This window comes from Pseudoalteromonas sp. SR43-5 (assembly GCF_014163835.1).
Lineage (GTDB): Bacteria > Pseudomonadota > Gammaproteobacteria > Enterobacterales > Alteromonadaceae > Pseudoalteromonas > Pseudoalteromonas distincta.
In genome coordinates this window covers 287,684-328,265 of sequence record NZ_JACJEA010000001.1, presented here as the reverse complement: position 1 = coordinate 328,265, position 40,582 = coordinate 287,684, and the positions used below count along the sequence as shown (strand labels likewise).

The 40,582-nt window shown below is 37.3% G+C and carries 35 protein-coding genes (1 of these 35 only partly in view); 25 read left to right on the top strand and 10 right to left on the bottom strand.

The window, feature by feature from the left end:
* Positions 1-342 precede the first annotated feature (342 nt).
* The 3 genes from H5090_RS01480 to H5090_RS01470 form a co-directional block, all read right to left on the bottom strand.
* Entirely contained in the window at positions 343-1,098 is a 756-nt protein-coding gene (locus H5090_RS01480) for a hypothetical protein (RefSeq protein ID WP_182694832.1), read from the bottom strand.
* Between the two features lie 14 nt (positions 1,099-1,112).
* Positions 1,113-1,517: a hypothetical protein gene (locus tag H5090_RS01475; RefSeq protein WP_182694831.1), complete on the bottom strand. Its 405-nt coding sequence runs from the start codon at positions 1,515-1,517 to the stop codon at positions 1,113-1,115.
* A gap of 596 nt (positions 1,518-2,113) precedes the next feature.
* Positions 2,114-2,641: a hypothetical protein gene (locus H5090_RS01470; RefSeq protein WP_182694830.1), complete on the bottom strand. Its 528-nt coding sequence runs from the start codon at positions 2,639-2,641 to the stop codon at positions 2,114-2,116.
* Between the two features lie 107 nt (positions 2,642-2,748).
* On the opposite strand from H5090_RS01470, the gene H5090_RS21060 reads away from it, so the two are divergent.
* Positions 2,749-2,976: a helix-turn-helix domain-containing protein gene (locus tag H5090_RS21060; protein ID WP_128583447.1), complete on the top strand. Its 228-nt coding sequence runs from the start codon at positions 2,749-2,751 to the stop codon at positions 2,974-2,976.
* A 211-nt stretch (positions 2,977-3,187) separates the two neighbouring features.
* Here H5090_RS21060 and H5090_RS01460 read toward each other — a convergent pair whose 3' ends face one another.
* Genes H5090_RS01460 through H5090_RS01435 form a run of 6 tightly spaced genes read right to left on the bottom strand, consistent with a single transcriptional unit; the run spans position 3,188 to position 13,609 of the window.
* Positions 3,188-4,015: a M48 family metallopeptidase gene (locus tag H5090_RS01460; RefSeq protein WP_182694829.1), complete on the bottom strand. Its 828-nt coding sequence runs from the start codon at positions 4,013-4,015 to the stop codon at positions 3,188-3,190.
* A gap of 5 nt (positions 4,016-4,020) precedes the next feature.
* On the bottom strand, positions 4,021-7,314 hold the full coding sequence (locus H5090_RS01455; RefSeq protein WP_182694828.1) for a type I restriction endonuclease subunit R: 3,294 nt from the start codon (positions 7,312-7,314) through the stop codon (positions 4,021-4,023).
* Between the two features lie 13 nt (positions 7,315-7,327).
* Positions 7,328-10,252 carry an RNA-directed DNA polymerase gene (locus H5090_RS01450; RefSeq protein WP_182694827.1) on the bottom strand — a complete coding sequence of 975 codons (2,925 nt, stop codon included), beginning with the start codon at positions 10,250-10,252 and terminating at the stop codon, positions 7,328-7,330.
* A 15-nt stretch (positions 10,253-10,267) separates the two neighbouring features.
* Positions 10,268-11,479 carry a restriction endonuclease subunit S gene (locus H5090_RS01445; RefSeq protein ID WP_182694826.1) on the bottom strand — a complete coding sequence of 404 codons (1,212 nt, stop codon included), beginning with the start codon at positions 11,477-11,479 and terminating at the stop codon, positions 10,268-10,270.
* A complete protein-coding gene (locus H5090_RS01440; protein WP_182694825.1) occupies positions 11,469-12,992 on the bottom strand; it encodes a type I restriction-modification system subunit M in 1,524 nt (507 codons plus the stop codon). The genes H5090_RS01445 and H5090_RS01440 overlap by 11 nt, the downstream gene beginning before the upstream one ends.
* A 38-nt stretch (positions 12,993-13,030) precedes the next feature.
* Complete coding sequence (locus tag H5090_RS01435; protein ID WP_182694824.1) at positions 13,031-13,609, bottom strand: restriction endonuclease subunit S; 579 nt, start codon at positions 13,607-13,609, stop codon at positions 13,031-13,033.
* Positions 13,610-13,837: 228 nt separating this feature from the next.
* On the opposite strand from H5090_RS01435, the gene H5090_RS01430 reads away from it, so the two are divergent.
* From H5090_RS01430 to H5090_RS01395, 8 genes are all read left to right on the top strand, one after another.
* A complete protein-coding gene (locus tag H5090_RS01430) occupies positions 13,838-14,959 on the top strand; it encodes a site-specific integrase (RefSeq protein ID WP_182694823.1) in 1,122 nt (373 codons plus the stop codon).
* Position 14,960: 1 nt separating this feature from the next.
* Entirely contained in the window at positions 14,961-16,802 is a 1,842-nt protein-coding gene (locus H5090_RS01425; protein WP_182694822.1) for a hypothetical protein, read from the top strand.
* A gap of 2 nt (positions 16,803-16,804) precedes the next feature.
* A complete protein-coding gene (locus tag H5090_RS01420; RefSeq protein ID WP_182694821.1) occupies positions 16,805-18,580 on the top strand; it encodes a tyrosine-type recombinase/integrase in 1,776 nt (591 codons plus the stop codon).
* A 1-nt stretch (position 18,581) separates the two neighbouring features.
* A complete protein-coding gene (locus H5090_RS01415) occupies positions 18,582-19,172 on the top strand; it encodes a hypothetical protein (protein WP_182694820.1) in 591 nt (196 codons plus the stop codon).
* 80 nt (positions 19,173-19,252) lie between these two features.
* Positions 19,253-19,969, top strand: a complete 717-nt coding sequence (ssb, locus tag H5090_RS01410) for a single-stranded DNA-binding protein (protein ID WP_182694819.1) — start codon at positions 19,253-19,255, stop codon at positions 19,967-19,969.
* A 223-nt stretch (positions 19,970-20,192) separates the two neighbouring features.
* A complete protein-coding gene (locus H5090_RS01405) occupies positions 20,193-20,429 on the top strand; it encodes a hypothetical protein (protein WP_182694818.1) in 237 nt (78 codons plus the stop codon).
* Positions 20,430-20,556: 127 nt separating this feature from the next.
* Positions 20,557-23,286, top strand: a complete 2,730-nt coding sequence (locus H5090_RS01400) for a response regulator (protein ID WP_182694817.1) — start codon at positions 20,557-20,559, stop codon at positions 23,284-23,286.
* Positions 23,287-23,735: 449 nt separating this feature from the next.
* Positions 23,736-25,424, top strand: coding sequence for an EAL domain-containing protein (locus tag H5090_RS01395; RefSeq protein ID WP_182694816.1), 1,689 nt, complete (start codon positions 23,736-23,738; stop codon positions 25,422-25,424).
* A 3-nt stretch (positions 25,425-25,427) separates the two neighbouring features.
* Here H5090_RS01395 and H5090_RS01390 read toward each other — a convergent pair whose 3' ends face one another.
* A complete protein-coding gene (locus tag H5090_RS01390; protein WP_182694815.1) occupies positions 25,428-26,336 on the bottom strand; it encodes a 1-aminocyclopropane-1-carboxylate deaminase/D-cysteine desulfhydrase in 909 nt (302 codons plus the stop codon).
* Between the two features lie 76 nt (positions 26,337-26,412).
* Between H5090_RS01390 and H5090_RS01385 the strand changes: the two genes are divergently transcribed.
* The 16 genes in view from H5090_RS01385 to H5090_RS01310 are tightly spaced (at most 22 nt apart) and all read left to right on the top strand, a layout consistent with a single transcriptional unit that may run on beyond the window.
* Complete coding sequence (locus H5090_RS01385; RefSeq protein ID WP_024598058.1) at positions 26,413-27,336, top strand: hypothetical protein; 924 nt, start codon at positions 26,413-26,415, stop codon at positions 27,334-27,336.
* Positions 27,333-27,932 (top strand): PilN domain-containing protein, encoded by a 600-nt coding sequence (locus H5090_RS01380; protein WP_024594795.1) that lies wholly within the window; start codon positions 27,333-27,335, stop codon positions 27,930-27,932. Before H5090_RS01385 ends, H5090_RS01380 begins: the two co-directional genes overlap by 4 nt.
* Complete coding sequence (locus tag H5090_RS01375) at positions 27,929-28,606, top strand: hypothetical protein (RefSeq protein WP_024598056.1); 678 nt, start codon at positions 27,929-27,931, stop codon at positions 28,604-28,606. Before H5090_RS01380 ends, H5090_RS01375 begins: the two co-directional genes overlap by 4 nt.
* On the top strand, positions 28,584-28,910 hold the full coding sequence (locus tag H5090_RS01370; RefSeq protein WP_024594540.1) for an agglutinin biogenesis protein MshK: 327 nt from the start codon (positions 28,584-28,586) through the stop codon (positions 28,908-28,910). The genes H5090_RS01375 and H5090_RS01370 overlap by 23 nt, the downstream gene beginning before the upstream one ends.
* On the top strand, positions 28,894-30,552 hold the full coding sequence (gene mshL, locus H5090_RS01365) for a pilus (MSHA type) biogenesis protein MshL (protein WP_182694838.1): 1,659 nt from the start codon (positions 28,894-28,896) through the stop codon (positions 30,550-30,552). Before H5090_RS01370 ends, mshL begins: the two co-directional genes overlap by 17 nt.
* Before the next feature lie 2 nt (positions 30,553-30,554).
* Positions 30,555-31,457 (top strand): ExeA family protein, encoded by a 903-nt coding sequence (locus H5090_RS01360; RefSeq protein ID WP_024598054.1) that lies wholly within the window; start codon positions 30,555-30,557, stop codon positions 31,455-31,457.
* Complete coding sequence (locus H5090_RS01355; protein ID WP_182694814.1) at positions 31,454-32,596, top strand: tetratricopeptide repeat protein; 1,143 nt, start codon at positions 31,454-31,456, stop codon at positions 32,594-32,596. The genes H5090_RS01360 and H5090_RS01355 overlap by 4 nt, the downstream gene beginning before the upstream one ends.
* On the top strand, positions 32,593-34,320 hold the full coding sequence (locus tag H5090_RS01350) for a GspE/PulE family protein (protein ID WP_076925387.1): 1,728 nt from the start codon (positions 32,593-32,595) through the stop codon (positions 34,318-34,320). The genes H5090_RS01355 and H5090_RS01350 overlap by 4 nt, the downstream gene beginning before the upstream one ends.
* Positions 34,307-35,527, top strand: a complete 1,221-nt coding sequence (locus H5090_RS01345; RefSeq protein ID WP_182694813.1) for a type II secretion system F family protein — start codon at positions 34,307-34,309, stop codon at positions 35,525-35,527. The genes H5090_RS01350 and H5090_RS01345 overlap by 14 nt, the downstream gene beginning before the upstream one ends.
* Before the next feature lie 4 nt (positions 35,528-35,531).
* Positions 35,532-36,116 (top strand): prepilin-type N-terminal cleavage/methylation domain-containing protein, encoded by a 585-nt coding sequence (locus H5090_RS01340; RefSeq protein ID WP_182694812.1) that lies wholly within the window; start codon positions 35,532-35,534, stop codon positions 36,114-36,116.
* A gap of 22 nt (positions 36,117-36,138) precedes the next feature.
* On the top strand, positions 36,139-36,669 hold the full coding sequence (locus tag H5090_RS20985) for a prepilin-type N-terminal cleavage/methylation domain-containing protein (RefSeq protein WP_165739287.1): 531 nt from the start codon (positions 36,139-36,141) through the stop codon (positions 36,667-36,669).
* 8 nt (positions 36,670-36,677) lie between these two features.
* Positions 36,678-37,169 (top strand): type II secretion system protein, encoded by a 492-nt coding sequence (locus H5090_RS01330; RefSeq protein ID WP_182694811.1) that lies wholly within the window; start codon positions 36,678-36,680, stop codon positions 37,167-37,169.
* A complete protein-coding gene (locus tag H5090_RS01325) occupies positions 37,156-37,695 on the top strand; it encodes a prepilin-type N-terminal cleavage/methylation domain-containing protein (protein ID WP_121953562.1) in 540 nt (179 codons plus the stop codon). Before H5090_RS01330 ends, H5090_RS01325 begins: the two co-directional genes overlap by 14 nt.
* Positions 37,695-38,534, top strand: coding sequence for a type II secretion system protein J (locus H5090_RS01320; RefSeq protein WP_121953561.1), 840 nt, complete (start codon positions 37,695-37,697; stop codon positions 38,532-38,534). Before H5090_RS01325 ends, H5090_RS01320 begins: the two co-directional genes overlap by 1 nt.
* Positions 38,524-39,015 carry a hypothetical protein gene (locus tag H5090_RS01315; RefSeq protein ID WP_024594530.1) on the top strand — a complete coding sequence of 164 codons (492 nt, stop codon included), beginning with the start codon at positions 38,524-38,526 and terminating at the stop codon, positions 39,013-39,015. The genes H5090_RS01320 and H5090_RS01315 overlap by 11 nt, the downstream gene beginning before the upstream one ends.
* Positions 39,012-40,582, top strand: the beginning of a protein-coding gene (locus H5090_RS01310; RefSeq protein WP_182694810.1) for an H-type lectin domain-containing protein. It continues 2,170 nt past the right edge of the window; 1,571 of the gene's 3,741 nt are visible here — the first part of the coding sequence; its start codon is at positions 39,012-39,014; the stop codon falls past the right edge of the window. Before H5090_RS01315 ends, H5090_RS01310 begins: the two co-directional genes overlap by 4 nt.

Here is a 40,582-nt window from a genome sequence, read left to right as displayed (position 1 = left end):
TTTAGCTCGGACAATGGTCGAGTTATACAAGGTTACAAATTACTATACATTTGTAGTGCTCACTTCATCCACGCTACACTGTTTTATTTACCGTTCGCTCAACAACCACATTGAGCGCTGTATCTTTAGTAATAAAGGTTACCTCTGTCACTACAGATTTAAGGTCGCTGGGTTAGTCAATGATTAAGAGTGAACTAACCTAGCGGTTTACTAGATAAAGTAAGTGTAGTGGCATAGTTAATTTGGCCACCCACATAAGGGGCGGTAACACGTGGGCTAAAATCCGAGTGAAGCGACAGAGCCAACGTGTTACTGTCCCAGCGAAGCGACTTAATGTGTTTGTTAACCCTTAAACCATGAGTAGTACTGTGTAGCAATTATTAAAATAACTAAAAGCCCATTCAATGTTTGTTTGCCCCAATATTTTTCCAAGGTAGAACAAGCTTTTAAAAAGAAAAAGCAAGTAGTAAATACTGGGATAAAGAAAATACCTAAAAATACACTTGCAAAGAGCCACATCACGCTAAACGAAATAAACATAAACAATGACATAACAATACCCATTACAAAAATACTGGGCTCTAATGGAAGATTGAATCCGTCTATTACTAGTAAGCTCTGTATGTCCCTGTATAGTATTGATGTGTATTCTATGCCTAAAAAAAGATCAATTAATGGCATAAGCATGGCTAAAGATGCCATCTGAGCCATATCTTTTAAGAAGCTTAACGAATATTTGTGAGGCTTGGTGTACCATTTTGTTGCGATAAACCCGAAGGTTGAAAATAGAAGAGCTTTCGCAACTAATGCATTCTGCGCAAGCTTTATACCAAATACCAGATTAGAAATTATCGAAGCGAAAATTAGTATTCCAAAGGCAACCCCCAGAACATTGCCAAGGTAATCTACACCTTCTATAGTCTTTAGCTTAGTTAGCCTAGAAAACTGTACTCTAAATTTTTCGTCAAATATTTCTACTTTGCTTTGATATTCATGCTTTAGATTTAAGGAAGAACGAGCTAATGCTATGGGCAGAAAAACGTACAGCGTTGCTAAAATAAAATCCATATTACTAAAACTTCCTTTACCTTTAATCAAGATTTAACGCTTTGTTAAGTGACTTTTCCCACAAAGTAAACAGCTAGCATGAAAAACGCGAGAACAAAGCTAGCTGCCTGAAGTCGATAAAACCACTGTTCCAACTTACTTGGTTTTCTTCTTAATTTTATTGGTTCAGACGAGCCAGTTTTCTCAGCTTCTTCTAATTGCTTCCAAGCCAATTCAAGATGATAAATTGGATTCATCATTATTCGATGTTGAACCAAAATGCCGAATAATAAAGAAATAAATAATAGAACAAACGCAACAATAAATAATATGTTTGGCGAAACTGCCTTTGTGGAAGCTAGGATAGTGATACATGCGACGGTAATTGTTAATAAAAGCCGAGTGAATGAGTTGTATTCACTTCCATGTTCATTAAAGAGTTTTTGTTCTAGTTCAAAAAAAGATTGCATATATCACTTGTCACTTAACAATTTTATAGCGCGCCCGTTGCACACCTTTCTGCCAATGTCACGCGCATGTATTAATAAATCTATTATTAACAAATAACGTAATGCATTGCCAACTTTAATATTTTTATTGACACTAAAGGTATTCAGAAAAAGAAAATACGCTCATCGCTCATTTTCTTGAATATGGGAGCGAAACAACAGTACTGTTTATTTGCACAGTTTCCTACATTGGTGATGACATGAGAGTTAGTGGAGTATCAGATTTATCGAATAGTGCCAATAGCATTAGATGAATAATACTATATCTGTTCACTTAAAGCCGCCCTTAGAGCATTTACGCTAGCTCATAATGGGGCAGAAACGAGTTACGCTTGAATGTCCGCTTCACGCACAAAGCTGCCCTTAGCCTCTAACACGTTTTTGTCCAAAAACGAGTTTAACCGACCGTCTGCTTCACGCTCAAAGCCGCTTATCAGATGAAGAACCGTTCTTTTAAACTGTAAGATCGGATATGAGCTACTAAAGATTAGGCTAGTAATCCCTTATATATGCATCTAAAGAATCGATAAATTTAATACGTATTCAATTATTATTGTTTAGATTAAGGCCTCTTCTGTATTTAATTCTATTTGGTATATCTCTATAAGTTGGTCCATTACGTTTAGCTTGTGCAGTAAGCTGTTATAACGCTCTTCTAAATTTTTTGAAGCGGGTGCCATAATCTCCTTTAAATTATGGTGATATTCATATAGCTCATAATACTTTTCACGTTGAGATTCATATTCTAATACTTCAAAGCTGCACTTGTAGCGTTGCGCTTGTAAATCTAGTAAATAGTTAGCTTTTAATTGGGCCACTGTATTCGAGCACTTATGTACTTCATAAAATAAGTCTGTTTTTTTATAGGTAGAATATTGACTCCCTTCAGCTCTCATCTCTTTCAATAAACCAGTTTTAGTAAATTTTCTCGTTAGCTCAATTACTTTATTTTCTATATTGGCAAGTTCATAGCACTCATTTTTAGTCGAACAACAAATACCTACGGCTATCTCTTTCGATGTAAAGCAGTCTATATTTTTCATAGCAATAACTGTCTCAAAGAATGAGTCTAGTTCTAATTGCATAGCCATACCTTTTATGTATTATAGTGTATATTTTATGTAATATATTACATATGTGGATTGCTATCAATATGGGATCATTCTATTTTTAGAATCCCGGTATTGTTGAAATGCGATCGGTTATAGAAATAATTGGTAAAAATATAAAATTAGCTCGTGTAAAAAAAGAGTGGAGCCAAGCAGAGTTGGCCCATAATTTAAACGTAGAGCAAAGTTACATTAGTAGAGTTGAAACTGGATCTATAGCTATATCTTGTGAAAAGGTATATGAAATAATGGTGCTATTAAACTGTGAGGCAAACGACCTATTCCCTTCTGTATCCCAAATAAAAAAATAGCATTGTCGCAAAATTATAATACTAGAACTGTTCGGCTCATCGTATTTTTGATTATCTGTAACTAATATTACTTCCTATAGCTGAGCCTTAAACGCGATATGTGAGTTGGGATAATCGACTTCGAAAATAGTAAGAAATACTTTTAAGAAGCTCTATCTTATTTTGTATAGTTTATAGGAGCTTTCGAACTTATTACTATGCTGAATTTATTCTATTCATTCAAATACATCTCTGCCATATCATCTAATTTGGCTTTTACTTCTTTCCAATTGGGCATTACTTGTGTGAGTAAGCGCCAGAAACGCTCGCTGTGGTTGTGTTCTGCGATGTGGCAAAGCTCGTGCAGTACCACGTAATCAATGCATTCTTTCGGCGCTTTAACAAGATGAGGGTTGAGCATCAAGTTGCCTTTGGCAGAGCAGCTTCCCCATTGTTTTTTCATTGCCATCACACGAAAAGAAGGAATGCCTGTTACCCAAGTGGCTTTTGGAAGTAACTCGGCTAGTCGCTCATGAAAAATTGCTTTAGCTTTGTGTTGATACCATTTGTCGATTAGCGGTTTAATTTTCACCAACCGATCATCATTATTTTTGTTAATGTCATGCTTGATAGTGACATTCAATTTGCCACGGCTCAGCTTTACATTGGGCACTTGCTCAGCACCAATGATGATTTTTAATACATAGCGCTTACCTAAGTAAAACTGTGTTTCACCACTCACGTAACGTTTGGGTAAAACCTTATCTTTTTGCTTAGCAAATTCATCAATGCTTTGCCAAATCCATCTGGCACGCTTATGCATGGCATCTTGAATAGCATCATCACTTGCATCATGTGGCACTGTAGCTACAACACGTTGATCAGGGTGAACCTTAATAATTACTTTGCGTGCTGTTTGTTTAGAGTTATCAGCAGGCTTGGTTTTACGAATAACGTCGTAGCGAATGGTGTTGTTACCATAAGTAAAAACACCTTGTTCGTTGGTTGTTGCGCTGCTTTTTTCAGAATGAATAGCAGCGGCTACCGTTTTTTGTGTCACTTACATTAGCCTCTAGCTATGCCTAATCGGGTTATCTTTAACACTTCTTCAATCAGCTTTTGTGCGTTATCAAGGCCAAGCTCAGCAAACAGTATGGGTAATAACTTCATGTGAATGGCGTTTTCAATTTCCGCAGGGTTAATGGAGTACTCAGCAACAGCATCATTCACGACGGCATCAATATCAAAAGCAAGCGCTACCAATTTCTCATTATCCAGTGCCTTTTCAGTTAAAAGCTCACTATCGAATAGATGTTTGAACAAACCAAAGTAGGCTTGGGCATGTTTGTTTAACTTGCCTACGTCATCCATAAAGTCATTAGGAACATCAGCGATTTTGCGGTCTTTTACTTCTTGCTCAAAATCAGCGAATAATATGTACTGCTTAACAGGGGCATCAAACATGGCTCTAGCATCGTCAATGGCCTTTTTAAGCATCTTAGAAAAATATTCTTGTGCATAAGGATCATCAGCTAAATCTTGCTCAATCATCTTGGTGATTCGGCCTGTAATTTTGTCCGTTTGGTTACGAGCTTCGTCATCGCTCATATCCTGCGGCTTAACGTCTTTGCCCAAGTTACCCACTAAATATGCGCCATCTGGCTCTTTTACTTCAATACCCGCTATGTGTTTATCGAGCAAGCTACGGATATCTTCAGCGTATTCATCATAGTTAATGGTTTCGTCGGCATCTTCACGTACTTGTTTACGTAAATCTACAAAGGCTTTTAAGTCTCGTTTGTATAGGTCGCGCTTGTTATCAAACGACTTATCTTCAAAGTAGGTGGCAGATTGCAGCGCTACTTTCATACAGTTTGAAAATGCCGTGAGTATTGAGTAAAAATCATCACGCTTTTTAAGGTTGGTGTCGGTAAGCTTACCATCAACCTCATGCACTTTCGGTGCTAGTGCTTGGCGTAAAGCGGGGCCATCTTGTTTGTTTTTTACACCTTCAAATATCGCCCACAAATCGCTGTGCAACCCCGGAAGATTTTTATACTCGGTGTCCATGCGGTTATATAAACCTTTTAGGTCATCTATATCAAAACCGCCTTGAGTACGCTCCGCAAGGTCTTGGTACTTTTCTATAGTGGTATCAAGTTCTTTTAATATGCCCCGATAATCAATTAAGTAGCCAAACTGCTTTTTACTATGCAGTCGGTTAACACGGGCAATCGCTTGTATTAGGTTGTGCTCTTTAAGGGGCTTATCGATATAAAGCACAGTGTTCTTTGGCTCGTCAAAGCCTGTCAGGAGCTTATCTACTACGATCATGATGTCAGGGCCGTCATCTCTGCCAAAGTCTTCAATAATGGCTTTGGTGTAGGCTTTTTCATCCATTTTATCAACATTGGCTTTCCACCAATTTTGTACAATGTCTTTGCTTTCTTGATCAACTACATCATGCCCCTCACGTGTGTCAGGAGCCGACATTGCCACAACTGATGTCACGGTGCCAATTTTATCTAAAGCCTCTTTATAACGTATTGCAGAGGCTTTAGAGTCACAAGCTAACTGACCTTTTAAACCTTGATGCTTAAAGTTTTGAAAATGGTCGGCAATATCATAGGCAATCAACATAATGCGATCGGCAGTTTGATATATTTGACCTTTTTGTGAAAACTTTCTTTTTAAATCGGTTTTTTGTTTGTCGCTCAGCTTACTGGTACTACGATCAAACCATGCATCAATCGCCTTATCGTTAACGTTTAGCTCAGGAATACGTTCTTCATAAAGCAATGGGGTCACTGTTTTATCTTCAACCGCTTGCTGCATAGTGTAAGAGTGAATGATTTTACCGAACTTGTTTTCGGTCTTATCGTCTTTTAATAGCGGCGTACCTGTAAAGGCGATAAAGGCAGCTTTAGGCAGGGTTTGCTGCATACGGATATTATTTTCACCGTTTTGGCTGCGGTGGCCTTCATCCACTAACACAATAATATTAGGGCTATCGTTGTAACAGTCTTTGTGTTTTATGGCAGAGCCGAACTTATTAATGATCGAGAAAATAACGCGTTCGTTACCTTGACCAATTTGCTCAGCCAAACGCTTACCTGTGGTCGCCATAGCATCTTTTTTATCGCGGTCGGTGAGTACGCCACCCGAAGCAAAAGTACGGCTTAGCTGGTCTTCTAAATCCACTCGGTCAGTCACAATGATTACGCGGCACTGCGCAAGTTCTTCAAGCCAAATAAGTGCTTTTGATAAAAACACCATAGTAAACGACTTACCACTACCTGTGGTATGCCAAATAACACCGCCTTCACGTGCGCCAGTGTCATCAAACGTATTAATACGCTCTATCAGCGCCTTAATACCAAATACTTGCTGATAACGCGCAACAATCTTGCCTGCTTTTTTATCAAACAAAGTAAACAGGCGGGTCATATCCAGTAGGCGTTCAGGGCGTAATAAACTTACAATCAGCCTGTCTTGGTCGGTTACCGTCAGTTCACCTGCGGCAATAAGTGACTGGTAATCTGTTTTATCTTTTGCAGGGCGATGATTAAACAATGCATTTAATTGCTCATCAGCAAGAGTGTGGTTTTTAAGCCTAACAAATTCAGCTTCCGGTATTTGCTCTTCTTTCCACTTAGCCCAAAACTTCTCAGGGGTGCCGCACGTTGCATACAAGCCCTCATGTCCATTTATGGCTAACAGTAACTGGCTATAGGCATATAAATGCGGTATTTCATCCTGCTTTTGGTTACGAATATGTTGGGAGATTGCTGCAAAGTTGGTCGATTTACCCTCTTTGTTTGAATCGGGGCGTTTTGCCTCAATCACCACTAATGGCAAACCATTTACAAAACACACAATATCAGGTCTGCGGTTGCCCGTACCCTCGGCATTTTGTACTACTAATTCTTCGGTACAATGAAACGCATTGTTATCAATATTATGCCAATCAATCAGCTTAATAGTGAGCGAGGCTTTTTTACCATCAATGAATTCAGTCACACTCACGCCATACATTAACGCATCATAAATCTTCTCGTTAGCAGCTTTTAGCCCAAGGTTCATGGCAGGGTTCAGCTCATGCATTACCTTATCAATGGCCGCTTCTGAGAGCGTATGCTGCTTACCTGAAAACGAAAATGTCTGTTTGGCTAAAAAGGCACGCATCACAGGTAATAACACCACCTGATGGGTGCTTTTTTTGTTACCTGCTAACGTGTTCCCGCGAAGGGCTTCACACTCACTTGGTGGAATAAACGTGTAGCCTAAGTTAGTTAGCAGCGTAAGCGCGGGAATTTTTGCGCTAAATTCTTCTTTAAAACTCATTGTAGTTTGTACCATCTAGCTATTCCTGCTATCGATTCTTTAGTTCGTCATGATCAAAGCCCGGAGGTAGAGGCTTAAATCCACCCTTATCAGCTTCAGTCGAACTCAACTGGTAATGGAACTGTCTCAGTTTCTTAATATTAAGCTTCGTAGATAAAATTGAACTATTTTCACCACCTTTTACATACAGCAGAGTTTTATTTTCAGTTCGGCTTGGTTGAAGTACACAAGAACCACCATATTGAGATGTATTTGATTGAACTGTATAGCAGTGTAAATCTCGTACAGTTGACTCTAATATATGTTGATAGTAATTAGTATCTCGGTTCCAAACACACGCTACGAGTAAATCTAACTGTGATTTAAACAGCACTCTATGGCTGATATTTGAAAGCTCAAAACAATTGTATGTAGCTAGGCTCGTTCCATTCCAACTAACTCTATGATAGGAGGGTTCCTGTACTTGGGGCTGATGAAGTCGCAATGATTGCAGCAGTTTTTGCTCAGCAGGGGCATAGTGATTTTTTAATCTAGGTAGAATCACACAAGAATTATATTTACCATTAGATTTAAACGGTAAGACTTCAACAATAAGATTGTGAGCAACTTCACCTACAACCCAATGTTCTAAACCAAAAATCAAACCTATTCGGTTTATCCTCGCAAAATGAACCAGATTCGGTAACCACTCAACGGGAATAGACACTTCAGGAAAAACTAAAACATCTACATCATCTCTTACTGCTGAGTTGAGCATTGAGTTTAATGAGCACTGACGCTCATTACTTAAGTTTTTAGGCATATCAGCTCTTAACGCTGAAGCAATATCAATATCTGGCACAACAAAATTAGCTAACCCTAATTTAAGCTCTGCTCTTTTAAAGTCTTGACCAATAACTATATGATGAGTTGTAATTTTATCATGTTGTTTAGGGCTTTCTTCCACATTAAAGTTACTAATGGAGTTACCCGTTTCTTGAGAGTAATTTGTTTTTGATTCTTTTATCCAAGTTGGTAGGTTTGAATTTTCATTCAAAGATCTGAACAAGTCAAAAGTCTGCCATTCATCAAAATGTATGTATCGAGGAGTATAACTAATTTTAGTTTGATTTAGTCTCAGATCTCCCTCGCTCAATAGGGTTCTTTGACAAGTTAAATCTCCCTCAACATCAGTATAGTTAGCTAGCGGCCAAGCCGATAAGTAGTGTTTGAATAAGTTAGCAGAACGAATTTTTTGAATGGACAGTCTCAGTCTGTTCTCGTTGATTATTTTATCTAAAGATGCTTTTTCCCTGATAAAGTTGGAGCTTACCCTAACAGTCATTGAAAAACCGCCAACTCCCTTTGGAGGCAATTTAATGTCTAAAGCAGCTATTACCATACTAAATGAAATATTATTGTATTGATTAATGTGATCTCTCAGGGTTTCGACAAAAATTTGTTGCTTTTTAGCGTATCGAATATTTGCACTATTAATCAGGCTAATTTCGACTTGAAGATTCTGAAAGAACTTTGCTGCAATATTGTATTCCCTAAGGACAATAGCAAACTGGTAAACCTTTTCCCAAAGCCTAAAAAAACGCAATATATTTTGTCCTTTAAAAAGCTGAGTTATATCAATTAATAAATCTCTATGATGGCTTTGGTGTGATCCTTGAGCTAAGGCTATTTGTTTGGACAAAAACTGAGATAAACCACCTTCACTTTCGGAAGCTTTTAAAACATTTTTTAAGTTCCTTTCATGCCCATCGTAAAGAAATTCGTTGGCGTAGCTACTTAAGTCTGTTTTACTCGATCCATCAGGTAGCAATCTATATTCACTACTTTGCTTTTGTAGTGCTTCAATAATAACATCTAGTCCTGCTGTGCTATGGTTAGAGTGATATTGATGAAGCTGAATCTTTTCTTTCTGGACTTCCAAGTTACCGAACTCTGACGTTACTCCAAATTTTTTATCTTCAATACTAATTACAGATGATAAATAATCTTCAATGAAACTTTTGACGACGTTGCTTTTTTGAAGTCTAGTCCGTTTAAAAACAAAAAGAATATCGTCAACATAACGACCGTAGTATGCTGGTCTAACAATATCAGATACCTTTCTATCAAAGTCACTTAAACACCAATTCGCCAATATCGCTGAAGATGTTAATCCTATGGGTAGACCTAAATTATTCTCACATTCTTTATGGGTATACTTTAATTGCGGCTTTATTTTATCACTGTATTTTTTGTAAATTTTTTCTAAAAGGTTAGTAAGAAATAATGCCAATTCTAGCGCTTCATCATCGACTATTAACGATTCAATTTCGGCTGTGATTTTCTGAAATTTCAAATCGATATTATAGAAATATTGTTTAATATCTATAGCTAATATAGCAACATCATCACCTTTTTCAGTTACTTGCTTAGCTGTTGAAATCGCTCCATTTCTCCAATGATTGTATTGATTAATATAACTGGTAAATACATCCTTAGAGTCACTACTACTTGAAGGATCAATTAAACTAAAGCACTTAGCTTTAAGTCTATTTCCATAACAATCTTTTGAGAGAGTATTATCAAATAGAGGGCCAACATGAAGCGTCCATAATATATCTATCAACCAAAGCTCAGCGGGTCCATCAAAAAAATAATTAACTTTACTAACTTTATATGACTCTGCACTTTTGTAATTTGTCACATAGTTAGATTCATTACTTGAACTATCATTTTCAAACCCTTTAGCAATCAACTTAAAGTCGACTTTATTTATTAACTCAGTGAGGGGGGCATTATTTGTTAATTCACCGCTAAAAATTGTTTCAGACAGTTGTTGAAACAAATTGTTGTCCATTACTGCCCTAGATTCGAAGTCGGCAACTCTTGCCTTTAAAAATAAATTAATATTTTCAAAGTAAGCATAGCTTTTTAAATACTTATAACCTGACTCAACTTTTATAGGAGTTAACATTCGATATTCCTTATCTTAAATTTTGATTCTGCGCTTGCCAGTTAACAACTGCTGCATCAGTGCTTTTTTCTCTTGTTTTAAGTCAATAAGTTGTTGCTGTAATAGCTCGATTTCTTTGTCAGCGTTTATGAGTACGGAAGCAATTTTTTGTTGTTCAGTAATGGATGGAATATGAACTTTGAAGTTACTTAATACTTCTTTTGTAATTGTCTTAATTGTTCCACCCGGAGCCTTTGTTTTTTCAATCTCAAATAGCTCCTGCATTATGAAAGCGAAAAAGACTTTATCCATAGGAACAATAAATTCTTGGAATAGCAAAACTGTTCTGTCTACGTAAGCGTCATATTGCGTTATAGCTACTCTACCAATAGACCCTTGTAACGACACAATAACCGTTTCTTTTGGAATGAATACACTCTTGCCAATTGCAGCATCGCTGATCTTGATCTTGGTATCTGATTTTAGCTTCATGTTCTTATCGATATCGTAAACTTGAATAAATGGATATCCATTAACTTCATCGACCCACTCAGGATTACCATAGGGCTGAGGAAAGCTGCCTCTTCTATATTTAGCGAGCTTTTCTAAAGTTATCTCTTCCCACTCTCCCTCAAACGGCTTGCCTGAATCATCAAGCAAACGTTTTTTACCTGTGAGCAGTTGTTGCATGAGGGCTTTTTTCTGTTGCTTGCTGTTGTCGATTAGGCGCTCGGTGGTACTAATCGCTTTATCCCAAGTGGATAGGATTTGGGCGATTTTTCTTTGTTCAAGGAGAGGGGGATAAATGGCTTTTAACTTGCGAATATCACCTAAATTTATTCTTGAAAATGTAGACCCGCCAGCCAATTTAAAAATTGTTTTTTGTGTTTCCACTGATTGCAAGTTGTAAAACAGAAATCTACTATCAGCTTCGGTTGGTTTTACTAAAACAGTATCTTGTCCAAGTACAAAAGGTTCATCACTTTCAACAAACGCTGCCACACCGACAGATTGATTTCGGCTTAATACTAAATCGCCAACGTTTACTGTGCAATGATCCATTAGAGAGCTGTATTCCTCGGTAGACACTCTTTTTGTAGGAGTAATGAGATCTAATGCGCCCCACTTTATTGTTCCGGGGGATACCAAAGGAACTCCTTCATTAACATATTTAGGTGTTCTATGCTTGCAGTCAATTACCTTAGTAACACTATCTAGGCTTTTTGTCTCCCATCCACTAGGCACCATAACCTAACTCCTTTAAGTAGCCTTCCATTTCTGCCTCAAGGGTTTGCAGTTCGTTTTTCAATTGAACGCGCTCAGTGCGCACTGCCACTAAATCAATTTCAGCTTCTTCTTCAAAGGTATCAACATAACGAGGAATATTGAGGTTAAAGTCGTTTTCTTTAATCTCATCAACACTTGCTAGGTATGAATACTTATCGGTGGTTTCACGCGTTTTGTAGGTGTCGATAACTTTTTGAATGTTCTCAGGCGTTAACTGGTTTTGGTTTTTGCCTGATTTGAACTCACGGCTGGCATCTATAAATAACACGTTGTTGTCGGCTTTTTGCTTTTTAAAGATTAATATGGCTGCGGGAATACCTGTACCAAAAAAGAGCTTTTCTGGCAGGCCAATAACGGTATCGAGCAGGTTTTCTTCAATCAGTTGTTTACGGATTTTGCCCTCACTCGATGCGCGAAATAGCACACCATGTGGCACAACTACCGCCATACGGCCTGTGTCTGGCTTTAGGGTTTCTATCATGTGGCTGATAAACGCGTAATCACCTTTGGTTTTAGGCGGCACACCACGGCGAAAACGCCCGTAAGGGTCGCTACTAGCATCGTCATGCCCCCATTTGTCCAAGCTAAACGGCGGGTTGGCGGTTACCACATCAAAGTGCAATAAGCCGTTGCCGTCTTTATCAAGCAGTAATGGGTTGCGAATGGTGTCGCCCCATTCAATACGGTGGTTGTCTTCACCGTGTAGGAACATGTTCATTTTGGCGAGTGCCCATGTAGAGCCAATGGCTTCTTGCCCAAATAAGGCGTACTTTTTAGAGCCAGAGTTTTTACGTACCATAGCGCCACATTTTAATAGCAGTGAGCCACTGCCTGTACATGGGTCACATATTTGATCGCCTTCGACTGGCTCTAAAACGGTGGCTAAAAGGGTTGAGACCTCTGGCGGGGTATAATATTCACCAGCGGTGGCACCACTGCCAGCGGCAAAGTGTTTAATAAGGTATTCATATGCATTACCGATGATGTCTAAGCTGCCTACACGCTCTGTGCTTAGGTTTAAAATATCTTTACCAAAGTCTTCTAACAAGTGGCGCAATAAATCGTTCTTTTGTTTTTCTTGACCTAAGCGGTCGGTGTTAAAGCTTATGTCTTGGAATACGTTTTTAAGCTTGCTGCCGTTGGCTTCTTCTAGTGCGTGTAGGGCTTTATCGATACGCTCACCGTTACCTGCTTCATAACGTTTTTCGTATAAATCCCAAAAGCTGGCGCCTTCAGGCAATACAAAGCGCTGCTTAGACATCATGGCGTGAATTAAATCTGGGTTATCACCATACTGAGTAATAAGCTTGTTGTATTCGTCTTTGTATACATCAGAGATGTATTTTAAAAACAGCATAGTGAGGATGAAGTCTTTATAGGTATCGGCACTGATCACACCACGAAAGGTGTCGCAAGCATTCCACACCGCTTTGTTAATATCGTCCTGATTGATTTGATTTATAGTTGTTGCCATAGTTATCTAATACCTTAATTTAGTTAATCATAAACGTCTTAATTCAGTAAATTTAATGCAATTGCATCTTGTTCTTTTTTATCGCATTCAATAAGTTGTTGTAGTTTTGTTTGTTTTTCAATAGCGCAGTTATGCATATTAGATATCAATTTTTGTTCATTAATATCTAATAATTTGATGGGCACGTTTTCTAAAACTTGCCTACGTATAATTAAATGCAGTGAACCTTCAGCTGTAATACTGAAATAGCGTTGGGCAGGAATTTGATTTAACTGCCAACAAATAAACTCCGGTTTAACTTTATCCTGATACTCAGGCTTTATCCGAATCATAAAAAAGTGTGGGGTACAGACAGTTTTGCTAGGCAAATTATCAACCAAAGCAGAAAAGTGTTTTACGCCTTTTGCAATAAACAGTACATCACCAGAGCGTAGCCAGTTTGGGTTTTTTTTACCCGGAAGTGTCGTTTTAACCATTCCATTAATAGAAATCTGCCCTGTAGATTTTGCATCCCTAACTTGAACAACATGAACATCTCCTTGTTCTTCAGCAGTAATAGCCCCTCTAAAAGGGTAGCCTGAAAGCACGTCAGCAACCTCGTAAAGCGTTGTAAACATTGGGTTGTAACCTTTTGAATAATATAAACCACTTATGTGATGCAAAAGTATGCATCAATTAGTTAAGTAAAAGCGATTTAACCATATTAATACAGAAAAAGATATTTGAAGTTTTAATTGCATTATGCCTATACTGCAATTGCGGTATGTCGATACTGCAATAAAATTTTAATGGGTTGTGTGGTTGTACTATTTTTACCCAAATCTCTTGTTTCAATAGGAAAAAAATTGGCTTACTTAAAAAAAACTAATAGTGCTGATGTAGGAGGTCTTTCAGAGGTCAGTGGGTTCCCATTAATTATTAACTCTGACTTCAGTGTCCATTGGATGTCGTTACACTATTTTTTAGAGCTGTTAAAACTAAATACTGTTTCATCAATTTCGACATATGCACTGCACATTTTAGATTTTATTAGCCAGTTAGAAGTTGAGAGAAAGCAAGTTCATGAAGTTACCGATGATTGGTTGGTGGCATATAAAAATGAAGTAATACAAAGGGGATACGAATCAAATAATACTGAAAACTATGCTTGTCAGTTATTAAGAAGTGTCGTGTCTTATTGTCATTGGTTAACAGATAATAATTTTGAGCCATATCTCTGCGGGACATCTAAATTGCATAAAGTACAAGTGACACTTACCAATAAAGGAAAGTTACAACATTCTACTTTCAAAAATAGAGCCAAAGATAAAAGGCCTATTATTGTGCCACGCAAAGACTGGATTGAAGTCATAAAAGCTTATGGACCAGTAAGGGTTGATTTGGCACAAAGGTTTGAGTTAATGATCGATTGGGCTTGTAATACAGGTTTAAGAGTACACGAAATATGTAATTTAACGATAGGACAACTACCTCTAAGAGAAACTGCAGAAAAAGCATTAGCTATAGGAAGAAATATACCCTTTGATCTAATTATAAATAAAAGCGGTAAGCCACAAAGGATTTTTTTGTCTCCAACATTAATTATCAAAACTTGGGATTACATTGAATTATATAGAGTTGTTATCATTGCCCAGCATAAAAAGAAGATAAAAAAAAAGTATAGTACTTTCCAGAGTCCTCAGGAAATATTTTTATCGAGTCAGACGGGCTCAAGTATAAATAGAAGATCTTTTTCTAACAGCATAAGGTCTGCTTTTTTGAAATCTGTAAATGCTGGTGAACTTACAGTTGATGAAAAAGTTTGGGCTCATGGGCTTAGGCATCATTTCGTAACGGTGCTACTTCAGGCCTTAGATGAGCATGGGCAAAAAAACCCTGAACAACTCGCAATTCAAAGTACTCGGCATAGCACAGTTGATTCGATGAAACCTTATTTAAGCGAACGATATAATAAAGGTTTTCAGTAATATGGCTAAAAAACTACTGAGGAGGAAGGTCGTAGTTCTTCCTGAAGCTTCAATACAGCATTTCGCAAGACCTATAGAATGGTGTCTTCACTTGGACTCAGGTGAACCTATTGATGCCAGTTACTTATCACACATTTATAAAGGCGAAATGGTTTTAGAGCAATTAGTAATTTATTTGCGGCCAAAAAGAGCCAAGAGAACTACAGCGAATAATATTTTACGATATTTAAAGTTTTTAGCATATTGCAATGGTGCTGTTGGCGCTAAATCACTTAGTGATTTTAAGATAGAGCTCAATACATCAAATACTTCGTCAGTTAATACTAAATCTCAAGTCTTTAGCTCGTGTAAAAACTTTGTAAGTTACATGATGTCTTCAGAAGCAATTCCAACAGAAGCACTGCCTAAAAACTTTATAAGCTCAGAAGCATCTGCGAAGCCTACTATTATGGCTCTTGCAGGTGAGGAAGTTAATAAGTATGCCTTGAGCCATCCAGATGAAATAGAATCTGTAATGCGGAAGTATTCTCTAGAGCGTTTAGAGGCTTCAGCACTTGCATATGGAAACTTTATCATTGGCCGTTATCACGAATTCTCATTAAGGAAAATTGAAAGTTGGTCCTCTGATTGTGGGATGGTTGATAAAATATTAGATTCAATATCAGTAAGAAAATTAAAGCAGCTTAAAACAATTGATAGTTTTAAAGAAGGCTCCAACGAATGGAGAGAAATTGGTGAAAATAAAAGAACGATTGAACTTGCATTTCAGATTTTATATTCAAAATTTGGGAGATTAATTCCCGGATCACCTTCATGGCCTTCTGGGATTTCGGATTTTTGCAAATCCCGAGGTTGGGGCTCACAACGTATCCAGTCAGCATTTTTTACTAGCGCTTATAATTTACAATACTTTTTAGTAGCAGCTTTATCACATAAAACTCTTGCCCCTAATGTTGATAGCGTTGCATTTTACAGTTATTTAGACACTGTAAAACCAGCTACTGATAGAGGAAAAGTTAATATCCACTTTGGGAAAAAGAGAGGCGCTTCGATCAATAAAGTTTTATCTAGAAAAGATCATCTATGCAGAGTTCTTTTTGCGTATCAGGAACGATTAAAGAGGTTATTACAAGAAGTACCTAATGGTGATTTGTGGTTGAATAAAGAGCAATGTGAGTTGTTTATTCACTATACAAAGGCACCCAAAGCAGGTGCTCATACTATTAGAACTTTCGATAGGTCAAGTACTTCAGATATGGTCAGAAGAGTTACTAAAGAACTAGCAAAAGAATCTCCAGAGTTTTTAATCTTTGTCAAAAAACTAACTGGTGAATGCTTTAGGCCAACGATTGCTGCAATTGAAATGTTATCAGGGAGTTCTTTAGGGGAGTTAAGTAAAACATTAAATCATAAGAACCTTTCCACTACGGATAGCTATGGCATTAGAGTAGAAACTCAGGCTTTGTTAAGTGAGAAATTGAAAAATTTCCAAACCTTCTTATTGAAAAGTAGAAGTCCAGAGCTTCCTGATACAGGAAATGGTTATCAATGTGGAAAAGTACAAAAACCAAAAGTTAAATGTGAAGGGCTTGATTTATGCTTTCAGTGTGACGCCAAAAAAGTTGTACTTAAAGACCTAAAGTTGATTGCCGAATGGATAGCATATTCAGATTTTATAAAAGCGAATGAACTCCGATTAAAATTTAATAACCCGCAGCGTTGGGAAAGCTATTGGGTGTATAGGTTAGTTGAATATGAGGACTTACTCTCGAAGTGTACAAAAGCGGAGTTACGATTAGCGAAAGAAAGAGCTAAAACTATAATTTTACCTTTTATGGATTGAGTATGAAGCTATTAAAAAAGAATACAAGTGAACAATCGAATCAAGGATTTAATACTGGGGTAGAGTTAACTGGAAAGCTCAATTTTTGGTGGATAGAGAGTAATAACGAACATGTTTGGTATTTGAGAAAAGATAATCATACTGCACCATCTTCATTTACTCTCAATTGGGAGCCTCAAACGTTTTTTGCAGCAGGGCAGGATATTTCTAGTTGGTTCTATTGGAAATTATACGCTCAGAAATTAGTTATAACCATTATGGAATCAGATAAAACAAATGATCTTAAGCCCATCACACTATGTACCTATGGACGGCAGGTACGTGAGATATGCGAGTATTTTTGTTTTGTAAATAGGTTACATAACATTCAAGATGTAAAGAAAGTCCATGTTGAGAGCTATGAGCAGTACATTTTAGGTTTAAAAATTAACTCTTCATCAATTGAAACTAAGCTTTATATTTTAAACTTAATGTGGATTCTGAATGAAGATGTTGGCACTGGATTAAATTTTCTTCCCTATCATGCTGGCACAATAAAAAAAATTAGTAAAAAGCTAGGAAAGAGGGGGAAACATACCGAGACAATTCCACCCAAGGAATTTTTTCGAATATTGGATTGTTCAATATCAGAAGTTGAAAACTCTAAACCTTGGTTATTAAAGCTAGATTCGTATATTCAAATGAAGGCTAAATATCCAAATAAAGTGTCTAGAGCTTATATGAAGAGATATAGCGAATCATCTAATATTCTTTTAAAAAAAATAGAAGTTATTTATGCATCTGCAATTGTAGTCCTTTTCTCATTGACTGCTATGCGCAAGCATGAAGCCACAGTATTAAGGTATGACGATGTATTGTATATGCTGGAAAATGATTCTGATCTAGTTGGCAGAGTCCATAAAACATCTAAAACAGAAACTGGCAAAGAAACGAAAAGACCCCTTCCGGAAGAAGGAAGAAATGCTCTCCATGTTATTTGTGAGCTTTCAAAATATACAAGAGCTAAAGATCAGGATGATGAAAGGCTTCTTCTAAGACTTCCCTATAAACATAGTGTCTCTCCACTAAATAATTCACATAATTATCTAACTACCAATGTTCTGTATAAATTGTACGACAATTTAGTAAATCATCTTGGTCTTGATTATAAACTTAGGCCCCACATGCTTCGAAAAGCATTCGCTATGATTTGGTGTTGGAGATATGAGATTGGGGATCTCGAATATCTATCTAAATTTCTTTTTCATAATAGCTATGAATTTACAAAAGCATACATTGAGGATGCTGACACGTATAAATTCTTACCTGAGCAGACTCAGCAATACACTCATGAAATTTTTGAACAAGCTTTATCTGGTAAAACTATAATTAAAGGCGCAGCTGGAAAATTGATAAGTAAATATCAACAGTTATTAGCTCATAAAGTTCAAGTGTTAGATGCAAACACCCTCGACATATTTATAAAAAAACTCCTGAGTAAATTCAATTACCAAGTTACACCTAATGCTGATGGATATTGTTTTATGAGTGACAGCCGTAGTTCGAGAGCTAAGTGTTCGACAAATGGTAGAGATGCAGATTATACAAATCGTAGCGAAAAGCATTGCTTCACATGCCAAAATTTTGGAGTGTCGGAAGCTAATGTTAGTTATTGGGAAAGAAGAAAAGAGGCCCACCTAAACGTGAGTAAAAATACTAAAGATCAATTATTATTCAAAGCTGCTTCTGAAGGCGTTAAAAGGGCTGAAAGTGTAATTAAAATGTTTGAGGTTCAATAATATGAAAAGAGCTAGCTCAGAGGAATTCAAAATTGCGATCCGAGAATCTATATCTGGCTTAATCGCAAAGGGAGAAGTAATTACAAAAACGGCAGTAATTAGTAACGCAAAGCTAAATAACGGCTCACATGTTGGTAAAAGTACACTTTATAAAAAAAATAGTTCAAATGAATTTGTGCATGCAGCCTTATTGCAGGAGATAGATGTTGCGATTGCATCACAAAAAAAAAGCTTAGGAAAGCCTTCCTATAATGATAAAATTTCTGATCTAAAGAATGAAATAGCTAAACTCAATAAAGAAAATAAGAGATTGGTCGATCAAGTTGTATCTCAAGAAAGCAGAATAATATCATCGCTTAGGCAAAGTGATTTGGAAAGCGAGATGGTAAGCTCGTTTGAAGGTGAGGTTTTTGTTCTTCAAAGTATATTAACGAGATTGAATCCAAGATACAAAGGTTTTATTGGCTCTATACAAAGTTATGAATTGAAGTTTCGTAGTACCCACCACTTATCTTATTTAAGTCAGAGGATTGATAGAGTCGTTGCGGACATTAAACACTATACTATTTTCCCTAATCTAGTAGATAAATAGTATAGTGCAAGCAGTAGTATAGTAAGAGTAGTGGTATAATCGCTGCATACATTGAATTTAAAAAGGTTGAGGAGAAGTATATGAGTCGTGGGGTGAACAAAGTAATTTTGGTTGGTAATTTAGGGCAAGATCCTGAAGTTCGTTATATGCCTAACGGTAACGGTGTAGCAAATATTACCTTAGCAACTTCGGATAGCTATAAAGATAAAAACACTGGCCAAATGGTTGATAAAACTGAGTGGCATCGTGTTGTATTCTTTGGCAAATTAGCAGAAATTGTTGGTGAATATTGTCGTAAAGGATCACAAATTTATGTTGAAGGTAAGCTTCAAACACGTAAATGGACCGATCAACAAGGCCAAGAAAAATACACTACAGAAATAGTTGTAGATGGCTTTACTGGTCAAATGCAAATGCTTGGCGCACGCGGTGGCGATCAGCAAAGCGGTGGTTATCAAGGTAATCAAGGCGGCCAACAAAGTGGTGGTTACCAAGGTAATCAGCCGCAAGGTGGTCAACAAAGCGGTGGTTACGGTCAAAATAACCAAGGTCAAGGCGCACAGCAAGGTGGCTATAATCCACAGCAACAAGCCGCACCAGCAGCACAACAAAAACCGGCTCCAGCACCACAGCAGCAAAGTAATCAATATCAGCCGCAAGGTGGTTATGCACCACAGCAAAAAAGTGCCCCACAACAGCAAGGTGGCTTCGCTCCTAAACCGCAAAATGCCCCGCAAGGTGGTGCATCAAACCCAATGGAACCGACCATTGATTTTGACGATGATATCCCGTTCTAGTGTCCCAACCTTTACAGTGTAAAGATGTATTATAGAAAAGCCCCGTTCATACGGGGCTTTTTGCTATTTTTAGTGTAATTTTCTTCTTGTGATTAATTTTTGACCATGTTATGAATATACCAAGGTCAAAGTGTAAAGAGCAAGGTCATGCAATTACGTAAAGTTAGGAAAGATGGAATTAACGAAGTTGGATGCTTGGTCGTTGATGAGTTAGGTGCTCCCATTGACAGGATCTGTCGTTACACGCTTATCGAGAATTGCAGGGCGCGCTGATAGCACGCAAGAGAATATTACTCGGCACATCATTCATATTGAACGCTGGGCAGAACAACTTGATATTAATTTGGAGGAAGAAGTAGCAATTCGAGGTTTAGTCCAAGGAGAATTGTTTACCTCCCTTATTCGTCATCTAGAGAGCTATTCTGAAAAACCAAGAACTATCAATGAATATCGTCATTAAGCAATAAAATGAAATAGTATTAGTAAGCATGTTAAATTATGGTGAAATTTACATTATCTTTAATTGATATATATATCGTTAACACTTACCATTAAAAGACTTTTACCTTGATTGCACAATGAGAAACATGAAAACTAATATCTTATTTTTATTTCTTGTTTTTCTATTTTTGAGTCCAATTTCAAACGCTCAATCTTCTTCAAATGTTACTCATGTTTTATTTATAAATTCAACAAACCAAGATATGCCTTGGCACAAAAGTGTTGATTCTGGACTGCGTAAAAAACTTATAGAACGTTCTTTTAGTTATGAGCTCTTCGTTGAAAATATGGATGTAAACCGCTTTGATGAAGCAAATCAAAAACAGTTAATGAAGGACTACCTTAAGCAAAAATATAAAAATAAGCACATAGATATCATTGTTACTCAGTCGCCTTCTGCAGCTGTACTTTTATCGCAATTAGATGATTTTTTTATAAATGCTCCAAGAATATATTTAGAACCAGGCGCTCAATTTAGTTTACCTGAAAGCACCAATGGAGCAGTGATCCAAGCTAAATTAGACTACGCGCAAGCAACAGCAAGCGCTGTTAATTTAATGAAGCCTAAAAAATTAATCGTTATATTAGATACAAAAAATGATATTGGGATGAGCTTTTATCGAGGGCTATTTTCGGTTATTAACCGTGACTTTTCGTATTTAGACGTAGAAAAGTGGTTTGATCTTTCAATGCCAGAGCTACTCACTAGAATAAAAAATGCGCCAGATGATTCAATTATATTGTTTACACCCATTTTCAGGTATTACGATAATAAATCTCTTAGCCCTTATCAGCTAGTAGAGCGATTAGCTGAAGCAAGTTCAGCGCCCGTTTTTAGTTATTGGGAGGTACTATTAGGTTCAGGTGTTGTTGGTGGGTATGTGTTGTCGGGTGAAAAAATAGGCGCACGTATTGCCGATTCGATAATTTTATACAATGAAAATAAAAGCCTAAGTGCAATCAGTGGTGAAGAACTGAGTGTTTATGCTTACGATTGGCGTCAATTAAACAAGTTCGATATAGCTTCACAAAGCTTGCCAGAAAAGTCGATTATATCTTATTACGAGCCAACCTATTTTGAGCAAAATAAAACATTGATTTACAGCGCTACTGCGATTATCTGTATTCTTAGCAGCTTTTTAGTTTTCGTATTGTTTTTAAATCAACGCCGCATCCAACTTTTAAAAGAGCTTGATGAAGAAAAGCAAAGATTAGAGTCTCGCGTTGAACAGCGTACTGAAGAACTGTTGCAAGCCAAAGATGAGGCTGAAAAGCTGACATCCGCTAAGTCTGAATTTTTAGCAAATATGAGTCATGAAATTAGAACGCCTATGAGTGGGATTATTGGCTTAACCAACATTTTGCTAGAAAAAGGTTTGCCTAGGGAATATGAGCATTATTTAAATAAAATTAAATATTCTTCAGATCAACTCCTTGTAGTTATTAACGATATTTTAGATTTTTCAAAAATTGAGTCTGGAAACATTAACCTTGAAGAATTTCCTTTTTCTGTAAATTCGGTTGTTGACTACATCAAAGCAACTTTTGATGAGCTAGCTCAAAGCAAAGGGATCACATTTGATATTGTCATTGGTGAAGAGGTCAAACTTAATTTAATTGGTGATGTAGTTCGAATAAACCAAGTACTGCTAAATTTATGCTCTAACGCAATTAAATTTACTACACAGGGCTTTGTATCGGTATTAATAGAATCAAAAAGATCATTAGCCGATCCTAAGAGTGTTTGTTTGTATTTTATTGTTAAAGATTCAGGTATTGGCATTGCCGAGCAAAGCCTTGCCGATTTATTTGAATCTTTTACTCAAGCTGACAGCTCTACAACTAGGAAGTTTGGCGGCACAGGTTTAGGCTTAACTATAAGTAAGCGTTTATGCCAATCGATGGGGGGAGATATAACTGTAAAAAGCACTCAAGGTGTAGGTAGTGAATTTATAGCTTCAATTAAGGTGAAACTGAATAACCAAGCGTTAATTGATGATACTCCTAACCTAACTTTTACTGATGCGTTTGAAGTACTAATTGTAGATGATAATGAAGATGATCTTAAGGTAATTGAAAATCAGCTAACGGCTATGGGGTTAGCATGTATGGCCTGTCAATCTGCTAAACAAGCTATTGATATTATTGAACACAATAAAGAGAAATTTAAAGTTATTATTGTCGACTGGGCAATGTCATCAATGAGTAGCGAAACTTTTTTAATACGCATTTTTAATATTAACCCTCAACTTTATGCCAACACTATTGTGCTTATAATGAGTGACGAAAGTTTACTAAATAATGGAGCCAAAAAAGTAAGTATAAAAACTATTTTGCAGAAACCTGTATACACGAGTGTTTTGTATGAGGCGATTGAAAGTAAAGTAGTAGGCTCTCTGAATGAAGTGCCTGTGGTAAATGCAGTAAGTGAAAAGTCGCTAGCAGGTATCAAAATATTAGTTGTGGAAGATAACTCGATCAATAAACTAATAGTTACAAACATACTAGAAAATGCGGATGCTCAAATTTATTTGGTCGACAATGGACTAGAATGTATTCAAGCCGTGAAATCGCAATCGTACGATATTATTTTGATGGATATTCATATGCCTATTATGGATGGGGTTGAGGCAAGTAAAATTATTCGTAACGATAGTGATAAAGCAATCGCAAATATTCCAATAATTGCTTTAACAGCTAATGTTATGAAAGATGATATTACACGATACTTATCCATTGGCATGAACGCCCATGTTGCAAAGCCTATTAAAGCGCAAAATCTACGTGAAACTATAATCCGCTGTTTAAATAAATAGCTGAGCCATTAAAGGGATTTAATAATTATCCATATTAAGTACCTATCGTAATGTCTCCCGTTGCTGAACCTATTTTGGATAACTTAAAAAGACAATTCATAAAATAGAATTTTCCTCACCGGTTGCTATATGAAATCTCATACATCCTTTTCCCATATGTTTATTTCAGCAAAGGTTGAATTATCAATGTCAGAAGTTAGTGAGTTGGGCACTATAAACAAAGCACACAGCTTCGCTGCACATAGTACAAGCAAAACGCGCTTAAGCTTGAGGATTCAATTTAATCTATTTATAAAATAAAGGGCATAGTTGTTTGTTTGTGTAAGTTCTCGTTTATCTGAGTGTTTTTTGTTTAGCACTATTAATAAACGTTTAAACTTAGTTTATAGCCTTGTACTTCTATAGATATTGAACAACACTTTAGTTAATAATTTAACGAGTGGCAGGCTATGCAAAAGAGTAAAATCTGGCTTTTCAAGTACTTCAAAGGTATCTCTTTTGTCTTATTTTTAATGATACTTATTAGTTTTAATTTTATTTTAAATGATGCATTACATCAAAAAGTTCATGCTTCTGGTCAGCAGTTCGTTAAACACGTTTACGAGCTGAATTTATCTGCTTCTATAAACAATGAAGTGTTGGCTGCATTGGCTAAAAGTGAAGGTTTTATGTTGGAAGTGCCAAAGCCTGCAGAGCATTTTAAGCATTTAGTGAATATAGAGCGCGAAGTTTTTTCTTACAAAACATTAAATTTGAGCCTTTATCACTATCCAGTGTGGGTAACACAAAGCTACTTATTTATATTTTTGAATCTGATTATATTAGGCGCTGCTAATTGGTCTTATCGCTGGTGGAGCCTGTTAAAAGTAAACCGTAAAGTAATGCTTAAAAATACAGTTATACAGCCGACTAAAATTATTCAACAAAGGTATAAAAATACTCAACTAATCGAACAGGCAAAAAAATGTGATTTAAGTTCTTTGTATGGAGTTAATACTGCATCACATAACTTATTTTTACTTATTGAGTGTGATTGTAGCTATGATAAAAAAACGGATATAGAAGCCAATTTTAAAGTCTTAATTACTAAAAAATTAGCCGAACTTAAAGGTGTGTCGGTAAAAATACTAAACTCTAATTACTTAGCGGTTACCTTACCAAACATTTCTATTAGCGAGTTGAATAGCTACGTTGAAAAGCTTCATAAAAATGTGTTTTTAATATGTCAAAATCATCAAAAAAATATTACTCATAAAAATATTAAAATAGGTGCGTGTGATTATCAATTAGGCGCTGATCAAGTGGCGGTTTATAAGCTAGCAAAATCAGCACTCGCGCTATCACAAAGCAGCCTATTGCAGCATTGCCACCGTTTAACGTTAAATCACTGCCAAGAAAAACACCTCTCTAGCAAACAGGTTATAGAAAACATTAAAAAGAATAAATTTATATTATTCTTTCAGCCTGTATTTGAACTCTCTAGTGGAGATATCCTGCAGCATGAAGCTCTTATTCGGGTTAGGCATAGCCAACTTGGTTTACTGGCCGCTCGTTATTTTATTAAGCAGGTTTATAGTGATCAAGACGCTTTAATATTAGATAAAGCTGTAATAACACAAGTCAAAAAGCTAATGCTCAGTGAGTCTTCGGCTTTAACAGTTAGTGTAAATCTACACCCTAAAAATTGGTTTAATACTGTATTTTGGGAGTGGTTAGCCAATCAAATGGCAGAGCTTAAGTTAAATACTAAATTACAATTTGAAATAAGTGAGGCAGAATTTTTTACTCATAGAGAGTCGATAACTAATGCACTCAATGTTATTAAAAAAGGGCATTCACATATTGTGATTGATAATGTAAAAAGCAGTGAGAAAGTAGCCATGCTAGTTGATTATAACCAAGTATGTGGGCTTAAGTTATCTTACGAACTGGTTCATTTATTAGATGAAAAAACTCAAAGTCAAAAGAAAATAAAAAGGATAGTCGAAGCCGCTAGTCTTTTAAATCTACCCGTATACGCGGTGGGCGTAGAGACTCAAAAAGAGCTACTTACGCTTACCAAATTGGGAGTGGTAGGAGCTCAAGGTTTTTACTTTTCAGAGCCACTTCAAGAGTTTACGCAAGCGGTATTTAATTAAGGTCTAGATTAACCCTCTATATTTAAGCCCATTTAAGCCTTGAAGCCCGCCAGTATGAACAGCAATAATTTTACTCCCAGATGGGAAATAATCTTGCTCAATGAGTTGCCACAATGCATACATCATTTTTCCGCTATAAATAGGCTCAAGCGGTAGGTTGTGTGTGCGGCCTATATCTTGGCAGAACTGCCATAACTCAGGTGAAAATTTTCCATAACCACCACCATGAAACTCTGTGAGTAACTGCCAGTTAGTTTGATTATTAGCTTTAGCGCTCAGCTTTTTTATTTCTTCATTTAAATAATCAGCTTGTTTTAATACCGCTATACCAATAACTTGTGTTGTTGAAGCACTGCCTTCTATTAGTCCAGCAAGTGTGCCACCACTACCTGTAGGACAAACTAAGTAGCTATGTTCGGGTAAGCTTTGTACTAATTCTTTACACCCTAATAAAGCATGTTCATTTGTACCACCTTCAGGGATGATATAAGCGTTTGGAAAACGCTCTTGTAGAGCATTAAGGTATTCGGTGGCGTGACGTTTTCGATATTCTATACGATTAACAACATGTAGGTTCATACCACAATGTTTTGCAAACTGAATTGTCGGATTGTTGTTATCAAGTTCTGGTCCGCGGATAATCGCGTGAGTTTTTATATTAAATTCTTTTCCCGCAGCTGCGCAGGCGTGAATATGGTTTGAAAACGCACCACCAAAAGTCAGAAGCTCTGTTTTATTTATCTTTTGCATATACGCTAAATTGTATTTTAATTTACGCCATTTATTGCCACTTATTAGCGGATGGAGTAAATCATCACGTTTTATACCTAAACAAATATTTCTCTTTTTTAGAAACGAGCTATCTAATTGTTGAATATAGTTATTTTCATCTATTTTGAATTTTTCACGCATTTTATTGGTTTTCAATTTGGCAAAGTAGTTAAAATGTACGACACTTATTTCATACTCAATTAACAATAGTAGCTATATGAAAGAAAAGCTGTTTTCATGGTTAAATCGTAGTTTAGATCCAAATACAGCTATTGGTGTTGCAACTTACGCAGATACTGTTAACGCGGTATGTTTAAAAAAACAACGCGACCAATGGATGGTTCACAGTTCTCACAGTGTAAATGTGTCTGAGCAAACCGATTATACCGCTGCAATTGTTGCTTGTACAAATGAGGTGTCTACTGATATTTGTGCAGTTAATTTAGTCATACCGCACTACTTTTATCAAATAGTGCAAATGGATAAACCAAACCTTAGTGATGAAGAAATCATTCAGTCGCTGCCTTGGACTACAAAAGATTTAGTTGATATAGCTTCTGAAAACATTGTAGCTGACTTTATCGATTATCCAATAACGTTACCAATGCAAAGCAGCAAAATGAATGTATTTATTACCAATAAGCTGCAGCTACTTCCGTTTATAGACAGTTTTGAACAAACTAAACCAGTTTTGCGTGCAATGACCTCTGAAGAAATGGTTTTAGTAACTTTATTTGGCTCATACAAAGAGGCGCATATGCTGATTGTGCAGCATGCTAATCATGAACCTCGAATCTTAATTATTCGTGATGGACAATTAGTATTAGCTAGGCGATTAAATGGTTTTTTAGGTATTTCAGACAAGGATCAAAACCAAGAACTAGTAGAGGCGTTAGGGTTAGAAATTCAGCGTTCGATGGACTTTTTTGAAAGCCAGCTCAAGCAACCGCCAATTCGCAGCATACAGCTACAGTGCGATGATTTATCTTCATTAACTCTTAGAGCCGGTCTTGCAGAGTTTTTACAAGTAAAAGTTGTAGATTTTGCGCCTAACTTAGAATTAGCGCAGCAATTAGAGCCAAACTTTTATTATGCGCTCGGAGCAGCCTATCAATTAACAGATCCGGAGTCTGTGCTATGAAAACCCGGATTAATTTTTATCAAAAAACCTTACGAGTACGCCGAGACCCAGTCCCTTTATCGGGAATGATTACACTGTGGTTAGGTGCGCTATTAATTATTGCAATCACGTGGGCTTTTTACAGTTATAAAACTTATTCAAGTGAGCTTGATTTAGAACAAAAAAAGAAATATCTCAAACAAGGAAAAGCTCAGTTAGAAGTTGTAAAACAGCAGCTAGCAGAGAAGCAAAATAAAACAATTTTTATTAATGAGCTAAAAACACTTCAGCAAGAGGTTTTGCATAAGCAGCAAATATTTAGTTATTTAGAGCAAAGCTCAGATCAATCCGCAACCGACTATGCGCAGGTTATGCAAGATTTAGCCAAGTATCACGAGCCTAATATCTGGCTTACCCATATTAAATTTGTAGGGCAAAGTGTCACGTTTCAAGGGCAAGTATCGCAGTCAAAATTTTTACCTATGTGGTTTAATAATTTAAAGCAGTCACCTTTTTTTATTGATAAAGAATTTTCAGTTTTAGAACTGTCAACAAAAGATGGTCTGAGTGAATTTAATGTGGCGACCGACCTTGCTGATAAAGGCGCTAAACCATGAACAACAAGAAAGACAAAGGTTGGCCTATTTGGGCAAAGTATCGAGCTCAATTTGCATCGCTGCAAAAGCGTGAGAAGTATTCCACTGTATTTGTAGGCTTATTCATGGTGATTTACCTCGGCCTGTGGTTTGTTATTTTTCCACAGCAAGATGAAGTTGCTCATATTCGCTCTGAACAAAATGCAGCATTGCAGGAGTTACAGCAGATAAATGCGCAACTCTCCATGTTAAATCAAGCACTAAACTACGACTACACTAAGGTTTTACGCAGTCAAATTGCACAAACCAGAGATGAGTTAGCAGAAATAAATAATCAACTTAATAGTTTTAGCCAAGGCTTTGTAGCGGCTAAAAATGTACCTGCCGTTTTAAAAGATTTGCTCGTAGATAGTAGCGACGTAAAAGTGAGTAGCTTTAATGTCAAACCAGCACAGGCTATCGATGTAGAAAAACTAGGTGAACATGATACGCAAACATTATTTTTTGAGCATCAGATGGTCGTTACTTTAGAAGGTAGCTACTTTAGCTTACAAAAATATTTAGCCGCATTAAAAAATAATCAAGATAAGTTATTAATACAGGAGTTTAGTTATCAGGTACTAGAGTACCCTCAAGCTGAATTAACTTTACAAATTGCTACAGTGAGCGCTAATGAAAAATTTATCGCATTATAATTTATGTTTTTTATTACTTTTGTTCACTTTCGCACCCAGTGCATTAGCGCAATTACGCGATCCTACTCAACCAAATATGTATGTAAATAACAACAAGAGTGTAACTCAAAACACAGAACTTAAATTGCAATCTATTATTAAAAACAGTACAGCATTTAAGGCCATTATTTCAGGCCATATTTATCGAGTCGGTGATGCTGTAGACGATTTTCGGGTGCTAAGCATTAACTCAAAACAGGTTGTGTTAGCAAATGATGATAAACAAATAAAATTAGAATTATATGACTATGAAATTAAAAAATAATTTATCTCATCCGTGGCTTGTTCTTCTATTGTTACCTACATTTTTAACTGCGTGCCATAGCTTTAAACCAGGTAAAGAGGTTAAAACTCATATAGAACAAGAGCTGGCTGAAAAGCCTGTAGATACTAAAGCGATTGCGCCTTTACAGATGCCGAGTGAGCTTACCCAAAGCCTACTATCATCAATAAATAATGAGCAAACTATAAGTGATGATTTATCTATAAAGCGTTTTGATGTAGCCGCTAATGACGTTGAAATAGGCGCCTTTTTTGCAGGCTTAACAGACGATACGCCTTTTAGTGTTGCTGTGCATCCTGAGGTAAATGGCACAATTAGTTTAAATCTTAAAAGCGTTACTTTTAATGAAGTCATTGCTGTTATTAAGCGTATGTATCCTTTAGATATTGTTAATGAAGGACGAATAGTACAAGTACTGCCAGCCAAAATGCGCACAGAAACAATACCTGTAAATTATTTAATGATGCAGCGCCATGGTCAGTCTACAGTGAGTGTGGTTGCTGGTGGGGTTAGTCAATTTGCACAAAGTGGCAGTAGTTCGAATGGTTCAAGTTCAGGTAGTAGTAACCAGCAAAATAATGAGTTTGGCGGCGATAATCAAAGCTTAGATTTAAACGGTTCTCGAATCCAAACAATTAATAAAAATGATTTTTGGCAAGAATTAGAAGTTGCTCTTAAGTCCTTAATTGGCGCAAGCGATGGGCGCTATGTTGTTGCAAGCCCACAAGCTAGTTTGGTAACCGTAAATGCATTACCAAGCGAAATTAGTCAGCTAAAAGAGTTTTTGCGTCAAAGCCAAGAAAACCTGCAACGCCAAGTTATTCTAGAAGCAAAAATAATAGAAGTAACTTTAAAAGATGAGTACCAACAGGGAGTTAACTGGGAGCGTATAGCGAGTGGTTTAGAAGGCGGTATTTCGTTTGCTACAACACCGGGTTCTACTATTAGTAATAGTATTTCAGCCGCAATTGGTGGAGCGTCATCGCTAACCATTCAAAAAGGAGACTTTAACGGGGTTATTAATTTGCTTGAAACGCAAGGTGATGTGCAAATGCTATCTAACCCTCGAGTTACCGCTACAAACAATCAAAAAGCAGTTATAAAAGTAGGGCAAGACGAATATTTTGTTACTAATGTATCAAGTACGACGGTAACGGGTACTGCTACAACGACCTCGCCTGAAATTGATTTAACGCCGTTCTTTTCTGGTATTGCCCTTGATGTAACGCCGCAAATTGACAAGTACGGCTCAGTTATTTTGCATGTTCACCCTTCAGTAACTGAAACAGAAGAGCAGCTAAAAGTAATTACATTAGACGATCAACGTTTTGAGTTGCCTCTAGCACAAAGTAACATTCGAGAATCAGATACTGTTATTCGCGCTCAAAGTGGCGAAATAGTGGTTATTGGTGGTTTGATGCAAACGTCAACACAGGATGAAGAATCAAAAACCCCCGTGTTGGGTGATATCCCACTATTTGGCAATTTATTTAAAAGTATTCGTAAACGCCAAGAGAAAAAAGAACTGATTATTCTAATCAAACCAACGGTTGTTATGCCAGATACTTGGAAAAAACAACAAGGTGAAAGCCGTCAGCTTTTAAAAACATGGTATGAAAACTAACTATGTATTTAAGCTTTTTTAATTTAAGTGAAATGCCTTTCACGTTAACCCCTAACACAGAGTTTTTTTGTGCACTTGAACCGCACCATGAAGCGATGCAAGTGTTAACAACAGCTATTGAAATGGGTGAAGGGTTTATTAAAGTCACTGGTGAAGTTGGGACTGGTAAAACGCTACTTTGTAGAAAGCTATTAAACCAACTTGAGCCAGATTACATTGTGGCTTATTTACCTAACTCTTATTTAAGCCCAGAAGAGCTTAGATGGGCGATTGCCATTGAGCTGGGTATGGATGTAGATAAAGCATTAGATCAGCAAGCACTAGGGCAGCTTATAAATCATCACTTACTCGACTTACAAGAAGATAATGAGCGTGTAGTGCTCTTGATAGATGAGGCGCAATGCTTGAGTTGGGAGACTCTAGAGGCGCTGAGATTATTTACAAACTTAGAAACAGAAAGTGAAAAACTAATTCAAGTTGTGTTATTTGGGCAACCTGAACTTGATGAAAAGCTGGCAAACAACAAAGTAAGGCAATTACGCCAACGTATCAGTTTTTCGTATAAATTACGGGCGATGACTGGCGCTGAGGTTGTTTATTATATTAATCACCGCTTACAAGTTGCAGGGTTTAATAGGCCTCCTTTATTTAATAATAGTATGGGGCTCAAAATTGCTAGAGCTAGCCGTGGAATTCCTAGGTTAGTTAATATTTTATGCCACAAAGCACTATTACAAGCTTACGGTGAAGGGTTAAATATAATAACAAATCGCCATATTCAACTTGCCATAAAAGATACCGAAGACTGCGCAAAGTATCGAACCGGACAATATTGGAGCTACAGTGCTTTAATGTTTAGTGTTTTAGCTATTGCTGCCATATGGGTATGGAGGCAGTTGTTATGAGCGTTATAAATAATATGCTTAAAAATATTGAGCAACGAGAAGCTAAACAAGTAAGTATTCAAGAAGGTATAAGTTTAAAGCCGATATATGATGTAAAAAATATTGCATTTAAAGCCGTAATTTTACTTATTATGCTAAGTGTCATTTTTTTAGCATACCTATATTTACCGACCGCCGACAAAAAAGAGACTCAACGTGAGTCTGTGTTACCACAGCAAAAAATGGTCGCGGTTCTAAGCTCTAATTTATCTGATTATCAAGATGAAAAAAGCAATGTAGAACCTTTAGTTGAGCAAGATGTTGTGAAAACGGTTGTGCAAGTTGAGCAAATAAAACCAGAAGTGAATGATTTAGCTGAATCCAAGTTGAGTGAAGCAACATTACTGGTTTCTCAACCAACGGCTGAGCCAGTTGTAATTGCCGAGGTTAAACAAGGCCCTGCACTAGCTAAAGATAATGTACTGGTAACTAGCGAAGCTATTGTCAGCAAACCAAAAATTACTCCAATGATTAAAACTAAGTCTCAAAATACTATGACTAAAAGCGTGGCAGAAGCTAAGTCGCCACAGGCTTTATTGATTGAGCAATTAGCCGCAGCTAAACAAGCAATACAGTTTGGCTTATACAATGAAGCCATTAGTGATTTAAATATTATTTTAGCGCAATTGCCTTTGCACGTTGAAGCTCGAAATTTACTCGCTGCAACTTACTTTAAACAACAAGATATAAATTCTGCGCAACAGGTTTTGCAAGCAGGTATTCGCCAAAACCCTAACGTACTTGAATGGCGTGTAATGCTAAGCAAAATACTTATTATGCAACAACAGTATGAAGGAGTATTGCTGCTTTTAAGTGATGAATTTGAGGCTCAAGCGAATCTTGATTTTTGGGTGCTACAAGGTACTGCTGCGCAAAGTGCGAGTAAGCACCATAAAGCACTTGAAAGCTTTAAACATCTTACACAACTACAGCCTAGTCAAGCTAAGTGGTGGCTGGCACTTGCAACCTCAAAAGATGCATTAGGAGAGTACCTCGATGCTAAACAGCTTTACAAAGTGGCTCTAGATTTAGGTGGATTAAATACAGCTATGACGCAGCATGCATTACAGCGTTTAGTTACGCTAAAGGAGGCCGTATGAGACCTAGTTTAAAAATGCGCTTAGGCGATTTACTTGTTCATGAGCACATGATCACCGAAGCGCAACTAAGCGAAGCGCTAAACGTTCAAGCTGCGACGGGTCGTAAATTAGGTTCGACGCTTATTACACTTGAGTTTATTAGTGAACCACAACTATTACGTTTTTTAGCGCAGCAATTACAAGTACCTTTTTTAGATATATCACAGCGAAAAATATCAGCTGATGTATCTAAGCTTTTATCTGAGGTTTATGCACGTCGCTACAGAGCATTAGTAATTGAAGACAATGGTGACTCTGTTTTAGTCGGGATGAGCGATCCTGCTGATCTAAGGGGGCTTGATCAACTTGCAACTATGCTTGCTCCAAAACGAATAGATTTAGCTGTTGTACAAGAAAGTCAAATAATGGCTGCGTTTGACAACGTATATCGTCGTACAGATGAAATTACTAACTTTGCAGCACAACTCCATGAAGAATATCAAGACGTAGAAGAGTTTGATTTAAACTCTTTAGGTGATGAAACATCTGATGCAACCGTTGTAAAGCTACTGCAATCAATATTTGAAGATGCTGTGCAAGTTCGCGCATCTGATATTCACATTGAGCCTGATGAAGGTTTGCTTCGCATTCGTCAACGTGTAGATGGCATATTACAAGAGCACACTCTTAACCAAGTAAAAATAGCATCGGCACTCGTGCTACGTTTAAAGCTTATGTCGGGATTAGATATATCTGAAAAACGCCTCCCTCAGGATGGTCGCTTTAATATAAAAGTGCGCAGCCATAGTATTGATGTGCGCCTATCTACTATGCCCGTTCAGCATGGCGAATCAGTTGTAATGCGTTTGCTTGATCAATCAGCCGGATTATTATCGTTAGATGAGACAGGCATGCCAGTACACATATTAAAACGTGTACGCAGCATTATAAAACGTCCGCATGGCATGGTTTTAGTTACTGGGCCAACAGGCTCGGGTAAAACAACCACACTATACGGTGCATTAAGTGAGTTAAACCAACAAGAAAGTAAAATTATTACAGTAGAGGATCCCGTTGAGTATCGTATTGGCCGTATTAACCAGGTACAAATAAATAATAAAATAGGGCTGAGCTTTGCAAGTATTTTACGGACCGCTCTAAGGCAAGATCCTGACATTATAATGGTTGGTGAAATGCGTGACCAAGAAACCGTAGATATTGGATTAAGGGCCGCTTTAACAGGCCACCTCGTACTATCAACGTTACATACCAATGATGCAATTACCAGTGCTATGCGTTTAATCGACATGGGGGCACCGGCTTACTTAGTGGCAAGTTCACTGCGCGCGATTATTGCTCAGCGATTAGTAAGACGAGTATGTAATGACTGCAGAGTACCGTACTTGCCAGATCGCCAAGAATTAAGTTGGTTAAAATATTTAGGCGAAGAGATTACAGATGCTCAATTTTCTAAAGGGCAAGGTTGCACCGCATGTAATCACAGTGGCTATAAAGGGCGTGTAGGTATTTTTGAGTTACTCGAAATGGATGATGCGATGATGGATGCATTACGGGTTAACGACACACAAGGTTTTGCAAAGGCAGCTAAAAATAGTGCTAACTTTTCACCACTTTCAACAATGGCACTAAATTACGCTAAGCAAGGTATTACCTCTTTAGATGAAGTATTTAAAGTGGCTGAATATATTCCAGAAATAGTAGGGGATATTGATGCAACTATATAGCTACAAAGCTAAAGACAGCAAAGGTATGTTGGTTAAAGGGCAATTAGAAGCGAGTAACCAAGCTGGCGTAGCTGATAGTTTAATGAAGCGTCAATTTATACCAATATCAATCTCTTTAGTTGAAACAAAAAATAACATCAAAATTTTTGATAATTTATTTGTCGAAAAAATAACGCTAGACGACATGATTATGTTTTCTAGGCAAATGTATTCGCTATTAAAAGCAGGTATACCAATTATACGAGCAATGATTGGATTGGCAGATACAACACAAAATAAAGAATTTAAAAATGTACTAATAGAAGTTACCAAGCAGCTTGAGCAAGGCCGCGACTTATCCAGTGCAATGGCGATACATAACGAGGTATTTAGCCGTTTAACAGTATCAATGGTAATGGTTGGTGAAGGCTCTGGACGATTAGAAGATGCGTTTTATCAACTCGCTATTTATTTTGAGAAAGAACAAGAAACCCGAAAGCGTATAAAAGCAGCTATGCGCTACCCTACTTTTGTTATTTTGGCTCTAGTAGCGGCTATGATTATTTTGAATATTTTTGTTATTCCTACCTTTGCCAGTATGTTCGAAAAATTTGATGCTGAATTGCCATTAATGACTCAAATATTAATTGGCACTAGCAGCTTTTTTGTTAACTACTGGTGGTTATTGTTGGTGATGGGTATTGGTTCTGTTTTTGCTTGGAGGCGTTATTTAAATACAGAGCCTGGACGCTTTAAGTGGGATCAATATAAATTAAAAATTCCATTTATTGGGGATATTTTAAAACGGACATTGCTTGCGCGCTACAGTCAAAGTTTAGCTATGGTATTGCGCTCCGGTGTGCCTATGACCACTGGTTTATCACTAACAGCGCATGCCGTAGATAACAGCTATATGGAAAAAGCGATTATTACTATGCGCCAAGATATAGAAAAGGGCGATAGTTTACTCAGAGCCTCAAAAAGTTCTCAGCTGTTTTCTCAGCTTGTATTACAGATGGTGGCGGTAGGTGAAGAGACAGGTCGGGTTGATGAGCTCTTACAAGAGGCTGCTGATTATTATGAGCGTGAAGTTGATTACGACTTACGGAGCTTAACTGCAAAAATAGAACCTATTTTAACTGTGTTTGTTGCCATTATGGTGCTGATTTTAGCGTTGGGTATTTTTATGCCGATGTGGAACATGATGTCCGCGATTAAAGGTAATTAACCAAGTGATTGCATCAAAGGCTTACTCAAAAGGTTTCTCATTATTTGAGTTAGTTATTGTTGTGATTTTACTGGCAGTAATTTTGAGCTTTGCTATACCTCAATATATAGGTATTAAAAATCAAGCGCATAATGCAAGCGTTGACGCTATAGCAGGTAGTTTCTCATCGGCCGTTGGCATGGTTAGGGGTCAATGGGAATTAGAAGGAAGACCAAGCAGTAGGTCAAACAAAACATTTGTTAATTATGGAGGTGTAATAGTTGGTGTTGATGGAATGTTAGGTACACCAACAAGTGATGAAACAGAAAAAAAAGATACTCGTGCAGAAACTATAAATGCTAATAAATGTCGCCAAGTTTTAAATGTAATTTTACAAGACGCACCCAGTAGTACGTTAAGTAATGAAATATCAAGAATAAAAAGTGTAAGTTTTTTAGTTAGGTACAATGCAGAAAGTACGCAATGCGACTACTATTTAACTCATACCATTGATATTAAAAGTATACCTACTAATACGAGTGAAATATCAGGTTTAACAGGTTTTTCATACTTTGCTAAAACAGGCAAAGTAAAAATATTTAAAAATTAAGTAATTAAAAAGAGGCTTACTTATGAAAACGCAATCGTTAAAAAGTTTACCAATAAATAAACAAGCAGGTTTTACACTTGTTGAATTGATCATCGTAATTGTTATTTTAGGCATTTTAGCAGTTACCGCCGCACCTCGTTTTTTAAACTTGCAAGGTGATGCAAATGCTTCAACACTTGAGGGTGTACAAGGGTCGATTCGCAGTGGTATGAATATTGTGAATGGTAAGGCACTTATTGCTAATATACAAAATAAAGCAGAAACAGATACTCCAACACCTATTGTTGAAGGCGTAGCAATCCGATTTGGCTACCCTGTGGGGACTATTGATGCATTTGAAGCATTTTTAGATATAGATTTTGCAGATGTAACCGATGATCCTACTATCGCTGATAGTACTGACTTCAATTTGTCAGGAGGGGATGATGCTACAACTCCAGTCATTATTTATCCAAATAGCTACCTAGTCACAGACTCTTGTAAAGTTACTTATACTCCAGCTTTAAACAAAGATACTCCAGCAACAGTTGCTATCGATGTTAGCGATTGTTAATTACATAAATGATAAGCAGTAGTAAGCAACGATTGCGTGGCTTCACACTCATTGAGTTAATTATTACTCTAGTGATATTGGGAATACTGTCGGTAACGGCAGTTCCCAAATTTCTGGGCAGCTCAACAGAAGACGCCTATTCGTATAGAGATCGTACTTTAAATGCACTGAGAACAGTGCAGCTACGTGCAATGCAAAATACAGCCATTTCAAGTTGTCATACCCTTTATATTACCTCCACACTTATTGCTCCCCCCGCACCTGATACATGTAACGGTGGCGTTGATACCAACAACACCGATCATTTAGTGGTGCAAATAGACACACAAAGAAGTGATATAACATTTAGTGCTTTAGATAGTAACGCGAATATATTCACCCAAATTAGTTTTGATGCTTTAGGCAAATCAAATCAAACCTGCACTACGCAATGTCGAATCGATGTTGGATTAGCTGGCGTATGCATAAGTGGTGAAGGGCTTATATATGCGTGCCCTTAAAGTAAAAGGTTTTACCTTAATTGAGCTTATTATTGGCATAGTTATGTTTGCGATTGCATTGAGCATTATTACAGCTTTAATTGCCCCACAAGCCAAAAAAAGTGCAGAGCCTATTGTGGCTTTAAGAGCCTCTGAATTTGGCCAATCACTAATGAACGAAATTCAAAGTAAATCATTTGATGAACACAGCGACAGAAGCTCTCCTTTTAAGCGGTGTGGCGAAATATCTATAGGTGCTGAGGCTTGTACCGCACCTGCTGACTTCGGAGTAGATAACTCAGAAACCAGAACCAGTTATAATGATGTAGATGACTATATTGCACTGTCTAACCAGCCTATTACTAATAGCTTAGGTGAGGTGTTAAGGGAGTACAGCGACTTTAATTTAGTTGTTACTGTTGAGTACGATAGCGACTTTAACGAATCGACCACCAACGATGGCACAACCTTTAAGCGTATTACTATTGAAGTAACATCACCCTTAGGCGAAGTTTACGGATTTAGTGCATATAAAGGGAATTACTAATGCAAAGAGCTAAATACCAAAATGCATTTACCCTTATAGAACTATTACTTGTCATGGTTATTATTGGTATTTTAGCCGTAAGTGCATTTTCATTTATTGGTGCTGGAGTCAGTATTTACTCACAAGGGGTTGAGCGCCAAGAAGCAGTAGCTCAGGCCCGCTTTTTAATAACGCGACTTAGTAAAGAGCTTCGCCACGCTACGCCAAATTCGTTAAGGCTTTCTTGCGATAACAGCACTAGCGGAGCGTGCAGTGCTCAGCAGTGCTTAGAATTTACGCCGTTTTTATCGGCGACTCACTATACAAATTACCTACCTACCGTAGCGCCTTTTAATGTTAGCGCTGTTGATTTTGAACTTAATAATTTAACGCAGCCGCAAGCTGGAGATTGGGCAACTATTTACCCATTAAGCAGTGCTGATATATATGATGAAAATAATAGTAAGCGCTTGCAAGTATCAGCATTTAATAGTTCAGCGAGCGAAATTGATGAGTGGCAATTTAGTAAAGCATTTGCCCAAGAGTCGCCGAGTAAACGCCTTTATTTACTCTCTCAACCTGTAAGTTTTTGCGTTGAAGGGCAGTATTTATATAGATATACCAATTACGGTTTTATTGTTAATCAATTAGATGCCGTGAGCTTACAAATAAGCAGTGGTGTTAAACGTGATTTATTAGGTATTTACATTGCCAATAATTTAGCGAGCGATTTATTTTTTACTCTTGATGCGCTCTCCCTACAAAGAAACGCTGTGCTTAATGTGAATGCGCAAATGCAATTTAACGATACTGAAGTAATGAATTTTAACCATGAGGTGCATATTCCTAATGTACCTTAAAAAAAATCATCACGGAAAAGCCTTACCCAGTAAACAAAAAGGGAACTTAATAATTGTTTCTTTGGTAATTATTGTTGCTTTATTAGCACTAGGGTTAGCATTAGTTAAAGTGCTTTCTGGTGCATCACAACAAAATACGATTGAGTATTATGGGGCTCGCGCTTTTATGGCAGCACAAAGTGGATTAGAAAGTGGTTTAACGCAACTCTTTCCAATAAATAGCTCAGTGCAAAGCTGTGCATCAGTTACAACTAATTTAACCTTTCAAACTGCATATTTAGCTAATTGTAACGTGCTGGTGAGTTGCGATGAATATATAGACCTACCCGACAGCAGCACAACAAACGGGCTTGTTAATATTTATTACTTACAAAGTAGTGCAACGTGCGCCGCAATTGATTGCCCTGCAGGAAATGATTGCAGAAAGGATTATTGGGAAACACAAAGAACACTCAGTGTGGAGGCTAAAACTTTACCATGATAAAAAGTGCATTAGTCATTATATTTTTTAGCTGCGTGTTACTTTGTAATCACGCAAATGCAGTGCCTCCAAAAATCGAGGGCCGTTATATAGAGCTGCAAGATACATACACATCGCCTGTTTGGACAAAAGTAAATTTTCAACAGCAATATATAACGCCTCCTGCTGTATTTATGCTCTCAACAAACCAAGGTGGAAACCCTGCAATAATAAGAATACGTAATATAACCACAACTAGCTTTGAGGCCTTACCGCTTGAACCTTCAGGAGAAGATGGTGGACATATTAGTATGGGGGCGCACTATTTAGCTGTTGAGTATGGTGTGCATCAATTTCCAGACGGCACAATTATGGAAGTGGGCAGTACAGACTTATTACTCGAATTACAGTATGGCTCTAAGTCTGGCTTTGCTCCACTGACACCTAAAGGCTATAAGTCTTTAACATTTGCTGAACCGTTTACTCAAAGGCCAAACTTTTTCCATTCGTTACAAACACTCAATAGCATAGACAGCAATCCACCTTCTGAGGCATTAATTCCGTTTTTAACAGTTGCAGTAGAAAGTAATTCTCTATCTGCCAGCGGCGTTAATATTGCTTTAGAGGCATCTGAAACAGCACTTGGGATCATAAAAAACGAAACTGTTGCTTACATGGCAGTGGAGCCAGGAAGTAACCGCACATTTACTGACGATAATGGCGTTGAGGTATCGTGGGAAACTTTTTTCACAGGCTTTGAAATTGACGGTTGGAGCGATGGCTGTAATTACTTTAGTTTTACTAATAACTTTAGTGTGGCTCCTTTGGTGGTTGCAAGTAAAAATTCACGCCAAGAAGATGATGGCGGGTGGCTACGCAGCTGTAACCTAAGAACTGACAGGCTAGGGCTTGTTGTTGACGAAGACCGTGATGGCGATAACGAGCGCCGTCACGTAAACGAGGAAGCATCAATACTCGCCATGACCAGTACCTTTGTATTTAATGGTGATATTTTAGATTGTGATACGTTATTCCCAGGCGCTATTTCTACTTATAACAACGGTGAAGTACAGCTGGTGCAGGGGGTAGAAATAACCGATGGTAATGCGCAGTTTGTCACCACCACAAATTTAATTTCTACAGCGCTGACGAGCCCTCCTTTGTGTAATGGTCAGGCGTGTGTTGCTGGTGGTTATAACTCTTTAGAACCGAATCAAGCGGCGCAGGTGCCAACGGTTACAAATGATGGTAGCTCAACAGGGCCCGTACCTACTTCTTTAGCTGGCGACTATTATTACGATGAGTTGCAGTTAAGTATGCTGGAAACAGAGTACAGAGTAACAGCGCCTACACGTATTTTTTTAAAAGACACAACCTCACTTCTATCAACTTCATTTTTGAATATAGGTAAAACAAATATAGTAGTAGAAACTGGCGCGTACTTGGCTATTTATGTCGATGGTGCGGTTGCTATTGCAGCCGATGCAAATATTGCGGGCTATATTGTTGCCACTGGTGAGGTAAGAATCGCTCAAAATGTGACGTATCAGGGATCAATTACATCGGCTACTCAAATTATTACCGAAGG

Coding starts and splice junctions, on each gene's coding strand:
- H5090_RS21060 (WP_128583447.1), top strand. CDS start 2,749: ATGCGATCGGTTATAGAAATAATTGGTAAAAATATAAAATTAGCTCGT.
- H5090_RS01475 (WP_182694831.1), bottom strand. CDS start 1,517: ATGCAATCTTTTTTTGAACTAGAACAAAAACTCTTTAATGAACATGGA.
- H5090_RS01325 (WP_121953562.1), top strand. CDS start 37,156: ATGCGTGCCCTTAAAGTAAAAGGTTTTACCTTAATTGAGCTTATTATT.
- H5090_RS01440 (WP_182694825.1), bottom strand. CDS start 12,992: ATGGCAACAACTATAAATCAAATCAATCAGGACGATATTAACAAAGCG.
- H5090_RS01360 (WP_024598054.1), top strand. CDS start 30,555: ATGTATTTAAGCTTTTTTAATTTAAGTGAAATGCCTTTCACGTTAACC.
- H5090_RS01445 (WP_182694826.1), bottom strand. CDS start 11,479: ATGGTGCCTAGTGGATGGGAGACAAAAAGCCTAGATAGTGTTACTAAG.
- H5090_RS01420 (WP_182694821.1), top strand. CDS start 16,805: ATGAAGCTATTAAAAAAGAATACAAGTGAACAATCGAATCAAGGATTT.
- H5090_RS01380 (WP_024594795.1), top strand. CDS start 27,333: ATGAAAACCCGGATTAATTTTTATCAAAAAACCTTACGAGTACGCCGA.
- H5090_RS01345 (WP_182694813.1), top strand. CDS start 34,307: ATGCAACTATATAGCTACAAAGCTAAAGACAGCAAAGGTATGTTGGTT.
- H5090_RS20985 (WP_165739287.1), top strand. CDS start 36,139: ATGAAAACGCAATCGTTAAAAAGTTTACCAATAAATAAACAAGCAGGT.
- H5090_RS01400 (WP_182694817.1), top strand. CDS start 20,557: ATGAAAACTAATATCTTATTTTTATTTCTTGTTTTTCTATTTTTGAGT.
- H5090_RS01375 (WP_024598056.1), top strand. CDS start 27,929: ATGAACAACAAGAAAGACAAAGGTTGGCCTATTTGGGCAAAGTATCGA.
- H5090_RS01370 (WP_024594540.1), top strand. CDS start 28,584: ATGAAAAATTTATCGCATTATAATTTATGTTTTTTATTACTTTTGTTC.
- H5090_RS01450 (WP_182694827.1), bottom strand. CDS start 10,252: ATGTTAACTCCTATAAAAGTTGAGTCAGGTTATAAGTATTTAAAAAGC.
- H5090_RS01355 (WP_182694814.1), top strand. CDS start 31,454: ATGAGCGTTATAAATAATATGCTTAAAAATATTGAGCAACGAGAAGCT.
- H5090_RS01390 (WP_182694815.1), bottom strand. CDS start 26,336: ATGCGTGAAAAATTCAAAATAGATGAAAATAACTATATTCAACAATTA.
- H5090_RS01315 (WP_024594530.1), top strand. CDS start 38,524: ATGTACCTTAAAAAAAATCATCACGGAAAAGCCTTACCCAGTAAACAA.
- H5090_RS01425 (WP_182694822.1), top strand. CDS start 14,961: ATGGCTAAAAAACTACTGAGGAGGAAGGTCGTAGTTCTTCCTGAAGCT.
- H5090_RS01385 (WP_024598058.1), top strand. CDS start 26,413: ATGAAAGAAAAGCTGTTTTCATGGTTAAATCGTAGTTTAGATCCAAAT.
- H5090_RS01350 (WP_076925387.1), top strand. CDS start 32,593: ATGAGACCTAGTTTAAAAATGCGCTTAGGCGATTTACTTGTTCATGAG.
- H5090_RS01455 (WP_182694828.1), bottom strand. CDS start 7,314: ATGGTACAAACTACAATGAGTTTTAAAGAAGAATTTAGCGCAAAAATT.
- H5090_RS01395 (WP_182694816.1), top strand. CDS start 23,736: ATGCAAAAGAGTAAAATCTGGCTTTTCAAGTACTTCAAAGGTATCTCT.
- H5090_RS01330 (WP_182694811.1), top strand. CDS start 36,678: ATGATAAGCAGTAGTAAGCAACGATTGCGTGGCTTCACACTCATTGAG.
- H5090_RS01415 (WP_182694820.1), top strand. CDS start 18,582: ATGAAAAGAGCTAGCTCAGAGGAATTCAAAATTGCGATCCGAGAATCT.
- ssb (WP_182694819.1), top strand. CDS start 19,253: ATGAGTCGTGGGGTGAACAAAGTAATTTTGGTTGGTAATTTAGGGCAA.
- H5090_RS01435 (WP_182694824.1), bottom strand. CDS start 13,609: ATGTTTACAACGCTTTACGAGGTTGCTGACGTGCTTTCAGGCTACCCT.
- H5090_RS01320 (WP_121953561.1), top strand. CDS start 37,695: ATGCAAAGAGCTAAATACCAAAATGCATTTACCCTTATAGAACTATTA.
- H5090_RS01470 (WP_182694830.1), bottom strand. CDS start 2,641: ATGCAATTAGAACTAGACTCATTCTTTGAGACAGTTATTGCTATGAAA.
- mshL (WP_182694838.1), top strand. CDS start 28,894: ATGAAATTAAAAAATAATTTATCTCATCCGTGGCTTGTTCTTCTATTG.